Here is a 56,042-nt window from a genome sequence, read left to right as displayed (position 1 = left end):
GCGGCGTCACTGTGGTGATGGTCGGTCATCGGCGTTCGGTGCTGCATGCCGCCGACCGCATCGTCGAGGTGCGCAGCGACTCGACCACGAAGCGGGAGTTCGAGCATGTCTGATCTGCGACGAGCGCTGGCGCTGCTCGAGCTGTCTCCGCGCAGAGTCGTACTGGCCGTGTTGGCGGGAGTAGCGACGCTGGGCAGTGCACTCGCCCTGGCGGCGCTGTCGGCGTGGTTGATCACCCGGGCGTGGCAGATGCCACCGGTGCTGGACCTCTCGGTTGCCGTCGTAGCCGTTCGGGCACTGGGTATCTCGCGCGGGGTGTTTCGGTATCTCGAACGCTTGACCACCCATGATGTGGCGCTACGTGGAACGACGGCGGCCCGCACGAGGATCTACGAGAGACTGGCGAACGGGAACGGCGCGGTCGCTCTGCGACGGGGTGACGTTCTGGCGCGCACCGGTGCGGACGTGGACGTTCTCGGTGACGTCGTCATCAGGGCCGTCGTTCCGATCTGTGTGAGCGTGCTGATGATGCTCGCGGCCGTGGGCCTGCTCGCGGGAATCGCACCTGCCGCCGCATCGGTTCTGGCGGTGGCATTGCTGATCGCCGGCGTGGGTGCACCGATACTCGCGGCCCGGTCGGCGAGGATCGCCGAGGAAGCCGGTGCCGAAGCCGACGTGCGCTTCGCCGAGACAGCGGTCCGCGCACTCGACCATGCGGCGGAACTGCGAGTCGCCCGTCGTCTGGACGCGACACTCGCCGAAGCCGAGGGCGCAGCACACGACTCGGTGGTTGCCCGAGATCGTGCGGCGCGTCCGTCGGCACTCGCCGATGCCGCACAGCCACTGGCGATCGGAGCGTCGGTGATCGGGTCGTTGCTGATCGGCATCGGGCTGTACGGCCCGGACGGAGGCACGGCGGGCGGCATGACGCCGATGGCGTTGGCGATCATCGTGTTGGTTCCACTGGCCGCATTCGAGGCGACCGCAGCTCTGCCCGCAGCGGCAATCGCACTGATGCGCGGCCGAATCGCGGCCACCCGAATCATGACCATGCTCGATGCGGCGCCGCCCCATGTGAGTGGCAGCCTGAACGGGTCGTTCCGCGGGCTCCACTCCTGCCCGACCCCTGCTACGAACTTTCGCGCACATGCGCGGAGCGCAATCATCGGGCCCAGCGGATCGGGAAAGACGACGATGCTTCGGGCGCTCGCCGTCGAATTCGGCTCGGATGCAGCGCTGTTCGCCGAAGACGCGCACCTGTTCGACACCTCGATTCTGGAGAACCTGCGAGTGGTGCGCGGCGACGTGGACGAAGACCAGGCAACGCAGGCACTACGACGAGTGGGTCTCGGACCGTGGCTCGACGCGTTGCCCCAGGGCGTTCACACGACACTGATCGGTGGGGCGCAGGCGGTCTCGGGTGGCGAACGTCGTCGACTCCTTCTCGCACGCGCACTGCTGAGCACCGCGCCCGTCGTGCTGTTGGACGAGCCGACCGAACATCTCGACAGAATCTCCGGCGAACGTATTCTGCGCGAGCTGCTCACCACCGACGACGGGCTGTTCGGTGCCGAGCGAACGGTGGTCGTCGTCACTCACCAATTGCCCGAGAACACCGACGCCGACCAGGTGATCGACCTCGGAGACCGGACTGCGAAAAAACCCTTTGCCGACTCCCGATCGCGGGCGTACGTTGGAAGTACACGAGAGAGGAGGTGGTCTGAAGTTGATGAACTCTAGGACGCGTGAGGTGGCTGTCAGCTAGCCGCAATCGCTGACGGATTCACTGCGAAGACCGCGCGAGCGGCAGGCGAATCCCAGGCAGCTACCCGGCCCCCGAGCCCCCGACCTGTCCGGTCGGGACCTGACAACAGGTATGGCTCGGGGGCCGTTCGCATGCGAACGGCCCCCGAGATCCGAAAAAGATTCTGCGTCAGCCGATGTAGCGGGTGAGGCGGGCCGACAGACGCGGTGCGAGCGGGCCGTCGGCGACGACACGTTCCTCGACGTACGCCAGATCCCCGCCCTCGACGATTCCGTACAGGCGGCGAGCTCCGCCCACCAGTGCGCCCGAGGTGCTGCGGATGACGACGTCGGTGGCAAGTTCCCAGGACGACTGGGTCAGGGCGTGACCGTAATACAGTTCGACGACGCCGGTGCTGTGCGTCAGCAGCAGCTCGACGACTTCTTCGTCCTTGGACCCCTTGACCCCGTCGCCGCCGCTGATGCGCCAGAACCCGGTCTCCCGAAGGTCGGGGTGCGCGTAATTGCCGTCGGAATCGAGTCTCCAGGAGCGCGATTCCCAGCTGAGGTAGCTGCCGCCGTCATGGGAGACGACGATCTGCTGACCGAAGGGATAGTCGGTGTCCGTTTCGGGATCGTGCCCCTCGCCCTGACCGCGCCACACGCCGACGAGTGGCAGCAGCGCCAGCATCGACGGGTGCAGATCGGGGCCGAGCCGCAGGTTTGCGGTGTCGTCCGGGTGAGGGATGTCGGGCAGCACCGGGATGTTGCGCGCCGACGCCTCGGCGAACTTCTGCTCGGCAGCCGAAATGGCTTGGTCACCGCTGGTGATAGGGGTGCCCAGTCCGTCGTCGATGCTGTCGGGGTTGCCCGCGCCCGGTTCCGTCACGACTCGTCGTTGACCAGTCGGTAGACGACATAGAGCGAGAACGCGATGATGGCTACTGCCGCAAGCGCCAGCAATACCTCGAAGAAGATGACCACGGAACCGAGTTTAACCCGCGGCGAGACCGGTCGATGACAACGGTCCGTTTCCGCGCTGTGGCATTGGTGACACACCATCATTTTTGCGGCCCACAGTGCCCTGGATCACTCGTAGTGATGGCGAAACCGACGCGAGCAGGTACCTTCTTCCCGGGGGCGTCGGGCTCTCGACTTCGAGAGCGCCGACGAATTCACTATGTGTGTCGTCAAGGCTGTTGTCTTGTAAGGCTGGGGAGGTCTCTGCAGAAATGCTGCGTCGTAAGCGTGTTCTGACATCGTCGTTCGGTTCCGTATTGGTTCGATCGGCGGTTGTCACAGTGGCGTTGGCCCTTGCAGCTCCCGCTGCTGCGCTGGCCGCGCCCGACTCGGGATCGTCCGATTCGGGTTCGGCAGAGTCGGGTTCGGCCGACTTCGGTTCGTCTCAGGGCCCGAATATCGATCCGAACAACTACGCGCAGGACTGCCCGGACGTACTGCTGTTGGCGGTGTCCGGAGCCACCGACTCGGACTCCGATCGCAATCCGCTCAACGAAGAAGCGCAGACGATCGCGTCGAACTGGGTCGGCAACGTCACCGTTCCGGTCGGTGAGGCGAACGCGGACAGCCCCGGCACCGTCGGCTGGCTCTACGTCCCGTATTCCTCCACCTACGGCTTCGACGTACTCGACAACGTGCCGACCTACCAGGAGTCGATCGCCGACGGCATCGCGTCGACCAATCGGTTGATGGACGAGTACAAGACCAAGTGCGGTGAGAAGACCAAGTTCGCGCTCCTGGGGTACAGCGTCGGCGGCGAAATTCTCGATCGCGTGACGATGGAACTCGGCCACCGCGACCCCAACGCTCTCGTCACGTCCGACGACGTCGTCGGTGTCGTCATGGTGGGGTCGCCCTACCGCCCGGCCGGCGTGCCGAACTTCGGTGACGAGGTGGGCCAGTCGCTCGGCGGCTTCATGGACCCGGCGCCGCGGGACTACGGGTCGATGACGGACAAGGTCACCTGGTCGTGTCGGCCCTACGATCTCGCCTGCGACTCGCCGGACAAGATCGAACTGCTGCAGCTGGCGCTCGGTGTACTCGGTCAGATGCGGTTGACGCTGCTCAACCCGGTGCAGACCGTCTCCGACTTCGGTCGGACGGTCGCCTCCATTGCCACCCGCGCGATCATCGATATCGCCACGAACAAGTCGTGGCTCGAGTCGGACGAGACGCTCCTGCAGGTTCTCGTCAAAGTCTCCGACCGGCAGTATCAGGTGGACGATGCGAAGGCTGCAGCAGCGCTGTCGCCCGATCAACTACTTGCCGATCTCAACTGGGCTCTCGGTCCGGGTGCCGAGACGGTGAAGGCGAAGTTGCGCGCCGAGGGCGAGGGCCTGGTGGAGAACAACAAGGGCATCGTCGACGTCGTGCTCGGCCCCTACTTGGCGATCGGCTTTCTGCAGCACCTGTCCTACTGGTACAACGACCCCAACGACGGGGTCGAGTGGGAAAGCGAAAAGATGGTCGCGTGGGTGACCGATCTCGCCCGAACCGAACGCGAGAAGAAGAACGCGCCTCCCGCGGTCGACCCGGCCACCCCCGAGACCCAGGCACCCCAGACCCAGGCACCCGAGACGCCCGCGCCCGCCCAGGAATCCCGGGTGCTGCCGGAGCCGGGGACGCAGACTCGCGTCAGCGACCTCGGAGCCTTCCTCGAATCCCAGGGCATCCCGGTACCTCCCGGCATGTTCCCGCCGCAGTACTCCACGGTCCCCGAGCCGGCGCGAGCGGTCGGCTAGAGCAACGAAAAGAACCCCGCACCTGGTTGCCAGGTGCGGGGTTCTTCTATGTGATCGAGTCGGTGACTCAGACTCCGACGGTGACGTCGGCCGAGTGCACGCCCGCGCCCTCGGGCGTGATGACGGTGTCGCCGTTGCCCGATGCGGACAACGCCCGCAGCGTCCACTGTCCGGGGGCAGCGAAGAAGCGGAAATCGCCGGTTCCCGACGCGACGACCTCGGCGGTGAATTCGCCGGTGCCGTCGAGGAGACGGACGAATGCGCCCGCTACCGGCTCACCGTCGCCGGCGAGGACACGGCCGGTGATGACCGTTTCCTTCTCGACGTCGACGCCTGCGGGGATGGTCTGACCCTGCACGGGTGCTCCACACATATCAGTGAACCTCCAATTCGATGGGTGCTCCGACGAGGGAGCCGTATTCGACCCAGCTGCCGTCGTAGTTCTTGACGTCTTCCTTGCCGAGGAGCTCCTTGAGCACGAACCAGGTGTGGCTCGAGCGCTCACCGATACGGCAGTAGGCGATGGTGGCCTTGCTGTCGTCGTAGCCCTTGGTCTTGTACAGCTCTTCGAGTGCCTCGTCGGACTTGAACGTGCCGTCCTCGTTGGCGGTGGTGCTCCACGGGATGTTGATCGCGGACGGGACGTGGCCACGCTGCTGAGCCTGCTCCTGCGGGAGGTGTGCCGGCGCAAGGATCTTGCCGGAGAACTCGTCGGGGGAGCGCACGTCGATCAGGTTCTTGTTGCCGATGGCGTCGATGACCTCGTCGCGGAAAGCGCGGATCGACAGATCCGGTGCCTCGGCGCGGTACTGGGTGTTCTCCCGGCTGACGACGTCCTTCGACAGCGGGCGGCCGTCGAGCTCCCACTTCTTGCGGCCGCCGTCGATCAGCTTGACGTCCTTGTGGCCGTACAGCTTGAAGTACCAGTAGGCGTAGGCGGCGAACCAGTTGTTGTTTCCGCCGTAGAGCACGACGGTGTCGTCGTTGCTGATGCCCTTGGCCGAGAGCAAGCCGGAGAACTGCTCCTGATCGAGGAAGTCGCGGCGAACCGGGTCCTGCAGGTCCTTGCGCCAGTCGAGCTTGACCGCACCTTCGATGTGTCCGCCGTCGTAGGCGCTGGCGTCTTCGTCGACCTCGACGAAGACGATCTTCGGTGCGTTCAGGTTCTGCTCGGCCCAGTCGGCAGAGACCAGGACGTCGGAGCGAGCCATGGTGTTCCTTTCGGTCTTTCTTGTCGGATCAGGGGGTAGTTGTCACGCTGCGGTGCGCGAGTTGCCGCGCAATCGAGCTGCGAGGGGGTAGATCATGCAGCCCAGGCACACTGCGAACGCTGCGTTGAGAAACGCCGCGAAGAGCGCGAAGCCTGTCGCTACGGTGCCGACGACGGGAGCGCCGAGAGCGAATCCGAGGACTCCGACGGCGGCGAACACGAAGCCCACCAGTTGGGCGAACTTCAACGGGGCCACCGGCTCACGTTCTGTGGTCGGTGAGCGCCGCGGCGCGACGAATGTCGCGTAGATCGTGCCGTACGGACTGTGCTTGGGTCCGCGGACGGCTCCGATTCCGAACACGATCGCCTGGAGCCCCAGCAGGATTGCCGCTGCGGGAATCGAGACCGTGCTCGCGAGGAGGACGACGACCAGAACTGCGGTGGTGATCCACGCGGCGAAGCGCGGACCACGGACGTCGACCTGGTCGATCGTGGTGGTGTGGGTGTCGGATGTCGACATCGAGAGGTACTCCTGTGCGAGGCCGGGGCACGGCTTGTCGCCGGTGCTCGGATGTGGATTTCGATCATCGGGCCGGCATCACGCATGGGCGTGGCGGCAGACGGAAATCAGCAGCAGCGACAGCAACAACCGCCCAGTCGGCACAGATCAACCGTGCGTCGACTGGTGAGCATGAGCTCGCGGCGGGAGAACACGAAGTGCATCCTACCCGTTACCAGGGGCGCGTCGTACCGCCCACCTGAGTAGCTCTTGCCCTACAGCGCGTCGAGAGCCTCGCGCAGAGCTGCGGCCGACGGCACGCCGGCAATTCTCGAACGCCGACGCAGTTCTCCGTCGAGGACGAAGGTCGTCGGCAGCGAGAGCACTCCGAGTTCACGGGCGAGAACAGGCTGAGCATCGATGTCGAGTTCGACTTCGCGTGCGTCGGTGCGGTCGGCGAGAACCTGATGCACCACACGACGCACGGCAGCGCACGGACCACACCAGTCCGCCGAGAAGTGCAAAATCGTCGGAGTTCCCGAGGTGACGCCCGCATCGACGAGCAGCGGGAGAAGGTCGTCGGAATCGGTGGACGCGATGGTGCGTACGGCACCGGAACGACGACGCAGAATCAGTCCGACAGCAACGGCAAGGACCGCCACGACAACCAGAACTGTGATCCCTGTCACGGCTTTTCGATCTCGTTGAGGTCGATGTTCACGTTCTCTCCCGACCCTTCGACGACGATCTGTGAACCCTCCGCGTAGACGTCCGTGGGCAGCAGTCCGAACGGCAGGCTCTGGCGTTCGATGGTCTTGGTGAACAGGCCGAGAACTGTGGGTTTGGCGAAATCGGGAATCGTGAAGTCGGCCTGCCCCTCCGGTCCGAAGTAGAAGTCCGATGCCACGATGGCGACACTGTCACCTTCGAGCAGAAGGTCGGCCTGCACGCTGACGGTGGTCTGCAGCGGTCCCACCGGAACCGTTCCCGTCAGTACGACGCCACCGGCGGTGGTCTTGCCCGACCCGCCGGAGCCGCCCGTGCCGTCGGACTTGTCGGCCGGAGGTGCGGAAACCTGCAGGTCGACGATGCCGAGGAACCGTCCGAGATCGGTTGCCTCGATGCGGACGCGGCCGTCGAGCTCGTCCACCGGGATGTCCCGGACGTTGTTGTCGATCAGGTCGGACAGGGCGATGTGGACGCCGCGCAGGTTGGCTTCGATGGTCGTCGAGCCGACGTATTCGGTCGGGACGTCCTGGGCCCGGATCTCGATGTTCTGATAGCGGCCGTCGGCGGCCTGGGTGAGGAACGGAAAACCGTGCACGATCACCTGGGGGTCCGAGGTGAGTTCGCCGCCGTCGCGGATGGCGCGCGAGACGCGATATTCGGAGTAGGCCGCGGCCCCGAAATCGACGACGAGCGCGAGGGCCAACAGGCTGACGAGTCCGATGAGAAGTGTGCGCACCGGTCCATTGTGACCGAAGCATCGCGTACTGCCCGCTCCGACCGGTTGTACGGACAAGCTAGTCTGTGTCCTTGACGATCACTCGATTCCAGCGTCGGCTGGACCGGCCAGCGGTAAGAACGGAGACGCAGTGGAGCTCCTGTTACTGACCTCCGATCCCAATCCGGAGGGCGTACTCCCGTCTCTCGCGTTGCTGGCTCACCACATCCGGCCGGTACCGACCGAGGTGTCTTCTCTCCTCGAAGCAGGTTCTGCCGACATCGCGCTGGTGGATGCACGTACCGATCTGGCTGCTGCTCGCGGTCTGTGTCGACTGCTCGGTAGTACCGGCTCGGCCATCCCCGTGGTCGCGGTCCTGACCGAAGGCGGACTGGTCGCAGTCAATTCCGACTGGGGGCTCGACGACATCCTGCTGCCCGGCACGGGTCCCGCGGAACTGGACGCTCGGCTACGTCTGTTGGTCGGCCGGAGCGGCGGGGTTGCGAGTCCCGAGACGTCGGGCAAGATCACGCTCGGTGAGTTGGTCATCGACGAGGGCACGTACACCGCACGGTTGCGCGGTCGCCCACTCGATCTGACCTACAAGGAATTCGAGCTGCTGAAGTACCTGGCTCAACATGCGGGCCGCGTCTTCACCCGCGCCCAGTTGCTGCAGGAAGTATGGGGCTACGACTTCTTCGGTGGCACTCGCACCGTCGACGTCCATGTTCGACGCCTCCGCGCCAAGCTCGGCACCGAGTACGAGTCGCTGATCGGAACGGTGCGGAACGTGGGCTACAAGGCCGTGCGTCCGTCGCGTAACTCCAAGGGCGGTACGGCTCCGGACGCCATGGCCGGCGATTCCGACGATGCGGATTTCGAGTTCGAGCAAGAGAGTACGCTCTCGTAGATGAATTCGGATACTGCGTTCGACGTCCACCCCCTCGACGGCGACGCACCGTCCTCGCGCGTCAGCGACGAGATTCACCGGATCCTTTCGCGTGCAACCGAAGTCGACGGTACTGCGCCGCTGTCCGAGCAGGCTGTCAAGGCCGTCGACGCGGGTGAGAGCGTCGTTCGATTCGTTGCCACCGACGCAGATCGAGTCGTCGGGTACGTCGGCGTCGCCGACGGTATGGCCGAGGCAGTGGTCGATCCGGAGTATCGCGGTCGCGGCATAGGTCGGCGATTGGTCAGCAGCGCACTCGATCTCGGCTCCGACACGCGGATCTGGGCGCACGGAAATCTGCCTGCAGCACAGTCCGTGGCGCGGGCGCTCGGGCTGACGGTGGCCCGGGAACTGCTGCAGATGCGACGGGCCGCGGCAGAGCCCGACCTGCCCGATGTGGTTGTACCGCAGGGTATTTCGCTGCGAACCTATCGTGGTCACCAGGACGATGCCGAATTGTTGAGGGTGAACAACGCGGCGTTCTCCTGGCATCCCGAGCAGGGCGGCTGGACCGACCGCGACATCGCGTCGCGGCGAGACGAGCCGTGGTTCGATCCGGCGGGTCTCTTCCTGGCCTTCGAGGAAGGCAGCGACCACCTGCTCGGATTCCACTGGACGAAAGTTCACGCCGCTGAGGATCGGGTCGTTCCGCAGGCTCCACTCCCTGGGGGCAACGACCCGGCCATCGGCGAGGTGTACGTGGTCGGTATCGATCCGCAGGCGCAGGGTCGCGGTCTCGGACGGGTACTGACCCTGGCCGGGCTGCATTATCTGCGCGGTCGCGAACTGGACCAGATCATGCTGTACGTCGAGGCCGACAACACCGCGGCGGTGCACACGTACACCAAGCTCGGGTTCGCGAATTACCACGTCGACGCCGCGTACGCGCGGACCGCGTAATCGGACATTTCCAGCACGGTGTTCATCTTCCGTTCACCCACGCGGGGGTAAACGTCTACCACCTGCCTTTACCTTTCTCTCTGGGCGGCAACCTACGCTGCCTGGTGCGAGGGTTCTTCTGAGCCGGCACCTTCACAGTCGCAGCGCGAACCTCGAGTTCGCGCCGCGATCACGGCCCAAGATTCCTCGGAGGAAACAGGTGAACCTCAAGCGCAACGGTGCTCTCATGAGTGCAGTGGCAGTCAGTGCCATGTTGCTGGCCGCATGCGGTAGCGACGCGAACGTCGCCACCACGGACGGTGCATCGCAGTCCTCGGCTTCGTGCGAAGGCAAGTCCCCGTTGACCGGTGAAGGCTCGTCCGCACAGCAGAACGCCATGTCCAACTTCACCTCGATCTACTCCGGCGTCTGCGCGGGCAAGGCCGTCGAGTACACCACCAGTGGTTCGGGCAACGGCCGCACGCAGTTCGTCGCGGGCCTCGTCGACTTCGCCGGCTCCGACTCGTCCATCAAGGACGACCAGGCCGCACAGGCCGCCGTGCGCTGCGCCAACAACCCGGCGTGGAACCTGCCGCTGGTCTTCGGCCCGGTCGCAGTGGCCTACAACGTCGACGGTGTCGACAACCTGGTGCTGAACCCCGACGTCATCGCACAGATCTTCACCGGCAAGATCACCACCTGGAACGACCCGGCCATCGCCGCACTCAACGAGGGCGCAACGCTCCCGTCGACCGCGATCACCCCGGTCTACCGCTCCGACTCGTCGGGCACCAGCGACAACTTCCAGCGCTTCCTCGCCGCATCCGCTCCCGAGGCGTGGACGCTGAACCACAGCTCCGATTGGGCCGGCGGCGTCGGCGAAGGTGCCAACGGATCCTCGGGCGTCGCCCAGGCCGTCGCCGCCACCCCCGGTGCCATCACCTACGTCGAGAAGGGCTTCGCCGACCAGGAGTCGCTGGGCAAGGCCGCTGTCGACTTCGGTAACGGACCGGTCGAGCTGAGCAGCGAGACCGCAGGCAAGGCAATCGACGCCGCGAAGTTCAAGGGCGAGGGCAACGACCTCGTCATCGACATCGACGGCCTCTACGCCAGCGACGCAGCGGACACCTACCCGCTGGTCCTCGCGACCTACGAGATCGTCTGCTCGAAGGGCTACGACGCCGACACCACGGCAGCAGTCAAGTCCTTCCTGCTCAGTGCAGCCAACGAGGGCCAGCAGGGCCTCGAAGAAGCCGGTTACGTGCCGCTGCCCGACGCATTCAAGGAACGCCTGGTCACCGCCATCGAAGCGATCGCCTGATCCTCGATAAACCCGGTTTCGCCTTCGGCTCGCGGTGACGCGGGCCGAAGGCGGACCACCCTGCATCGACACGAGACAGTGAGCGGTATGAGCGACACCCACTCGATCACCGGCATCCCCTCAGCGGCTACCGTGCCTACCACAGGTGCCGCCCACGAACCGGAAGAACCACAATTGTCAGACTCGAAAACATCGGGGACGGTCACCCGTCCCGGTGACAGGATCTTCTCCGGCCTGGCCAAGGGCTCGGGCATCTTCATCATCGCCCTGATCGCTGCGGTCGGCATCTTCCTGCTCTGGCGAGCGATTCCCTCACTGTCCAACAACACGGTCAACTTCCTGACCTACAACGGCGCGTGGGACACCTCGAACACCTCGGCAATGGTGTTCGGTGTACTCGACCTGTTTCTGGTCACCGTCACCGTGTCGTTGTTCGCTCTGATCCTGGCGATGCCCGTCGCGCTCGGTATCGCGATCTACCTGACGAACTACGCACCCAAGCGTGTTGCCGGACCGCTCGGCTACGTCATCGACCTCCTCGCCGCCGTCCCGTCGATCGTCTTCGGCCTCTGGGGCCTGTACGTCCTGGCCCCGGCGATCAGCCCGTTCGCCGAATGGCTGAACTCGTCGCTGAGCTGGTTCCCGCTGTTCAGCACCGGCTCGGTATCGATCGCAGGCGGCGGCACCATCTTCACCGGCGGCATCGTGCTCGCCGTGATGATCCTGCCGATCATTGCCGCCGTGACCCGAGAGGTGTTCGTCCAGACGCCCAAGGGCCAGGTCGAGGCGGCTCTCGCGCTCGGAGCCACTCGCTGGGAAGTTGTTCGCACCACGGTCATTCCGTTCGGCAAGTCCGGCTTCGTCAGCGGTTCGATGCTCGGCCTCGGGCGCGCACTCGGTGAGACCATCGCGCTCTACATCATCATCCGCAGCACCCAGGCGACCTTCGGCGGAACGTTGTTCGACGGCGGTTCCACCTTCGCGACCAAGATCGCGCTGGCAGCAGGCGAGTTCAACAACCCGCTGCAGGCCGGTGCCTACATCGCCGCCGGTCTGGTGCTGTTCGTCCTGACCTTCGTCGTCAACGCCGGTGCCCGCGCCGCCATCGCCGGAAAGAAGGACTGACCCATGACCGCAACCATGGACAAGCCCGTCAAGGAGCCCACGTTCCAGGGCGTCAGCGCCCGGCGCAAGGCGTCGAACCTCGCGGCGACGATTCTCGTCAGCCTGTCGGTGCTCGTCGCCCTCGTACCACTGATCTGGGTGCTCTACACGGTGATCTCACGTGGACTGTCCGCTGTGGTCGCACCGGCCTGGTGGCAGAACTCGCAGGCCGGAATCACCCAGTTCATCGCCGGCGGTGGTGCGTACCACGCGATCGTGGGAACCCTCCTGCAAGGACTGTTCTGCGCCGTCATCTCCATCCCGATCGGCATCTTCGTCGCCATCTACCTCGTCGAGTACGGCGCAGGTACCAAACTGGCCAAGGTCACGACGTTCATGGTCGACATCCTCACCGGTGTTCCGTCCATCGTCGCGGCCCTGTTCATCTACGCGCTGTGGATCGCCACCTTCGGGTTCCAGCGCTCCGGTGTCGCCGTTGCCTTCGCCCTCGTGTTGCTGATGATTCCGGTCATCGTGCGGTCGGCCGAGGAGATGCTGCGCATCGTTCCGCAGGACCTGCGCGAGGCGTCCTACGCACTGGGCGTGCCGAAGTGGAAGACCATCGCCAAGATCGTCATCCCCACCGCGCTCTCCGGCATCGTCACCGGCATCATGCTGGCGCTGGCCCGCGTCATGGGTGAGACGGCTCCGGTGCTGATCCTGGTCGGCTCGGCCACCGCTATCAACTTCAACATTTTCGAGGGGCCGCAGACGTCACTGCCGCTCATGATGGTCGACCTGCAGAAAGCAGGAACCGGCGTGCTCACCGCGGAGCGCATGTGGGGAGCAGCCCTGACGCTGATCCTGATCGTCGCAATACTCAACATCGGCGCGAAGTTGGTCTCGAAGTTCTTCTCGCCCAAGAACTTCTGACCCACCCGACTCCAGAGAATCCTAAGGAATCAGAACATGGCAAAGCGTCTCGATCTCAAGGACGTCAACATCTACTACGGCAAGTTCCATGCCGTCTCCGACGTCACTCTGGCAGTCCCGCCGCGCAGCGTCACCGCGTTCATCGGACCGTCCGGCTGCGGTAAGTCGACCGTCCTGCGTTCGCTCAACCGTATGCACGAGGTCACGCCCGGCGCTCGCGTCGAAGGTTCGGTGCTGCTCGACGGCGAGGACATCTACGGCAGTGGCGTCGACCCCGTCGGTGTGCGACGCACCATCGGCATGGTCTTCCAGCGACCCAACCCGTTCCCGACCATGTCCATCAAGGACAACGTCGTCGCCGGGCTGAAGCTGCAGGGTGGCCGCGGCAAGAAGGAACTCGACGAGATCGCCGAGCGCTCGCTCAAGGGTGCCAACCTGTGGACCGAGGTCAAGGATCGCCTCGACAAGCCCGGCGGCGGACTCTCCGGTGGTCAGCAGCAGCGTCTGTGCATCGCCCGCGCCATTGCCGTCTCTCCCGACGTGTTGCTGATGGACGAGCCGTGCTCGGCCCTGGACCCCATCTCGACACTGGCGATCGAGGACCTGATTCAGGAACTCAAGCAGGACTTCACGATCGTGATCGTCACGCACAACATGCAGCAGGCCGCCCGCGTGAGCGATCAGACCGGCTTCTTCAACCTCGAGGCAACGGGCAAGCCCGGCAAGCTGATCGAGATCGACGACACCGAGAAGATCTTCTCCAATCCGACGCAGAAGGCCACCGAGGACTATATCTCCGGCCGCTTCGGATAACCGCACACCGCACAGAGAACCCCCGCCGAGCGAAAGCTCGACGGGGGTTCTTTTTGTGCGCCTGCCCTGGGGCCGAGATCGAGTAGCGTTGTCGCGCAGCGCTACTCGACCTCGAACGAAGTGGGTGCTACGAGCTGGGAATGTTCTGCTGGTGAAGGTCGGCGGGAAGCTGGCCGGTGACGAGGAAGATGACTCGGCGGCCGACCTCGACGGCGTGATCGGCGAAGCGTTCGTAGAAGCGGCCCAGCAGGGTCACGTCCACCGCGGCGGCGACGCCGTGGCTCCACTCACGGTCCATCAGCACCGTGAAGAGGTGACGGTGCAGGTCGTCCATCGCCTCGTCCTCTTCCTGCAGCTTCGCAGCGCGCTCGGGATCGCGGGTCTCGAGCACCTCGCGGGCCGAGGCACCGATCTGCACGGCGAGGCGTCCCATCTCGGCGAAGTAGCCGTTGACGACCTCGGGGAGGGCGTGGTTCGGGTGCCGGCGACGGGTGATCTTGGCGACGTGGAGTGCGAGTGCGCCCATCCGGTCGATATCGGCGACGATCTGGATGCCGGCCACCACCGAACGGAGATCGCCCGCGACCGGAGCCTGCAGCGCAAGAAGTGTGAATGCCTTCTCCTCGCAGATCGCGCTGAGCTCGGTGATCTTGTCGTGCTCGGAAATGACCTGCTCGGCGAGAACCAGGTCTGCTTGGAGGAGAGACTGCGTGGCCTTTTCCATGGCCGCACCAGCCAGGCTCGCCATTTCTCCGAGGAGATCGGCGAGCTCGTTCATCTGTTCGTTGTAGGCGACGCGCATGAGCGCAGTTTAGTAGGTCACACCGACCAGTTCTCTGTCCCGAGGGTTAACGGGGAATGAATGGAGTCAGGCGCACGTGTCGTCGGCCGCGTTGGTGAACGACAGATCCTCGGGCAACTGTGCACTTTCGGTCGTTCCCTCCACCTGGGTGGGGTCGATCTGCGCACCGACGTCGGCCGGGTACTGGGTGTAGCCCGGGTAGTTGGAACCGAGGACCACCTCCACGACGTTGTTCAGGCTCGGAGCCAGTTCGATCGCAGCGCCGGGTATCGCCGACGCCACCGTCGCCGCAGCGGCTTCCTGATCCTGGGAGTACCGAACGACGGTCTGAGCGGCGGAGCCGGAGAAGTTGCCGACCGTGAGGATCTGGAACCCGTACGTCGCCAGCTGATCGGATGCGGTCTGCGCCATTCCCGCGATGTCCGATGCGTTGGACACCTGTAGCGACACGGTGCCAGGATCGACGGCCAGCAGCGGGGCGTCGGGGGCGGCGGGCGGCGGGGTCGGCTCCGGTGTCACCGGTTCCGCCCGTTCTTCGCCGGGCAGGGGCAGGTCGTCGATGATCGCCTGGAAGATGGCACCGATCGCGTCCTCGTTGGGGATCTCGTTGCCGTAGTCGTTGGTTCCGGTGGTGGGAATGGTCAGGAAGGTGACCGCGCCGGCGTCGACGTTCTGCAACGAACGGCCGAGCGTCACCAGGTCCTGGGTCTTGACGTTCTCGACGAAGGTGTCGGAGGTGAACGCGTTGACGAATCCGTTCAGCTTGCCCGGGTCGAGAAGAACCTTGTTCGACAACGCCGATCGCAACAGTGACGACAGGAAACGCTGCTGGCGCTTGATGCGGCCGTAGTCGCCGTTGCCCTCCGATTCGATGTTGCGTGCCCGGACGTAGTTCAGTGCGGTGCGGCCGTCGATGCGTTGGGTACCGGCGTTGGGGAGTACGTCTCCGAGTTCGTAGTCGACGAGAGGCTGCGCGGTACACACCTCGACACCGCCGACCTCGTCGACCATGGACTCGAACCCGGCGAAGTCCATGCCGACGAAGTGTCCGATCCGCAGTCCTGAGATCTTCTGAATGGTCTTGACCAGGCATTTCGGGCCGCCGAGGGCGTAGGTGGCGTTCAGCTTGTCGCCGTACGCCTCCGGGAACATCTCACCGGTGTAGGTATTGGTGACGTTGTCGAACTGCTCGCACTCGGGGCGGGTCACGTCCAGGTCGCGTGGGAACGACACGGCGACGACGCGGCTGCGGTCGGCCGGAATGTTGACGAGCATGACGGTGTCCGAGCGCGACCCCTCGGCATCGGCGACGGTTCCTGCGCCCACCTGCCCGCTGGCACCGGCGCGCGTATCGGTGCCGACGATCAGATAGGTCTCGTCTCCGTACTGGCCTGCGGCGTCGACGACGTCGGTCGAATCGGGGTCGAGCGCGGCGACTTGGAGGAATCCTTGATCGGTGTTGCGAAGGTAGCCCCACACCACTCCCGTGAGAGCCACGGCGAGGATCGCGACGATCGAGACCAGGCTTCGGCCGATCATGCGTATTCGTCGTCGTCGCCGTACCCGGCTCATCGCCAGACGCGTCAGCGCCGGCCGGTCGGCGGCGGGTGCGCCGACGGGTTCGGGTGCAGCGTGCGGCGGCGGGGTGGGCATCGGACGGTTCGCCCGAGCCGGCGGGGGAGTGGAGTCGGTGATCGGTGAGATGACCTCGGTGGGCTCTTCGACGTCCGGCCGTTCGGGGGGATCACGTCGGGTCGCTCCCGAACGAGACATCTTGTCGACCAGCTCGGCGACCGACACCGTGTCCGCATTGCGGGGGGAGCGTTTACCGAGTCGGCCGCTGTCACCCGGCTTCGGCGGAGAATCGGAGTCGGATGCGTCGGATTCCGAGCCAGCGGGGTCGGGTGTGGCGGGGTCGTCGGACCGAGGGGGACGTTGTCCGGAACGTCCGCCTGCGCCGGTTCGTCCGATTGAGGACAGCGGGCGCTCCCATGGGGCGCGACCCTCGGGCACAGACGGGCCCGACTCTCGATCGTCTCCCACGAATTCGAACCTGGCCTTCCATCACACGCATGTGCCGTCTACTCGGCAATCCAAGCCATAGTACTGACTCGAGCGGCGCGGTCCACTTCGTGCGAGACGGGCCCTGGTGAACGGGTCGATCAGCCGCCGGAATGCATCAGATCTGCACCGGCGGGGACACACAGGTCCTCCGGATCGTCGAGCCATCCGTCGGGCAGCGACACGGCACCGGGTGAGCCCTGCCGGCCGCGGGGACCCTCGGCGTCCTTGGGAAACGGAACGGTCGGATCCAGTTGCGCCAGAAGGTCGTCCAGTTCGGCGAGGGTCGACACCAATGCCATCGACACCCGAAGATCCGAGCCGGCGGGAAAGCCGCGCAGGTACCAGGACACGTGCTTACGCAACTCTCGCAGGCCTTTGCCCTCACCGTGGTGCTGCGCGAGCAACTCGGCATGGCGCGCGATGATCGTGGCCACCTCACCCAGGGTCGGCGGCGTCGGCTCTGGCCGCCCGTTCAGGCGGGCACTGAGCTCGGCGAACAGCCACGGACGACCGAGACAGCCACGCCCGACGACGACGCCGTCGCATCCGGTTTCCGCCATCATGCGGACGGCGTCGGACGCCGAGAAGATATCGCCGTTGCCCAGGACGGGAATCCCGGTGACGTGCTCCTTGAGTCGAGCGATCTCGTTCCAGTCGGCGGTGCCGGAGTAACGCTGGGAGGCGGTGCGGGCGTGCAACGCCACGGCCGCTGCACCCTCGTCGGCGGCGATCCGGCCGGCATCGAGATGGGTGTGATGGTTCTCGTCGATTCCGACACGGAACTTGACCGTGACGGGGATGTCGGTGCCCTCGGTGGCCTTGACCGCCGCAGCGACGATGCGGCCGAACAGGTTTCGCTTGTACGGCAATGCGGCTCCGCCGCCCTTGCGGGTGACTTTCGGGACCGGGCAGCCGAAGTTCATGTCGATGTGATCGGCCAAATTGTCGTCGACGATCATTTTCGCCGCGGCGTACGTGGTGTCGGGATCGACCGTGTAGAGCTGCAAGGACCGGGGAGTTTCGGTGGGCCCGAACGTCGTCATGTGCATCGTGGCGGGTTGCCGTTCGACGAGAGCACGTGCGGTGACCATCTCGCAGACGTACAGACCGGACGTGCTGCCCGCGCGCTCGAGTTCCTGTTCGCGGCACAACGTGCGGAACGCCACATTGGTGACGCCTGCCATCGGTGCGAGGACGACGGGGCTGCGCAACTCCAGGGAGCCGATCTGCAATGTCATGGAAAACAAGCCTTTGGAACGAAGGGAGAACTTTCGGGAGAAAAGGCGGTGCCCGGCACCGAAGTCGGTACCGGGCACACCAGTCGATCGAAACTCAGGACGCGCGTGCTTCGGCCTTGGCGCGTTCGCGGGCCAGCGAGCGGTCTCGCATCTCCTCGAACTTGGTGGCCTGACGTTCGAGGTCTTCGAGGAACGCGGCGAGTTCCTCGCGCTTGTTCTCACCGCGGGCGGTGAAGTCGTTGCGCTCGAACACGCTCCACTTGCGCAGGACGGGCCAGACGACGTCTTCGAGGTGTTGGCGCAGGTCGTAGATGCCGTGCTTGGCCATCAACACACCGTTGCGGCGGAAGTTCGGCATGCCGGCACCGGGCATGACGAAGTTCGTCACGATGTCGGAGACCGCGTCGAGGGTCTGGTCGGGTGCGATGTCCATCGCTGCGCCGGTGATGTTGCGGTAGAAGATCATGTGCAGGTTCTCGTCGGCGGCGATGCGCTGGAGCATGCGGTCGGCGATCGGGTCGTCACAGACCTTGCCGGTGTTGCGGTGCGAGACGCGGGTCGCGAGTTCCTGGAATGTCACGTACGCCACCGAGTGGAGCAATCCGGTCTGCGAACCTGCGGGCGAGGCGAAGCCGTTGGTCATGTGGATCATGCGGGCTTCTTCGAGGGCGACGGGATCGACGCCTCGGGTGACGACGAGGTAGTCGCGCATGACGATGCCGTGGCGGTTCTCCTCGGCGGTCCAGCGGCCGACCCACGTTCCCCAGGCACCGTCCTGGGAGAAGTTCTCGGCGATCTCACGGTGGTAGGACGGCAGATTGTCCTCGGTGAGCAGGTTGGTGATCATCGCGGCCTGCGCGACGTCGGAGAGCTTGGACTGCTCCGGGTCGTAGTCCTTACCGCCGAGCGCGGCGAAGTTGCGGCCTTCGTCCCACGGCACGTAGTCGTGGGGATGCCATTCGCGCGCCATCGAAATGTGACGGTTCACGTTGTCCTCGGCAGTGGGCACCAGCTCTTGCAGAAGCTCGAGCTGTGTCAGATCCCTCGCCATTAGATCGCCTCCATAGATTGCGTACGACCGGTCCAGCTTACGGCACCGTAGGTTCGGTGTGAACCGTGTCGCGGCTGTTCACTTGCTGTTCGAGCAGTCGTGACGACCGACATCGGCCGATGTGGGGATCTTCGCGACTGCTGCAGTTCTCCCTGCACGTCGCTGCGGACGGGCCGATCGTTACCCCGAGTGTACGGACCGGATGCCGCCGAATGCAGTTCGGCGGAAGGGTGTGTGGTGCCCCCAGTAGGACTCGAACCTACGACCTGCGGATTAAAAGTCCGTAGCTCTACCAACTGAGCTATAGGGGCGCGGATCGAAAGTGTAATGGGCAGTGCAGCCGTGTCGGTCATGCACCCCCGGCACCGCGTTTCGGGGGTCAGCGCCCGAAACTGCTGCAGCCTTGCGGCGCGGGGATACCGGCCAGGCGGTCGTCGATCCAGGAGTACGCACCGGGAATGCCGCTGATCGCGACGACGAGGTGTTCACCGAAGTACTCCTCGAGGCGTACGTCGGCACCGTGTGCGCACCACTCGTCGTACAGCGTTTCCGCACCTTCCCGGGGGATCCAGAATTCCTGACGGCCCTGGTAGATCATCGTGGGCACGGTGGGGGCGAGATCACCGCCCATCCGGGTCGCGGCGATGATGCGTTCGGCGATCTCGGTCCGGTCGACGTTCGGCACGTCCGAGAGGGCCTGGGCCGGTATCGGTGCCACCAGTCCGCCGGGAGCGAGCAGTGTGATGCAGAGATCTTTGGCCACGGTCGCCAGACGCAGTCCGTTGGCGTTCATCAGGGAGAACATCTCGGGATACTCGCGGGCAACTCCGAGCGCTGCGGACAGGAACAGCGTCGACGCGACGTTGCCGTTCATCGACGTCAGCAGAATCCGGTAGTCGGTCGGTGGACCGCCGAAGGCCGCGCCCACCAGATTGACCTCCGGCGCGTACGACGGGGCGAGTTGAGCGGCCCATCCGGTGGCGATCGCGCCGCCCGAATAGCCTGTGACGGCAATCGGGGAGGACGCGGGCAACCCGAGTTCGGGGAGGCGCACCATCGCGCGCAACGCGTCGAGCACCGCATGGCCGGCCATGCGCCCGGCCGCGTACGCCTGCCGCGGACCCTCGTGATCGGTGACGACCACTGCATAGTTCTTGGCGAGGAACGCCTGCACCGCTGGAATCTCGCGGGCAATACCTCGGGGCAGGGTCCACGACGGTGCACAGGTGTTACCCAGTGAGTTGATGGCCATGTTGTACGCGACGACGGGACGCGTGCCGGGACCGGCCCAGGGCGCGTCGGGCACGATGACGGTCGTTGCCGCTGCGACGGGTCGGTCTTTGGAATCGCTTGTGCGGTAGAGGATCTGGGTCGATGTGACCGGGGTGAACAGCAGCCCCACGCTCACGCGTCGGGTGCCGAGAACCGATCCGGGCGGGAGCTCCTCGAATCCTGCCGGCGGGTCGAAGAACGGCTCGCCGAGTGGGGTCGGCAGGTAGAGGGCGGGATCGGCGACGGGATCGAGGAAGTTCGTCAGTGGGTCGGCGGCGACGGTGTGCGCCGTCGACAACGTCAAGGCCGACGACACGAGTAGTACTGTCATCGAACGACATACGCGGATCAATAGATTCATGGCGTGCACCCGTCCCCGATCGGCCGAAGCAACATGTGTGATGCGCATCACGCTATGCCCGAGGTGGTGTACGCCTTCGGCTATTCCGAGAATGTGTCGAAACCGTTACCGTTTCGCCGCTGATATCGATTATGAGACAGTGCTTTTGGTGACCGCACAGATCGGTGTTGCCGTATTCGATTGATCAGCAACAGTTTTCATGCGCTAAGGAGCGGTGCAAACGACGGTGCCTCGAGAGATGCTCGTGCAGAATGTAATTCGATATTCAACTGCTTTCCGGATCTGGGAGACCGGCGGCCATTCGGCGGAGTTCGTACGCATGCTCGGTATCGGCGTTGTGGCTCGAACGGCGGTGCCGACCTGGCCCGAGCGGACGTACGTGAGCGGCTCGAGTGCGCACCCCCTGCAGCGCACTCGAGCCGGGTGAACAATACCATTCGGCTTGTTTCAGTTACCCAACCGAATTTTCTGTCGGCTGCACGCGTCGTAGCGGACCGCAGGTGAGTCGAGTCGCGTGTCGTTCGGGTGAAGTACTCTCTACTTGTACTACCTGTGGATATGCAGGGCGCTTGGGCTCGGAGGCACGGAGTAAATGGCACAACAGGAGCGCGCACGGCGGACCCGGGCGGCAATCGTCGAGGCAGCAGCGGCGGAATTCGCCAAGCGCGGATATGCGGCTGCGTCCGTCAACACCATCTTGGAAGGATCGAACGCCACCAAGGGGGCGATGTACTTCCATTTCCAGTCCAAGGAAGACCTGGCCCGAGCGGTGCTCGCGGCCGGACTCGACCGTTATGTCGCAATCTCCGAGAAATGGGCGGATTCGACCGCGCATCCCTTTTACGTCATCAAGGGAATCGTCGACGACATCGCGCAGAACTTTCAGAACGACGTGATCGTGCGTGCAGAATTCCGGCTGATCGTCGAGCCCGAGTTCTACGCGGAGGTGCACTCCGGTGGTGGCCGGGTGTGGGGCGCTCAGGGGTACGCGCAGGCCGAGAGAGCGCTGGCGATGGGAGACCTCAAGCCGCAGTTCGACGCAGCCAAGTTCGTGCGGGTACTCGCCGCGTCGATGGCGGGTCAGCGTTACATGTCGGATCTGGTGGCCGACAACGCAGATCTACGCGAGCGGTTCGAGGAGTCCGTCGAGATTGTGCTCCTTGCCATGGCGTCGGATAGTTGGTTGGCCGAGTTCGAACTCCACGGGTGGGAGCAGTTCGGCGAAAACGAGGCAAAAACTGCCTCTGACCTGCCGGTTTGAGATTTACCGCGAAAGTGTCCTAAGCTATCCCAGCTCCCAACGGAACGCCGTTGAGGGTAGCGTCGAAGCAATTCGGCGGGCCCCCTTCGTCTAGCGGCCTAGGACGCCGCCCTTTCAAGGCGGTAGCGCGGGTTCGAATCCCGTAGGGGGTACGCAGGAAAGCATCGGATTGACAATCCGATGTGCAGTACAGCATTCTTCATCTCGCTCCGGCGAGAAGCAGATTTGCAGTTCGGAGAGTTGGTGCGCTAGAAATAGCGCGGCAACAACAGCAAGGCCCTGTGGCGCAGTTGGTTAGCGCGCCGCCCTGTCACGGCGGAGGTCGCGGGTTCGAGTCCCGTCAGGGTCGCAGAATCGGTGTGCAAGCACCGGCATTGCGATGGCATTGTTTCACCGGTGCCGCCCGGCCAGGTAGCTCAGTTGGTACGAGCGTCCGCCTGAAAAGCGGAAGGTCGCCGGTTCGATCCCGGCCCTGGCCACCACGGTTGTGATCGACAAGCACTGACAAAGCCCCTCTCGACTTCGGTCGAGAGGGGCTTTGTCGTCTGCGGAGTATTCACTGTCCCGTGACGGCGCTCGATTGCAACGTTAGGCTCGACAGGTGGATGTGATCGCTCGCGCGCAAGCCGATCTCGCACGTGGAGACACCAACGCCGCACGAGACGGGCTCCTCGACGCCTTGCCGCGCAACCCGTCGTCGCCGGCGGTTCTGGAACTGCTCGCGTACACGTATCTCCTTCTCGGTGATCGTGCGGCGGCCGGTGCCGTGTGGTTTCTGACCGACAAGGCCGACGACGATCCGACGGCGTCCGCTGCGTTCGCGGCACTGCAGAAGCAGTACCGGTCGCCGCTGATGCTCGCCCGAGCGCTCCCCATCCACGCGCCCTCGGATTGGTATCCGGTGCGGGCTCAGATGCGCCTGGAGCGACTGGGAGCCGCAATCGCAGCCAATGGGCAGAGCTGGATCCCACCGCGCGATGTCGTGTATTTCGACGAGGACGGAGTCGACTCCGACGACTTCTATGCCGCGCGTACCGCCGACGAGGACGATGCCGACGACGGGTTGGAGACGTCTGGTTACCGCACCGTGAGGCAACGTGCGATCGCAGCGACCATCGTCCTTGCCATCGTTGCCACCTCTGCGTCGGTGGTGTTGGCACTCGTCTTCGGGTGATGGCGATTCTCGGAGGGGCGGTTCTCGAACGGGTCGCTCGAATCCGAGCGTAGAGTTCGTCGGAGGATATCGAGGCCGACGACCGAGGGCGACTTCATTTCATGGGCACAGCGAACGGCGCACCGTCACCGCGCGACGACAATTACGACGTCAATCTTGCCCAGGCGAGAGTGTTCGCGCGAGGACTGGCCGAACACATTCGGACGTGTTCGGCGGCCATCGAAATTGCGCAGTCCAAAGCATTTCGGGCTCGCGCCGATCGTGCCGAATCTCGCGCGAGGCAATTCGAGTCCGAGGCATCCACTCTCCGCACCGAGCTCTACGAGATGTATCGGCACATCGACGCGATGACGGCTCGATTCCCGGAACTGCGGACCGACCCGGCAGTCCGCGGATAGCGACCGCCCGAATCAGACTGCGGCGGAACCGGTGACCAAGCCGAACGTGGTCTCGGCTCCACGCCGGCCCAGCGCCGAACCCCACACCGAGTACACCGCGTCCGTTGTCGTGGACTGCTCCACGTCGCGCCCCTCGGCGACAGTGATCAGCGTGCGGGAGAGCTCGAACAGACTTACCCGGTGATTCTTCGCCGTGGTGAACAACTCGTCGATGGCGTCGGCCACCGAGCCGCCGTGGATCCCGATGAGCACTCCGGTCGCGATGTCGACGTCGGTACGAGAGGCGGGTGAATCGGGCAGTCTGTCGGTCATCTTTTTCCTCGAGATGGTGTTGTCGGTGCGGATGACCGAGTGGATTCTGGGTCGAGCGGGATTCACTGTCTCACACCGACATGACTTTTCATACAGTCGGTTTCGCGCGGACGTGCATGCGCTCGCCCTGAGGTCCGAACAGGCTCAGCAGCTCGACCGGTCGGTTGCCGACAGCGCCGAACCAGTGCGGTACCCGGGTGTCGAATTCGGCGGCCTCACCGGCCTTCATCGTCAGATCGTGTTCGCCGAGAATAAGTCTCAGGGTGCCGTCGAGAACGTAGAACCACTCGTATCCTTCGTGCACTCGTGGGCGCGGCTCCTTGTCGTCCGGACGAATCAGCAGTTTGAAGGCCTGCAGTCCGCCGGGGCGGAGCGTCAGCGGAAGGATGGTGACGTTCTCGCGCACCGTGGCTGTGGTGCGTACCCGGGGATCGGCGACGGGGGGAGCCGTCACCAGATCGTCGAGCGCCATCTGATGCGCGCGGGCGATCGGCCACAGCAGTTCGAGACTGGGTTTGCGGTCACCGGATTCGAGCCGCGAGAGCGTGCTGATCGAAATTCCGGTGGTGTCGGACAGCGCGGCGAGGGTGGTGTTCTTCTCCATTCGGATGCGCTTGAGGCGGGGGCCGAGGCCGGCAATGAGCTCGTCGAGGGTGGTTTCTGCGTCCGTCATCGATCCATTGCAGTTTCGGCAAACGAATTTGTCAAGTCGTCCCGTAGGGCGCGCGGGAATGCAGAGGCGAAAACAGCCCGGAGGCGACGGCGGGAAGCTCATACTCGGTTCATGATCGCTCGTCCGGGGCACCCGCAACGTACCGGCGTGGTCCGCGATGCCTACGGCAGTTCCGCGTCCGAGGCCTTCATGGTGGTGGCCATTGCCACGATTCTGGTCACCAGGGCGTATTTGGAACTCACTCACTACCCGCAGGTCGGTGGCAAGTCGCTGCACATCGCGCACGCCCTGTACGGCGGGGCGGCGATGATGCTGGCTCTGTTGATCGGATGGATGTTCATCGGGTTCGGCGTTCGGGTCTTCACCGTGGTGCTCGGCGGAATCGGGTTCGGGTTGTTTCTCGACGAGGTCGGCAAGTTCGTCACCAAGGACAACGATTACTTCTACGGCCCGTCGTCGGAGATCATGTACGTCCTGGTGGTGCTGCTGTTGGTGTTCAGCAGGATCGTGCGGGAGTTCCGCAGGCCGTCGCGGGACGAGTCGCTGGCGAATGCGGCCGCGATCGCCGCGGATGGCGTCGCGCACGGTCTTCCCGAGCATCGGCGCGACTGGGCGCTGCGGATGGTTGCGCGAGCGGAGTCGGACGGAGCCGACCCGGACACCGTAGCCGGAATCAGATTGTTGCTCGGCACCTGCCGCCGGTCGACATCGCGTACCCACTCGATGCGCCAGTTCGTTCCACGGCTGATTCCCGCGTTCTTCACCAGTCCCCGTTGGGTTCCCGTCGTCGGCTGGGGACTGGTCCTGATCTCCGGGGCGGGAGTCGTGTTCGGGATCGTCGAGCTCGTCCTGGGTGACCTGCTCATCGATCGCCGAGACCTGACGATCGACGTCTACAGGATGGGCATCGCCAGCGGCATCCTGTTCGTCAGTGCCTGCATCACATTCGCCACGGCGCTGCCGGCGATGCTGCGGTTGCGAACGGACGGTCCCCTGTGGCCGTTGCGCACTCTCCGCGTGTCCGCACTGGTGTTCACGTTGCTCAACGCGCTCGTGGATTTCGCCCAGGAGGGGTTCGCTGCGCTGGGAAATGTAGCGGTCGGTCTGTTCGCGCTCGCGGTCATCTCGCACCGCATCACCGTCCGAGCCGACGAAATAGCCGGTACTACGGAATCGGTTGCGCTGCAGGAGGATCGAGACTCCGATTGCTCTCGAACCGTCGAACCACGCCGCTGAGCGGATCGACGAACTCGATGGAGCGAGCCAGTAGGCGGAGCGGATCGGAGTAGTCGTCGTCGGCGACCTCGCGGAACGACGGATAGAAGTTGTCGCCCACGATCGGGATTCCCAGCGAGCACAGATGAACCCGAAGTTGATGCGTCTTCCCGGTGCGCGGGTGCAGCCGATATCGACCGTACGACCCGAGAGTGTCGACCAGTTCGATGCGTGTCTCGGCATTGGGCTCGCCCGGTACCTCCCGTGCCTGAAGAACGCCGCGTTCCTTGACGATTCGACTGTGCACTGTCAGTGGGAAGTCGACATTCTGGGACAGTGGGGCAATTGCCTCGTACTGCTTGGTGACCGTGCGCTGAGCGAACATCTCCTGATACGGCCGGCGCGCCTGCCGCTGCACGGTGAACACCAGGACACCCGCGGTGAGTCGATCCAGTCGGTGAGCAGGGCTCAACTCGGGGAGATCGAATTGTCGTCGCAGCAGAACCAACGCCGAGCGTGCGATGTACGCGCCTCGCGGCGTCGTGGCGAGGAAGTGCGGCTTGTCCACCACGAGCAGGTTCTCGTCGCGGTGCAGCACATCGAGGGAGAACGGCACGGCCGATTCCACCGGTGGGTCACGGTAGAGGTAGATGTCCGCACGCGGGCCGGCGATCGTCGACGGGTCGATCGGTACGCCCGCTGCATCGACGACCTCCCCGCCGGACACCTTCTCGGTCAGCCTGGCCGCATCCTGCGGGAAGCGGGCACACAGATATTCGTGCACCGTTGCGCCGGTCGCGACGTCGGGCATCCGCACCCTGGTGGGGTCGAGGCCGTCGCGCAACGGAAGTGGGGCGGCAGGCATGCAACGACTGTAATCGGTGCACGCATGGAAACACCCCGGTCGGAATTCCCGACCGGGGTGTGGACTGCGGTGACGCGCCGTGCCGGCCCGACCTAGATGGTGACGACCATCTTGCCGGTGTTCTCGCCCTTCATCAGTCCGATGAAGGCGGCCGGGGCATTGTCGAGGCCTTCGACGATCGTTTCGTCGAATTCGATTGCGCCGCTGGCGAGCCAATCCGTCATCTTCGCGCGGAATTCCTCGGTGAGGTGCGCGTACGAGCCGACGATGAATCCCTTCAACGTCAGCTCCTTGCCGATGGCGAGGGCGAGGTTGCGCGGGGCCGGGGTCGGTTCGGTCGAGTTGTACTGAGCGATGGCACCGCACATGGCAATTCGGCCGTGCTTGTTCATCGACCCGATAGCAGCTTCGAGATGGTCACCGCCGACGTTGTCGAAGTACACGTCGATGCCGTCGGGAGCTGCCTGTCGGAGCTGTTCGGCGACAGGGCCGTCGTGGTAGTCGAATGCCGCGTCGAACCCTAGCTCGAGCAAGCGAGCAACCTTGGCGGGGGATCCGGCGCTACCGATGACGCGAGATGCGCCGAGCGCCTTGGCGATCTGTCCGACGAGCGAGCCGACGGCCCCGGCGGCACCGGAGACGAACACGACGTCGCCCTTCTGGAACGACGCCACGGCCGTCAGGCCCGCATACGCTGTGGTGCCGGTCATTCCGAGTGCGCTCAGGTATGCCGATGCCTTGGCTGCGCCGAGGTCGACCTTGCTGGCTCCCTGTGCCGGGACGATGGCGAGATCGCGCCATCCCGCGCCGTGCACAACAGCGTCGCCGACTGCGAAACCGTCGGCCTTGGACTCGACGACCTCGCCGACGGCACCGCCGTCGAGCGGCGCATCGATCTGGAACGGCGGGACGTACGACTTCACGTCGTTCATCCGGCCACGCATGTACGGATCCACCGACATCACGATGTTGCGAACGAGGATCTGCCCGTCCTGCAGTTCGGGGAGGTCGACGACCTCCGCGCGAAAGTTGTCTTCGGTCGGCCAGCCTTCTGGGCGGGACGCGAGGTGAATTTCGTGTGCCTTCATGATGATGGTTATCCCTACTCGTCTTCGGTGACGGTGACGGTGACGTCGATGTTGCCGCGGGTGGCGTTGGAGTACGGGCAGACCTGATGTGCCTTGTCGGCCAGGGCCTGTGCGTTCTCGCGGCTCAGGTTCGGCAGAGTCACCTCGAGGGTGACTGCGAGCTGGAAGCCGCCTTGGTCGTTCGGGCCGATGTCGACACGAGCGCCGACGGCCGAATCGGTGACGTCGGCCTTGTCCTGACGCGCCACCATCTGCAGTGCGGAGTGGAAGCACGCGGCGTAGCCGGCTGCGAACAGCTGCTCGGGGTTGGTGCCGTTTCCGCTGCCGCCCATGGCCTCCGGGATGGCGAGATCGAGGTCGAGACGTCCGTCGGAGGTGCGGGCGTGGCCGTTACGGCCTTCGCCGGTGGCGAGTGCTTCAGCGGTGTAGATGGTCTTCATGATTCTCCTTCTGTCGTGCGCGAATCGGTGTGATGGAGAGCGCTCGTCAATGCGTCGAGCGATTCCTTGAGCCTGACGAGATCGTCGACTCCCATGCCGGTCTTCTCGGCCAGCTTGCGGGGGAGGTCGAGTGCCTTCGCGCGCATGGCGCTACCGGTCTCGGTGAGGTGGATCTCGACGCGGCGTTCGTCGGTGCTCAGTCGTCGACGCTCGATGAAACCGAGACCTTCGAGTCGCTTGAGCATCGGCGAGAGCGTGCCGGTGTCGAGATCGAGTTCGGCACAGATGTCCTTGACGCCGCGCCCGTCCTTCTCCCACAGCACCAGCAGAACCAGGTACTGCGGGTACGTGACGCCCAACTTGTCGAGCATCGGGCGATACACCGCGGTGGTAGCCCGCGAAGCGGAGTACAGCGCGAAGCACACCTGACGATCGAGTGCGAGTTCGTTGGTCACGAGAAGAACGGTAGCGCACGGTTAAGTTGTGCGCAACCTATCCGCCCGATGTGAGTGGAACTTCGTAGCCTGCTACGAAGTGTCACTCACATGGGGGTCAGCTCTGCAGAGCGTTTCTCAGGCCGTCGAGCACGATGGTCGCCGCCGTGGGGCCGGCGTTGAGGTACCACGGGTCGTCGTCGACGCGCACGATGTGGTTCTGTGTTGCCGCGCTCATCCCGGTCCACAATGGATTGGTGGTGTACGACGCAGCGCTCGAATCGGCTCCCGCGTCCTGGCTGGAGACGAATACCCAATCGGCGTTCGCCAACTGGATCTCTTCCTCGCTGAAGTCCTGCGAGGTCTTGTCGAATTGCTGGCTGGGCGGGCGCGCCAGACCGGCGTCCGAGGCGATGAATCCAGCGAACGACGCGACGCCGAACACGCGTGCCCGGTCTGCGGTGAAGCGGACGAACGACACCGTCGGAGCGCCCCCGGATCCGCCGCCGTTGGAGACCGAATCACCCAGTGCGCGAGCGTCGGACGCGAATGTGTCCAGGAACCCTTGCGCCTGCTCGGTGCGTCCCAGTGCATCCGCGAGAAGAAGGAAGTCCTGCTTCCAGTTCACGCCGGTGCCCTCGGTCAATACGGTCGGCGCGATGGCCGACAGCGTCGGGTAGATGTCTTCCGAGCCGGTCTTGTTGGCCAGGATGAGGTCGGGTTCGGCGGCGGCGACGGCCTCGATGTCGACGCTCTGGCGGTTGCCCAGATCTGCCATCTGCGTCAGTTGGTCCGCGTACTGGGGGAACGAGAAGCTGATGTAGTCGGGCACCAGATCGGCTCCGTCGCCGTAGGCGGCGCCGGTGGGGATCACGCCCAGGGTCAATGCGGCGTCGAGCTGGCCGGTGGCGATCACCACGATCTTCTTCGGTTCGGCGGGGATGTCGGTGGATCCGCCGAAATGCCCGACGGTGCGCGGGAACTCGCCGTCGGCGGCACCCGAACCCATCCCGTCGGGAATGCCGGTGGGGCCCGGAGCGTCCGATGCCGCGTCGGTGCTGGAGGCGGGAGGGGTGGCGGTACTCGGTGTCTGCTCGCCGCTGTCGCCGCACGCGACGGTGGTCAGAGCTGCGACTGCGACGAGGGCAGTGACGACGAGCAGACGTTTCACTTCGATCTCTTTCACCGAGCGGGCATGGATAGGTAACCCTAGCCTGGCGACCACGTGAGCGGAACTTCGTAGCAGGGGTCGAAGTTCCGCTCACATGGGGTCAGCGCAGCGCTGCCGCGGCCAGCACCATGTTTCTCAACGACTGCTCGACCTCGGCCGGACCCCGTGTCTTCAGCCCGCAGTCCGGATTGACCCAGAGCCGTTCGAGGGGAACTGCCTCGGCCGCCGCGCGGAGCGACTCGGTGATCTCGGCGACCGTCGGAACTCGCGGCGAATGGATGTCGTAGACACCGGGTCCCACGTCGAGCGCGAAGCCGACCGCAGTGAGGTCGTCGAGCACCTCCATGCGCGAGCGTGCGGCCTCGATGGACGTCACGTCGGCGTCCAGGGCGACGATGGCGTCGATGACCTCACCGAACTCGGAGTAGCACAGGTGCGTGTGGATCTGTGTCGCGTCGTCGACGCCGGACGTCGCGATACGAAACGAGCGGACGGCCCAATCCAGATACGCTGCAGTATCTTTCGAGCGCAGCGGTAACAGTTCGCGAAGCGCTGGCTCGTCCACCTGGACGATGCGGATCCCCGCCGACTCCAGGTCGATCGTCTCGTCTCGAATCGCCGAGGCGATCTGAGCTGCCGACTCGGCCGCCGGGATGTCGTCTCGGACGAACGACCACGCGAGAATGGTCACCGGACCGGTCAGCATGCCCTTGACCGGTTTGTCGGTCAGTGACTGCGCGTACGTCGCCCACTCCACCGTCATCGGTGCCGGGCGGGAGACGTCGCCGTACAGGATCGGTGGTCGCACGCACCGTGACCCGTACGACTGCACCCAGCCGTTTGCGGTCACGACGAAACCGTCGAGCTGCTCGGCGAAGTACTGCACCATGTCGTTTCGTTCGGGCTCGCCGTGGACGAGCACGTCCAACCCCAGACGCTCCTGCAGTGCAACGACATCGGCGATCTCCGCGCGCATCTGCCGCACGTACTCCGCCTCGTCGACGGTGCCGCTGCGCAGCGCCGCCCGCGCGCGGCGGATCGTGCTCGTCTGTGGGAAGGAGCCGATGGTCGTCGTCGGCAGAACCGGGAGCGAAAGATGCTCGGCCTGCACGACGCGGCGGACGTCTCCTGGGCTGCGTTCACGGCCGACAGCGCTGGTCACGCGCACACGGATTGTCGGATCGTGCAACCGTGCATCGTGTCTCCGCGAATCCAGAGCCGCGCGGGCCGACTCGAATCGGTCCGACACGAAGCGATCGGTCTCCCCGGCTGTTCCGTCCTGGAGTGCGCGCGCGAGCACCGAGACCTCGGTGATCTTCTCGTTCCCGAACGCCAGCCACGACCGCAGTGTCGGCTCTAGCTGAGGTTCGGCGTCCAGCGAATAGGGAACGTGGAGCAGTGAGCACGACGACGACACCGCCACTGCGCGTGCATGTCTGCCGACCTCGTACAGTGTCTCGAGCACGGCGTCGAGATCGGTGCGCCAGACATTGCGTCCGTCGACGACGCCGGCCACGACGAGCATCGTCGAGGTAGCGCGAGTAGCTGCAAGTTGCTCGGCCACACCAGGAACGGTCAGATCGATTGCCAGGCCCTCGATCCCGGTGGACGCCACTGCGGGCAGCGCGTCGCCCAGGTCGCCGAAGTAGGACGCCAGCAGAATGGCCGGGCGGGTCTGCGAGGCTGCGAGTTGCTCGAAGCATCGGGTGGCCGCTGCGACGGTCTCGTCGTCGAGATCGCGCACCAGCGCCGGTTCGTCGATCTGGACCCACTCGGCTCCGGCTGCGGCGAGGAGTTCGAGCAGACGGGCGTAGAGCGGTATCAGTTCGTCCACTCGTCCCAGCAGCGAATCGGAGGAGCCGACGGACTTGGACAGCAACAGGAAGGTGACCGGTCCGATGATCACCGGACGTGCCGGGATGCCCAGTGCGCGAGCCTCGTTCACCTCGCCGAGCACCTTGTTCGGGTGCAGGGAGAACGTGGTCTCCGGCGAGATCTCGGGCACGAGGTAGTGGTAATTGGTGTCGAACCACTTGGTCATTTCGAGCGGGACGATGGTCTCGGTGCCGCGGGCCGCGGCGAAGTACCGATCGAGTTCGCCTTCGACCGCCTCGACTCGCGGTGGCAACGCTCCGAGGAGGGCCGCAGTGTCGAGCATCTGGTCGTAGTACGAAAAGGTGTTCACGGGAACGGAATCGAGCCCGGCTGCGAGTGTGCGCCAGTCGTTCTCGCGAAGATTCTTCGCGACCGATTCGAGGGCCTCGGCATCGAGCTTTCCGGCCCAATAGGATTCGACGGCTTTCTTCAGTTCTCGGTTGGGTCCGATGCGAGCCGAACCGAGCACGGTGGCGGTGAAATCGTTGTTCACAGTTGATCTCCAGGGTGACTACACGTGGGTGGTGCACCGTCTTCACGGGCGCGCAGATCCCGGTGAGCCCTGACCACAGCCGTACCAGGGTTACGCGCCCATTCCACGAGGCGGTGAACCGCTGCACACGGCGTGCACAGCACAGAGGGCAGGTATTCGGACTTGCAGGCGCGCGGACGAAGAGCCCACTCCTACTGGCCGTCGCTTCCCGAAGAGGCTTCTTCAGTGCGTGATGACGGCGGTCGTTCCTGCATACCGCTGCGGGACAGTCCCGGATTCTCACCGGGTTCCCTCTCGCGATGCGCCGTGACTGCACGCACCGCTCGACGCCGAGGTGAACTTCGGGGCTCCTCATGACCACCTGGCGAACCGACTGCAGGGACGAGCATAGATGCATCACGGGAGAGTCTGTTACGGTGCTCTTCATGCAGTGCACGTATTTCTGGTTTAGCAGGCCGGCCCCGGGTGGGTCAGCCAGCGACGCCATGCGCTGACCCTCCACCCCCACGAGCCGGATACAGACCGGCTCGAAGTGCGCGTGGAGCATGCGGAGCCGGCCTGGGAACAGGAAACCCTCTCATGACGCTCTCCCTCGACACCCCGTCACTCGACGATCAGCGCACGATCAGCATCAGTCCGCTGGTCGCGCCGTCGGTCGTACGCCGCGAGCACGCGGTGGACGACGCGATCTCGGCGAGTGTTCGTACCGGACGCTCCGGTGTCGTCGACATTCTCGACGGCCGTGACGACCGACTGATCGTCGTGGTCGGCCCGTGTTCGGTGCACGACACCGACGCTGCCCTCGACTACGCCCGACGCCTCGCCGCCACGGCAGCCGAGTTGGGCGATCGACTGCACATCGTCATGCGGGTCTACTTCGAGAAGCCGCGGACGACGCTCGGCTGGAAGGGTCTGATCAACGATCCGCACCTCGACGGCAGCTTCGACATCAACGAAGGTCTTCGAGTGGGACGCCAGCTGCTGCTGGACATCTCGGCGCTCGGCCTGCCCGTCGGCTGCGAATTCCTCGACCCGATCACCCCGCAGTACATTGCGGACCTGGTCAGCTACGGTGCCATCGGAGCACGGACCGCAGCCAGTCAGGTGCACCGGCAGCTGTGCAGCGCCTTGTCGATGCCGGTGGGCATCAAGAACTCGACCGAAGGTGACATTCAGGTCGCCGTGGACGGAACCCGCGCCGCCGCGGCGAGCCACGTCTTCCCCGGAACCGATCTCGACGGCAAGGCGGCTTTGATCAGGACCGTCGGAAACCCCGATTGCCACGTCATTCTGCGCGGCGGCGTCGACGGACCGAACTACGACGCCGCGTCCGTGGCCGATACCGTTGCCCGCCTGCGTAAGTCGGGGTTGCCGGAGCGAGTTGTCATCGATGCCAGCCATGGAAACAGCCGCAAGGATCACAACAAGCAGGTGGACGTCGTCACCGACGTGGCCGCCAGGGTCGCGGCCGGCGAGCACGGCATCGTCGGGCTGATGCTCGAGAGTTTCCTCGTCGCAGGGCGTCAGGACCTCGAACTCGGCCACCGCGACGAGCTCGTGTACGGCCAGTCCATCACCGATGCATGCCTCGACTGGGACACGACGGCAACGCAATTGGCCACTCTCGCGGCGGCCGTCGAGACGCGTCGGGCCTCGAACACCGCGCGCTGACGCGTCGTGCGTTAACGAACCCCGCGCGGTCGAAATTGCACGCTGATGCGTGGGCCGACCGCGCGGGTCGATTTGGGAATTGCATGCTCCCAGGTCCGTTGACAGGACCCGCCCATCACCACCAGGTCGCCGTGACCGAGGCTGAATTTCAGAGAGGTCCCGCCGCCGCGGGGACGGAGCATGAGTTGTCTTGTCGCACCGAGCGATACGATCGCCACCATCGTGTCCTCGGTGGCGCTGCGGCCGATGTTGTCGCCGTGCCAGGCGACGCTGTCGGACCCGTCGCGGTAGTAACACAGTCCCGCGGTGGCGAACGACTCCCCGAGCTCGCTTCGGTAGTGGTCGTCCAGTGCATCGCGGGCCTCGTACAGTGCCGCATGCGGCCAGTGCTCGCGCTCGGCGTAGTACCGAACCAGGCGCGGCACATCGACCACGCGGTCGTACATCTGCCTACGTTCGGCGCGCCAGTCGACGTCGGCGACCAGCGAATCGAAGAGATCGCTGTCGGACAACCAGCCCGGCCGCACATCGACCCAGGCACCGAGCGTCAGCTCGCGGCGGGTGACGGACTGCAGCGACCCGACGCCACCGTCGTCGTCACCGAACAGCGAACCTTGCATCGCGAGCGACATGACTCGACTGTATCGAACAGGTGTTCCCATTGCCAGCTCCCGGCGGTATCGTTCTCGCATGGGTTACCGAATTCAGGTCGTCGTGGACAGCGTCGACCCGCATGCGCTCGCGGCATGGTGGGCACACACTCTCGGCTGGCAGGTCGAACCCAGCAACGAGGAGTTCATTCGCGAGATGGTTGCGGCAGGCCACGCCCGAGAGGAGGACGCAACCGTGTTCGACGGCGTTCTGGTGTGGCGAGCAGGCCAGGGCATCACCGATCCGGAATCTCCGGGCACCCCGCGGGTGCTGTTTCAGGCGGTACCCGAATCGAAGTCCGTGAAGAATCGACTCCATCTCGACGTTCGTGTCGGTGACGGACGCGAGGCGGTGGTGACTGCACTCGAAGGTCGAGGCGCGTCGGTACTGCATCGCGGGCAGCAAGGGCCCAGCACCTGGATCACCATGACCGATCCCGAGGGCAACGAGTTCTGCGTCAGCTGATCGCGCCGAGCTCTATCGGTACGCGCCGGGAGTTTGCCCGGTCCAGCGCTTGAAGGCTCGGCGGAATGCGCTCGGTTCGGAGAAACCCAGGCGGGCCGAGATGTCGTCCACGCTGTCGCCGCGGCTCAACCCCGAGATGGCAGCGTCGCGCAGAACCTCCTCGCGGAGCTGATTGATGGAAGTGCCTTCCTGGCGAAGGACGCGGCGCAGATGCGGCGGGCTGATGTTGAGCATGGCCGCAATCTCTTCGGTAGCCGGCGTACCGCCTCTGAATCCGGTCTCCAGGGCCCTTCGGACCTGACTCGACGCAGTGCTGTCGTAGTCCCTCGACGAGAACAGCAGGTTGGGTGACTCCGCGAGGTACTCGGCCAGTGTCGCCTCGGTCTGCACTATCGGGGCGCGCATGAGCGCGGTGTCGAATTCCAGTGCGGCGCGGTCGGATCCGAACTGCACATGAGTTCCGAATATGGTGTCGTACATCTTCCCGGCCTCGGGCCCGGGCAGTGCATAGGGCAACTGAACCGACAGGAGTTTGACCCGGTTACCGATCAGCCACGCCGCGAACCGATGCAGCAGAATCAACAGGAAGTCGGTCAGCAATCGCTCGGCGAGCTCGTTCGCTTCGGGGCTGAGGTCGGTCGTGGCTTCGACGTGCACCGTCAGGACCGTCGACTGCTCGGTTCGATCCAGCGTCATCGGTTTCACCGGAATGAGCACGCGCATGGTCTCGGACATTCGAATCAGCGCTGCCCACAGATTCTCCGTGTGTATCAACGTCTGACACACCACCCGAAAACTGCCGCGCCGCACGGGAACTGCGGCGAGTCCGAAGAGTTCGTCGCCGGTCATCGCCCAGACGGCCTGGGTGAACGCGGTGACCTGTCGGGTGGTGAGCCGCTCCGCCGGGTCGTCGAGAATGGTGGTTCCGATCCCGGCCATCGACAACGGGTACGTCAGGTCCACTCCGCCGTTGGCCGCGAGGTCGACGGCTTGCCTGACGAAGTACGCCGGAATCGTCGGTTGCGCAGTCACAATCGCCGTAACCTCTCGGCGGCATCGGCGAGCACGTGGTCCTGCTTGCAAAAAGCGAAGCGCACCAAAGACTTCCACGGCGCGGGCTCGTCGACGAAGGCAGTCACCGGTACCGCGGCGACGCCCACGAGATCGGGCAGGGTGCGGCAGAACTCGTACGCATCACCGCGGCCGATCGGTGCGATATCGGCGCACACGAAATACGTTCCAGCGCTGTGCTTGACGTCCGCACCCGCCTCGGTCAACGCCGCGGACAGCGTGTCTCGCTTGCGCTGCAGACCGTCGCGCATGGCGGCGATCCACGACTGCTCGTGACCGAGTGCGTACGCGACGGCGGGCTGGAACGGGGTGCCGCCGACGAAACTCATGAACTGCTTCGCGGCGCGCACCGCATCGATCAGCTCTTTCGGTCCGAGCGCCCACCCGGTTTTCCAGCCGGTGGCGTTGAACGTCTTCGCGGCACTGGACACGGTGACGGTTCGCTCGAACATGCCCGGCAGCGTCGCGATGGGGGTGTGCACACCGTCGTCGAAGATCAGATGCTCGTACACCTCGTCGGTGAGCACGAGCAGGTCGTGGGCGATCGCGATCTCGGAGATACGGATCATCGTCTCGCGATCGAACACGGTGCCGGTGGGATTGTGCGGCGAGTTGACGATCAGCATGCGCGTTCGTGGGCTCACGGCCCGTTCGAGGGCGTCGGTGTCGACGGTCCATCCGTTGCCGTCGGTGACCAGGGGTACGGCCGTGCGAGTGGCTCCGGCCAACGCCACAGCGGCCGCATAGGAGTCGTAGAACGGCTCGATCAACAGCACGTCGTCGCCCGCCTCGATCAAGCCGAGCAGCGTCGCCGAGATGGCCTCGGTGGCACCCACGGTGACGAGAACCTGCGAATCGGGGTCGTACCGAAGTCCGAACCGGGCGAGCCGGTCGTCGGAGATGGCTGCGCGCAAAACCGGCATCCCCGGGCCGGGGGAGTACTGGTTGAGACCGTTCGCGATGGCGTCACGCGCGGCCTCGAGCATGGCCGACGGTCCGTCCGTGTCCGGGAATCCCTGCCCCAGATTGACGGCGTTCTTCGCCACCGCGAGCGCGGTCATCTCGGCGAAAATGGTCGATGCGAACGGGCGCAACCGGGTCACTGTGCGCGACGGCAACATCTCGGACATTCCTGCAGCGTAGTTCACACAGCCGGCGCGAGCGTCGGACCTGCGTCTGTACTGTGCCTGTCATGCGATTCGGAATGTTCGTGCCTCAGGGTTGGCGGCTGGATCTGGTCGGAATCGATCCGGCCCAGCAGTGGAGTGTGCTGCGCGAGCACGCCGTTGCCGCCGAAGCCGGACCGTGGGAATCACTGTGGGTCTACGACCACTTCCACACCGTTCCCGTCGCGACGGACGAGGCGACGCACGAGGCCTGGTCGCTGATGTCCGCACTCGCCGCGTCCACCTCGCGTATCCGACTGGGTCAGATGTGCACGGCGATGTCCTATCGCAACCCCGCCTATCTGGCGAAAGTTGCTGCGACAGTGGACATCATCTCCGGCGGTCGGGTCGAGATGGGTATCGGCGGCGGTTGGCACGAGCACGAGTTCCGCGCCTACGGCTACGGATTTCCCTCTGCCGGTGAACGATTGGGCCGCCTCGACGAGGGCGTGCAGATCTTCAAACAAGCGTGGACCACCGGCGAGGTGTATCTCGACGGCAAGCACTACGAGATCGACGGTGCCGTGGTGCGCCCACTGCCCCTGCAGGAGGGCGGCATCCCACTGTGGATCGCCGGTGGCGGCGAAAAAGTGACACTGAAGATCGCAGCGAAGTACGCGAACTACACCAACTTCGATGGAACCCCTACCGGTTTCGCCGCCAAATCGGCTCTGCTGCGCGATCATTGCGCAACCGTCGGCACGGACTTCGACGCCATCGTCCGCTCGGCCAACTACAACGTGGCCATCGGCTCCACGGAGGCCGAGGTGCAGGAGCGGCTACGCGCTCTCGAGGCTCGACTGACCGAACACGTCGGAGCCGAGAAGGCACACGAGGCATTGGGCGCATACCGCGGAATGCCCGCCGTCGGAACACCCGAGCAGATCGTCGAGAACCTCACCGAACTGCAGCAGCAGGGCATGACGTACGGAATCTTCTACTTCCCCGAAGCTGCCTACGACCGCTCCGGCATCGAACTCTTCGAGCGCGAGGTCATCCCGGCTCTTCTGTAGGCCGCGTCAGGTCCTCGGGCAGATCGGCGGGGTCCACGAGCAGCTGCTGGTTCTTGGCCTTGCGTACCTTCTCCGACAGGCCGATGTTGGCGTGCAGCAGTGCCCATTCGCCCTCGGTGATCTCGGCGGCAGCGCGTGCCAGGACGGCCGCGTCGGTGGTGCCCCAGGCGATCGGCATCGCCGACACCAGCTGCCAGGTGCGTCCACCGGTGTTACGGCCGCGATCGGCGAGCACCGACACCGCAGGCACCTCGGCGCCGCGTTCGACGGCGTGGCCGGGCAGCGCACGGACGACGCGCGTGATCAGGACGTAGTGCGGCTCGTCGACTCCTGGTTTCGCGACATCGACCAGCGACAGCAACGTCGCGCCGCTCGGCATCGTCTCGGCCACCACCGCCGGAACCAGATCGCCCCGGGTGTAGAGCGATTCGATGGACCCCATCTTCTTCGGTGCCCACACCATGACCCACAGGGACGTCGCCGCCCCGATGCAGAACACGCCGCCGAGGATGTACGACCACGGCGTCGCGATCCAGAAGAACCAGATCCCCAGTGCCAGCAGGACCGCTGCCGTGAGCGCCGCGGACATCCGCAGCCGGCGAAGTTCGGTGAACGTCTCGTTGACCGACTTCGCGTGGGCTACGTCTACGGGGAACTCGAATCGGCGCACACTGCTATTCCTAGCATGCCGCCGATCCCGACACGAAGCGTCAGATTGCCGGGCCGAGCAGGTCGTCGGCGTCGGTGATGCGGTACGCGTACCCCTGTTCGGCGAGGAACCGCTGCCGGTGCGCGGCGTATTCGGCGTCCAGGGTGTCGCGCGAGACCACCGAGTAGAAGTGCGCCTGACCACCGTCGTGTTTCGGCCGAAGCAATCGGCCCAGTCGCTGGGCTTCTTCCTGCCGGGAGCCGAACGTTCCCGAAACCTGGACTGCCACCGACGCTTCGGGAAGGTCGATCGAGAAGTTCGCCACCTTGCTCACCACCAGAGTCTGTATCTCACCCTTGCGGAAGGCGTCGAACAGCACCTCGCGTTCCTTGTTCTTGGTCGAGCCCTGGATCACCGGCGCGTTCAGGGCTTCACCGAGTTCGTTCAGCTGATCGAGGTACGCGCCGATCACCAACGTCGGAGCGTCTTGGTGTTTCGCCAGAATGGACTTCACGACGGCGATCTTGGTGTGCGCCGTCGAGCAGAGCTTGTAGCGCTCCTCGGGTTCGGCGACCGCGTACGACATGCGCTCGGCGTCGGTGAGGGTGACGCGCACCTCGATGCACTCGGCCGGTGCGATCCACCCCTGCGCCTCGATGTCCTTCCAGGGCGCGTCGTAGCGCTTGGGCCCGATCAGCGAGAAGACGTCGCCCTCGCGTCCGTCCTCGCGGACGAGCGTGGCCGTCAAGCCGAGTCGACGCCGTGACTGCAGGTCGGCTGTCATGCGGAACACCGGTGCGGGGAGCAGGTGCACCTCGTCGTAGATCACCAATCCCCAGTCGCGGGAGTCGAACAGCTCCAGGTGCTTGTACTCACCCTTGGTTCGACGGGTGATGACCTGGTACGTGGCGATTGTCACAGGGCGGATCTCTTTGCGCTCACCCGAATACTCGCCGATTTCCTCCTCGGTGAGCGACGTGCGAGCGATGAGCTCGCGCTTCCACTGCCTGCCGGCGACGGTGTTGGTGACCAGGATCAGCGTGGTGGCCTTGGCCCTGGCCATCGCCGCCGCACCGACCATGGTCTTACCCGCACCACACGGCAGCACGACGACGCCGGAGCCGCCGGCCCAGAACGAATCCGCGGCCATCTCCTGGTAGTCGCGCAGCGTCCACTTGCCGCCCTCGGTATCGAGCTCGATCGGGTGCGCTTCGCCGTCGACGTAGCCGGCGAGGTCCTCGGCGGGCCAGCCGATCTTGAGCAACATCTGCTTGACGTGGCCGCGTTCGCTCGGATGCACGATGACCGTGTCCTCGTCCACCATCGCGCCGAGCATGGGCGCAATCTTCTTGTGCCGCATCACTTCGGTGAGCACGGCGCGGTCCAGGCTGATCAGCACCAGACCGTGGACCGGGCTCTTGACCAACTGCAACCGGCCGTATCGGGCCATCGTGTCGACGATGTCGACCAGCAACGGCTGGGGTACCGCGTAGCGCGAGAAGTTGACCAGTGCGTCGACCACCTGCTCGGCATCGTGTCCGGCAGCGCGCGCGTTCCACAGCGCCAGCGGGGTGATGCGGTAGGTGTGCACGTGCTCGGGCGCACGTTCGAGCTCGGCGAACGGTGCGATCGCCGCCCGCGCTGCGCCCGCGAGTTCGTGATCGACCTCGAGCAACAGCGTTTTGTCGGACTGGACGATCAGCGGGCCGTCGGTCACGGTTCCTCCTAGAGACTTCTGCTGCGCCCGAAAGAGCGCAACTTCTCCATTGTCCACAGGTAGGGGCCCGCGTGCACGTGAGCAGTGACTCAGTCCACCAAGGCGACGGAGGTGATGCGGTGCAGAGTGAACCGCCGCACGCCCCCGGTGGCGGGGTCGAATGCGTCGAGTTGACCGCCGCCGATGCTGATCGGATCGACGATGCGGTGGGTCGCGACGCCCTGCGCGTCGACGTACCCGATGCTGACGCTGCGCTTGACCTTCGCTGCTGTCTGCAGCAGCGTCATCGTCGCGGTGCTGCTCGCGCGAGATCCGTCGGCGCGCACCACCGCACCGCCGTTGCCCGCAGCGCGGTCGGCGGCTCGCATGCCACGTACCAACGACCCGAGCTGCTCGTCGGTGGGAACGGCCGGGGTACGGAAGGTCTGACGCGGCCGCCGCGCCGATACCCGGGAGCCGCGGGCTCGAAGATCGACGATGGTGCCGGACGAGTCTTCACCCGCGGGCGCGAATCCGGCTCCGGCGAGTACCGACAGCACCTCGGCCAGCGGTGCCTGGGAGATGGCGACGGTCGGGGCGAGGGCGCGCAGGGCGAGCGACTCGGCGGCCGGAGAGGCCATCACCTCGGCGAGCAACGCCGGATCCTCGCACCGGACGAACGACGCGGCCACGCCGGCGCGTAGTCGGCCGTGACGCCTGGCCACGTCGTCGATCAGATACGTCAGGGCCTGCGGAACCGGAGTGCGGGAATGGGTCGCGAACAACGAATGCAACTCCGAGGCCGTCAGGCCCACGTCGAGGGCCCGGCGCAGGCTCGTGTCGCTGATGCGATACATCGTCGCGGCACCCGCCGACTCGACGTCGGCGACGAGCGCGATCCGATCCTGCAGATCCGGTTCGAGCGGTCCCGGTGCCACCAGCGTCAGGTCGGCCTGCACCAACACGTAGTCGATCGGCTCGGGGAGTGCCGCGCGCATGTCGGCCTCGGCATTACCGTCGTGCAGCAGCGAGCGTCCCGGCGTCGACATCGCGCCGCGCGCGACCACTCCCAGCGCGGTCGCCTCGGCGATCACGTGCCCGACGGGTGTCACGCCGAACCGTCCGGACCACCGGGGTCGACGCCACGTCAGTGTGCGGGTGAGGTCGGTGGGCGTCGCGGCGTGTCCACTGCCGAGCTCGGCGAGCAGCTCCAGGATCATGCGACGGTCGCGGGGCGCGGCAGGCGAGCGGACTTCGTCGGACAACGCGGCGATGGGCTTGTCGTTGGGGTCGCGCATGCCGATCACCCACGGGGCTCGCGGCGTCTCGAGCCAGGCGGAGGCGAGGGTGTGCCAGCGGGCGGCCGGGGCCGCGGCGAGCCACGCGTCGACGGCGGGCGTCGGTGCCCAGTAGTCGTCGCCGGTGTCGGCGGAGGGGACAGGGTCCGGGGTTCCGCTGGAGATCAGATGGGCGGCGGCGAGCAGTTCGACGAGGATGCTCACGCGGTCGTCGTCGAGTCCGGTGGCCTTGGTGATCTTGCGCAGCTCGCGCACTCCGAGCCCGCCGGCCTTGAGGGCGGGAGCCGGTGACGCGGACAGCGCCTCGATGATGGCCACACAGTGCCGCCCGAGCTCCAGTGCCTCGCCCGCCGCGGCAGCGTCGACGTCGGCGAGCGCATGTGCAGTGGTCGTCAGCTTCGGTTCGGCGAGTGAGCGGGGATCCGTCATGGGCTCGCCGCGCAATATCTGTCCGACCTGGACGGGGAGTTCGACGGTTTGCTCGTCCAACCAGATCAGCAGGCCTGCGGCGAGCAGTTTCTGCACGGGCCGATCGGGTGGGGTGCCCGGCGCGGCGTCTCGGGTACGGCCGGTGGGCGACGATCTGGCCAGGGTGTCGAGAAGATTGCGTTCGCCGTCTTCGAGTGCGGCCAGCGCTGTGGTGATGTGGGTTTCGGTGAGGGTGTCCACCGGGTCGAGTGCGCGGCCGATGCGCCACGGCACGGCGTCCGCAGCGGTTGCGCTGATCCGGAACCCGGCGGCGTCGCCCCAGACGAGAAAGCGTTCGCGCAGTTGGGACAGCGCTTTGTCCACGGCTTTGGCCGGGGCGCGCTTGGCGATGACGGACAGCAGCGTGGCCCTGGTGACCGGACGCTCGTAGGCCTCTTCGATGGCCAGGATCTCGAGCACGGTCAGGGCCAGGGTGTCGAGGGTGTCCGCAGTGTGCAGGATCGACCGGCGTTGCTCTGCCCGGCCGGCCAGCACTGCCAGCGAGGCGGGCGGCGGCGCAGTCAGATCCGGACGCAACGACATGGCCTTGATCAGCTCCGCGTCTGTGCGAGCTGCGATCCACTGAGGCAGATCGGGAGGCATGTCGGTGTGTCGGGGCGCAGTCGTGTCGGTCATCGTCTATCAGATTAGAGACCTGGGCTGGTGCTCGGCGCAGGGCAGGTGTCAAAATGGGCCCATGGTGAACAAGTCGAAGAAGCCCTATGTCGATCCAGGCTGGCCGGAAACCGCTCGCGGTGACCACGCGGTGACCGAACTCTCGTCCGCTCGATCGGGTGGCTTGTCGCCCTTCGGTGAGGACACCGAGTTCCCGCTGCCCGTCGAAGACCTGCCCTACGCCCATCCGGTGACCGTCGTCAATCGCTGACAACGGCGCCCGAACACGAGAAAGCCCCCGACATCTTCGCGATGTCGGGGACTTTTCTCGTAGAGCGGCGGTTCTTGCTACTGGGGCAGGAACGCCTTGTTCGCCTGGTAGAAGCTGACGACCTGCGGATCGAGCTGGATGCCCTGAGCGGCGTTCTGGACGAACGACGCGATCTGGGGATCGTTGGTGATGTTCTGGACGGCGGTGACGATGCCGTTGACGACCTCGGCCGACGCATCGATCGACGGGATCGACGTCAGGTCGGGGAGGGCGGGAACTTCCGGTGCCTTGGGGGTGGCCGGAACGCTGCGCTCGGTGGGTGCGCTGCTCAGGCCGAGGCTCGAGGAGCAGGAGGGCCATGCGCCCCAGCCCTGCGAGTCGAGGACCTTCTCGGCGACTGCGATCTGCTCTTCACGGCTGGCCTGGTTGGCCGTTGCCGCGTACTGCTGACCACCGTGTGCGTTCCAGGTGCTGGGGGAGAACTGCAATCCGCCCTGGAAGCCGTTGCCGGTGTTGATGCCCCAGTTGCCGCCTGCTTCACACTGTGCAAGGCGATCCCAGTCGGAATCCGGTGCCGCGTTGGCGGTACCGGTGAAGGCGATGCCCGCGGTGCCCATGATGGCACCGGTGACGGCGACCTTTGCGACGGTCTTGCCAGTGGTGCTCGGCTTGCGATGACGTCCGCTCATACGAGTTGAAATCCTCTCCACACGCGCCTGCGAGGTCAGCTGTCGGGTTCGGGCTGAGAGGTAGCCCGGCCTTCTTGCTCTTCCATATCGGATGAGCAATTGGGCTTCACCCCAAGGGAACTCGGTGCGGCTTCGTAAGTCGCTACAAGTTCCCGGTTGTCCGTGGAGGACGTGGGTCCCCCGTCCTCGTCCCCTGGGTGATCGTCGAGGGTTGTTCCGGTTCCCGCGGGACGAGGTTTGGCGCTGCGGGCCGGAATTCGGCCGAACTTTCCGGCCGCTGCTGACCGTACTGAAATTCCCGGGTTACGTCACTATTTGGTAACTGTCGATTTTTTCGTGTGTCAGCGACCGTCCCGACGGTCTGATTCCGGTCGCTCGAATAGGCCCAGCTAGTGGCTGTTCTCAGTGATCGACCCCGTGCTGTTGCCGGTCTGTTACCGAAGCGTGATGTGACGGAAGTCACATCACGCGAGGGGGCCTCGAAAGGTCACCGAACCGCAACGATGTCTTTTCCCAGCGGCATCAGCGAGACCGGAATCAACTTGAGGTTCGCGATCGCGAGCGGAATACCGATGATCGTGATGGCCATCGCGATCGCCGTGACGACGTGTGTCAGCGCCAGCCACCACCCGGCGAGGACGAGCCACAGCACGTTGCCCACGAGGGCACCCGAACCCGCGCCGGGCTTGTCGACGATCGTCGACCCGAACGGCCACAGGGCGTAGACGCCGATGCGGAACGACGCGATCCCGAACGGAATGGTCACGATCAGGATGCACAGCAGGAGTCCCGCGAAGAAGTAGCCGAGTGCGAGCCACAGTCCACCGAACACGAGCCAGATGACGTTCAGGAGCAGTCGCATGATCTATCGCGCCCGGCGGCCGGAGAGCAGCGCGTACACCAGAGCGAGCACGAATCCGGCGGGTGCCGAGAACATCGCCGTCAGGTACAGGCCCAGTGGCGGCTTGGCGTCGGAGAAGACCGGGAAGAACAGGATCGCGACGATGGCGACGAGGCCGATCGCGAACAGCACCAGCGCGATGCGCAGCAGTGCAGTACTTCGCTTGCGAGTTGATGAGTCCACACCACCACGGTAGTGCGCGGCGGTGCGTCGTGCGAAAAACCGGAATGCCCTATTCGGGGCCTGCGCGCTAGACTGGCGTATTCGCGTCCTGCGTTTTCGTGGGGCGCGAAACTTGTGCACACCGCAGGGTCCCGACATCGGGCGTGCGGATACGAAACCAACGACAGCAACAGATGAACGGGTGAGCTCAGTGCCGACCGGCAAGGTGAAGTGGTACGACGTCGACAAGGGATTCGGATTCCTCTCGCAGGAGGAAGGCGAGGACGTGTATGTGCGTTCGTCAGCGCTGCCCGAAGGCGTCGACGGCCTCAAAGCCGGCCAGCGCGTCGAATTCGGCATGGCCGCGGGTCGTCGTGGCCCGCAGGCACTGAGCCTGAAGGTTCTCGAGCCTGCCCCGTCGATTCGCCAGAACAGCGGCAGCACCCGCCGCGAGCCCGTCGAGCGCAAGCACACACCCGACGAACTGCACGGCATGGTCGAGGACATGATCACGCTGCTCGAAGCGACGGTGCAGCCGGAACTCCGCAAAGGCAAGTACCCGGACCGCAAGATCGCTCAGCGCATCTCCGAGGTGGTGCGCGCAGTCGCTCGCGAGCTCGACAGCTGATCGTTACGGACGCGTGCCGATGGACCAGATCGCGTGGCTGACGAAGCTCTCGGTATTGGTGTCGGTGTCGATGATTCCCGTGGGTAGCCGAACCTCGATTCCGAGCAAGGTTCGGCCGCCGTCGTCCGTCGTCGGGACGGTGACGCTCAGCCGGGTTCCCGGCTGATTGAACTGGCTGCTCTCCACGACCGCCCCGCTGTCGTCGCCGTAGACCAGCGCCAGTTCCCACGGCGCGGAGTAGACGGCCTCGGGCATCGACAACTGCACCGTCGGGGCAGAACCCACCTGGATCTCGGCAGTCTCGCCGACGTTGGTGCACAGCGGGTCGCTCACGGCGCAGTACAGGTACGGCTCGACTTGTACGGCTCGACCGTTGGAGTACGCCGTGACGACCGGTTCCTTGTCGGGAGCATTGCCGATCAGGACGGCGAGTACACCGACGAACGCGACGGCGATGACGAACAGGCCGGCGGCGATCAGCGACGCGATCTTCTTGGTGCGGGGAGCCAGGTTCACTTGGTCACGTTTTCGCCGTAGGAGCTGTCGGATACTTCTTGTTCGACATGGTCGGGCCGGTTGCCACCGAACCCGGGTAGCAATGATCGACCGCGGTACGTCAGGAAGGTCTGCACGAGGCCGATCGTAAGCAACACCGACACGACCGTGAAACCGAGCCAGTACTCGGTGGGAAGCAACACCCCGAGCGTTCCGCCGAGAACCCAGCACAGCTGCATGACGGTTTCCGAGCGGCCGAACCCGGATGCAATGGACTCCGGAGGCAGGTCGGACTGCAGAGATGCGTCGAGCGAGACCTTGGCCAGTGCGCTTGCGCTCGACGCGACCAGGGCGGCCACGGCGGCGGTGAGCAAACTGTCCGTGACGGCTGCGACGACGGCGACGACCGTCACCGCGACCGTGCACCGCAGGACGACCACCGATGGTCGGCCGAGCTTGATCCTGGCACCGAGTGCGTTGCCGGCGAAGTTGCCGAGACCGGCGGCGGCTCCGACCAGTCCGAGCATCGCGGCCTGCTGCAGCGGCTCGTGTTCGGTGCGGGATTTTGCGACGAACGCGATGTACAGCGTGAGGAAGCCGGTGAGAATTCTGATCGTGCCGTTGCCCCAGAGTCCGACGATCACCGCACGGCCCAGTGGCTGCCTGCGGTTCTTGGCGGCGGTGGCCGGCGGCGGGGTGCGCCTCAGCTTCTCGGTCGGGGCACCGCTGCCGGGGTAATCGCTGCCGTGATGCTGGTCGGCGTGGTAGCCGAGGGTGGCCGGAACTTCGCCTTCGGTCACTTCCACCCAGGACGGGATGCGCATGCTCAGGTATGCGCCGAGCACGGTGATCGCGGCGACGAACCACAGTGCGCCGGGCGAATCGGCGATAAAGGCGATACCGCCGGCAACAGCTCCTGCGGCGATGGTTCCCCCGAGCAGTCCGAAGACGGTGAGCCTCGAGTTGACGCGGACGAGGTCGATCTCCGGTGGCAGTACCCGCGGCGTCACCGCACTCTTGAGTACCGCAAACGATTTGCTCAGGACGAGCATGCCCAGCGCCGCTGGATAGAGCACCCAACTGTCGAAGTTGAACACCAACACCACCGCCAGCACGGTACGCAGGCCGAACGAGGTGGCCAGCGCGATGCGTCGGCCGTGCTGCAACCGGTCGAGCAACGGGCCGATCAGCGGCGCGATCAGCGCGAACGGCGCGATGGTGATCACCAGGTACAGCGCAACCTTCGTCTTGTCCTCACCGGTCGCCGCGGAGAAGAACAGCGTGTTGGCCAGTGCAATCGCCAGGGCAGCGTCGGATGCGAAGTTCGCCATCGTCGCGTAGGTCAGCGCGGTCAGCCCGGACTTGTCGGCCCCATCGGCTTTCGCAGCCCGCTGGAACGACGCGATTCCTTTGCCGGTCAGCTCGCGCCCACGCATCGCCGCGACGCGGGTGACGGTGAGCTTCTTGGGCATCGGTGGTGGCTTACGCCCGCCGGTTCGGCCACGCGCCGCAGTGATCTGCTGCGTGCGCGCCGGGTGCAGCGGCGCCAACGGTTGGCGGCGGCTCGGAACGTGGCCGCCGGCACCGGATTGGACAGCACGGGGGTCGGCCGGTGGATAGTTGACGAAACCGGGATGCTCCGAGCTCTGTTCATCAGCGGTGGAGTGACCGGTTTCGTTGCCAACGCCCGTGTTTTCCGCACCTGGCGTGGGGTGGGGGAGTCGCGGATCGGTCACGTGATCAATTCTGTCCTACGGCCGCGGGATCGGTGAATCGCACCTCGAAGATCTTGGGCCAGAATTTGCCGGTCACGAGGAATCTGTCGGTCCCGGGGATCTGGGCGATGCCGTTGAAGACGTCGGCTCCGTTTCGCTCGGTGGCAGACATCGAATCCCACATCGGCTTACCGTCGACGACGGCGGTGACGCGGCCGGTGGTGGGGTCGATGCGCATGATGTCGAAGGTCTGCCAGACGTTGGCGTAGATCGAGCCGTCCTCGGCGCATTCGAGTTCGTTGAGTCGTTCCACCGGATTGCCGTCGAGTGTGACGTCGACGGTGTTCACGGCGTCGAAGGATGTGGGGTCACGGAAGGTCAGGGTGGACGTGCCGTCGCTCATGACCAGTCGGTCGTCCGGGGTTCCTTCACCCTGCGTGCACAGCCCCCATCCTTCGCCGTCGTAGTTCACTCGGCGCTGTTCGGCCAGGGTGTCTCGGTCGCGGGCGATGGCGACTCCGTCTTGCCAGGTGATCTGCCACAGGGTGTTGCCGTCGACGGTGATGCCCTCGCCGAACAGGTCGGACGGCAGATCGACCCGCTCCAGCTCGGTCATGTTCTCGAGCGACGTGCGGCGGACGAAGGAGGAGCCCTCCAGCCCGGTGCCCTCGTAGAGCACATCACCGTCGATCTCGAACCCCTGAGTGAAGGCGTCGTCGGCGCGATCGTAGGAACGCAGAACCTCGGCACCCAGCGTGGGTACCGAGTCCGACGCGATGGGGTCCGAGTCGCCTGGACCCGACGTGGACGAACAGGCGGTGACGGTCAACAGGGACGTCACGAGTGCAGCGAAGGTGCGAGCGCGGACGGTCATTGCATCCATGATGGCAGCCCGAACTGGGCGTCACCGAGTTGATGCGGCAAACTGAATGTGTGAGTGTCGTATCTTCTCCAGAGCTCGGATCCATCCGCCCCGTCTTGGCCGATGCCGTGGACCTCGCGCGGCAGGCTCTGCTCGAGCTGGGAGAGGGCGGTGTCGGCGAGTACCTCGGCGTGACCGTGGAGGACGACAGCGCTGCCACCCACCGCTTCGCCAGCGATCTGGACGGCTATCGCGGATGGCAGTGGGCCGTTGTCGTCGCTGCTCCCGACGACGCCGATCACGCCACCGTCAGCGAACTCGTACTGCTACCCGGTCCCGATGCTCTCGTGGCACCGTCCTGGGTGCCCTGGGACGAGCGCATCCGACCCGGTGATCTCGGGCCGGGCGATCTGCTCTCTCCACGTCGTGACGACCCGCGACTGGTGCCGGGATACGTCGCGTCCGGTGACCCCGCCATCGACGAGGTGGCCGGCGAGATCGGGCTCGGCCGCACTCAGGTCACCAGCCTCGAAGGACGGCTCGATGCCGCCGAACGATGGCACGACGGCGACTTCGGCCCGGACAGCGAGATGGCCAAGGCCGCGCCGTCCACGTGCGGACTCTGCGGTTTCTACCTACCCCTCGCGGGATCGCTCTCCGCAGCGTTCGGAGTGTGTGGCAACGAGTTCGCCGCCGACGGTCATGTGGTGCACGTCGAATACGGTTGCGGCGCGCACTCCGATACCGAGCTGCCCACCGGAGCGGGCTCGCCGCAGTTCGAGCCGTACGACGACGCAGCACTCGACGTCACCCCGTCGCCGACCGGTGCCGCACAGTCGAACGTCACAACGACGAACGATGCTGTTGCAGAAAATGATTCGGAGGCGACCGTCTCGTCTGCCGAGACGGTCGCGGTGGGGGAGTCCGAGGTACCCCAGCCCGACGCGGCAGCACCGGAATCGGCAGCACCCGAGTCGGCAGACTCCGCACCGGCAGAGCCAGAGGTGGTCGAGGCCGGGCACGATGCCGCTGACGCAGCGCCTTCCCCTGACGCAGCGCCTTCCCCTGACGCAGTCCCTTCCCTTGACGCAGCCCCTTCCACTGGCGACGCCTCTTCAACTGACGACGCGTCTCCCGCAGTCGATGCCGAGACGCCCCATGTCGGTTCCGATGTCGATCTCGTCGCCGATTCCAGTGTCGACGATGGTGTGCAGCACGAGGATTCGGCATCGCCGAGCTGAACGATCCTTTCGGTACCGGGTCGCTTCGCGAGTCGATTCTCGCGTCCTGGGGTTCCTCGCCCACGCGGCTGCGGGAAGATTCGTCATCCGAGGCAGATCTGGTGCGCGGGGGATACCGCGATCGTTTGTTGACCGAGTTGGCACAGAACGCGGCTGATGCTGCGCAGCGAGCCGGCGTCCCGGGTCGGCTATCGGTGTGGACCGACGAGGCGGATGCGTTGCATGTCGCCAACACCGGTGCCGCGCTGGATGTGTCGGGTGTGCATGCTCTCACCGCGCTGCGGGCGTCGGCGAAGGCTGCGGCCGACCCGGGTGTCGGACAGTTCGGGGTCGGCTTCACCGCGGTGCGATCGGCGTCCGACGAGATCGAGGTCCGCTCGCGCGGTGGCGGGGTGATCTTCAGCGCCGAGCGCACTCTGAGCGCGTTGCGCGAGCGGGACATGACTGTGCCGGAGTCGGGTGTGCCGGTGCTTCGGTTGGCGTGGCCTACTTCCACACCGCCCGCTGCCGGGTTCGATACCGAGATCGTGTTGACGCCGCGACCCGATGTGCAAGCGGAATCCTTTGCCGGGGGGTTCCTCGACGAGGCCGTCGACTTGTTGCTCGAGCTCGACGCGTTGGATTCCATCGAGATCGATGGTGTCGTCGTCGACTGTGTGAGAACGGAACTCGACGATGCACGCGTCGAGATCGCCATCGGTTCGCGAACGTGGCTGCAGTACACCACCTCGGCTGCGCGGTGGATCGTTCCGATGGTCGACGGTCTACCCGTTCCCGCAGCGCCGGATGTGTTGCGGGCCCCGACGCGGTCGGACGAGCTGTTGTCGTTGCCCGCGTTGGTCGTTGCCGATGTACCCATGCAGCCGGATCGTCGACGGGTGTTGCCCGGCGTCTCTGTCGCCGAGGTGGCCCACGGTTATCCCGATTTCGTGGCGTCGTTGCCTGCGTCCGCGCGAGTGTCGTTCGTACCCGAGGTCGGCTTCGCGCGCAGTGCTATCGACGGTGAGCTACGTGAGCTGATCTTTCGCCGATTGTCCACCGCACCATGGCTTCCCGCTGCGGATGGACCCGATCTCGTACCAGAACGTGCGCATGTTCTGGCCGATGCCACCGAGGAACTCGCCGCGGTGTTGCTCGATGTGGTCCCGAATCTGGTGGACGCCACTCTGTCGGGCGCGCGGCACGCGTCGGCGTTGTCGGCGGTGGGAGTGCACCGCATCGGGTTGGCGCGGTTGGCCGAGATGCTCGGCGGGCAGGCCCGTGAGCCGGCCTGGTGGCGGCGGCTGTACGACGCGTTGACTCCGCTCGTCGTCGACGGGTTAGCAGCGGAAGAACTTGCTGCGCTGCCGGTTCCGCTTGCGGACGGTCGTACGGTCACCGGTCCACGGACTACCGTCGTCGGGTCGGACGCGTCGGCCGAGGTCACGTGGGTACGCCTGGTGCATCCGGATGCGGTGAGTCCGTTGTTGATTCGGCTGGGTGCGCGGGAGGCCACTGCGGCCGAGCTGTTGTCGGATCCCGCCCTCGAAGCGGCCCTCGACGATCTCGATTGGGACGGCGACGAGGTGGATGGCCTGGTGTCGGCAGTGCTGGCGCTGGCGGGGGAGGCGGGAGAGCTTCCGGGGTGGCTCGGGAGTCTGCCACTCGAAGACGACGAGGGCGAATTGCGCAGTGCGGACGAACTGTTGCTGCCCGGTGCACCGTTGGCGAGGCTGTTGGTTCGGGATTCGCCGTTCGGTGTTCTGTCGGCGGCCTCGGTGGCCAGGTTCGGTGAGCGGGCCCTGCGCGCGGTGGGCGTCGGCTGGGGGTTCTCGGTGGTGCGCGACGAGTGTCCGACGGGGCCGGATCACGACCTGGACGACGAGCCCGCCTGGTGGTCGAGTCTGGCCACGGAGCCGGAAACCCTTGTTGCGGTTCGTGATCTCGACCTGGTCCGGTCGGATGCCTGGGCCGAAGCTCTGACGATTCTGCTCGACGAACCGAGTACCCGTGCAGCCATGACCGACCGGGACGGCTACACGGCATGGTGGCTGCGACGTCATGCGCTGATCGACAACCGCTCGCCGACCACGTTCCGGGCGCCGTCGGACGAGACGTTCGCCGGTCTGCTCGATCCGTTGGATCATCCGCGCGCCGACGAACTGCACGCGGTGCTCGCCGCGTCGACGTGTGAGAGCGTCGAGAGCGCGCGGGTGTTGTTGCGTGCACTCGAGGACCCGCAGCGACATCCGACGGCGGCGGTGATCGCGCGCACGCACACGCTGATCGCCAGTGCCGTCCTGGATCGACGCATCGACGTGGCGGATCTCGATCCACCGGATCGCGTGCGCACTCTCGGCGGCACCGTGGCCGATGCGTCGGACGGGTTGGTCGTCGATGCGCCGTGGCTGGCACCGGTCGTGCCACCGGAGGTGGCGGTGCTCTCGGACATGACCACGGCAGCCGCGCTGGCCGACGTCCTCGACATCAGGCGGGCGTCGGAGGCCATCACCGGCGAGGTTCGCGGAGTCGGACGCGTCAGTTCGTGGGATCGAGAGCCCGGGGCCGTGTTGGCCTGTGCGGTGCTCGGGCTACCGCTGCCGACAGGTTCGGTGGTGGTGCACCGTGAACTGGTGGTGCGGTTGTCGGGAGCTGTCAGCGGTGACCGTGCTGTGCCGTGGTGGGTGACCGCGGACGGAACAGTGCATTGTGTGGAAAGTTGGGAGCGACCTCGTGGGGCCTGACCATGCCGTGTTGGAGTGGATGGTCGAGCATCGAGTCGGCTGGGTCACGACGATGTTCTGGATCATCACCACGGTGGGGAACACCTTCATGATGTTCGTGTTGTCCGCGGGGGCGTGGGGCGCGTTGCTGACGTCCAAGAGGACTGTCGACGCGTGGATGGTCGCGGGTTCGATGCTCACCGGGTGGGGGCTGATGAATGCGCTGAAGTTCGCGTTCGCGCGGGAACGTCCACCGATTCCTGAACGCCTGGTGGAGATTTCGAGCCATTCGTTTCCGTCCGGCCACGCGACGATGTCGATGTTGCTTGCCACGGTGGCGATCGCGGTGATGCTGCGATCGTCCACTCCGTGGCTGCATCGGCCGGTGCTACTGACGTTGCCTGTGGTCGCGGCCCTGCTGATCGGATTCTCTCGGATCTATCTGGGTGCGCACTGGACGACGGACGTGCTGGCCGGCTGGGTGTTCGGTGCCCTGTGGGGGCTGGGTTGGATCTACGCCGAAAAAGCGATCAGCGCGAGAAATCCGAGCGCTGCGCGATAACGAGGAGCTCGTCACGCATGGCCGGGCTGGAGACAGCGTTGGCGCGTGCGTAGAGGGCGCGGAGCGAGCGGACGTGGTTGCGGCGGTTGCGGTACTGAGCGACGAACTTCATGGCCTGTGCTTTCGTGGATCAAAGGTTATCGAAACTGACATAACCTATGCTCCACGTTAACTCTGTGTTACTCAACCGGCTGAGGGGTTAGTTTGCCCACGTCAGAACGGTTTTCGTGATCGGGCTAACGTGATCCTGATCTCAATCGAGGCCGCGTTGGGCGGTTCTGCTGCCGCGTCGTGACGCGGCTCTCTGCGCCAGGAACAGAGCGAACCCGACAGCGCCGACCGCGATGCCGGACCAACACGTCGCCACCGCGTCGTCGCTGCGGTCGCCGGTGGCGGTGAACACGACCAGCGCAACGATCCAACCGAGGATGCCGATCGTCAACACCGGCACCGGATCGGTGAGGCGGGGCGGGATCTGCGGGACGTCGGCCACGAATTCACGCTACGCCACCATATTTCGCCAACCCTCGCGGTGTGCTTTATCTTTCACTCATGCCTATGTCGTCGCGATTACTCGACAACTACTTCAAGATCACCGAGCGCGGCTCGACTGTGGGTTCCGAGGTTCGCGGCGGTGTCGTCACTTTCGTGGCGATGGCCTACATCGTCGTGCTCAACCCGCTCATCCTCGGTAGCTTCTCGGCCGACGACGCAGCTGCCAAGACCGACGTGCTCGGCAACATCCTGCCCGTCGCCCAGGTTGCCGCCGTGACGGCACTGGTCGCCGGCTTCATGAGCATCGCGTTCGGCATCATCGCCAACTACCCCTTCGGTATCGCGGCCGGCCTCGGCATCAACACTCTCCTGGCCGTCACCATCGCTCCTCAGGTCAGTTGGCCCGAGGCCATGGGCCTGGTCGTCATCGACGGCATCATCATCGTTCTGTTGGCCGTCACCGGCTTCCGGACGGCGGTGTTCAACGCGATTCCGCCCGAACTGAAGGCCGCGATCGCCGCAGGCATCGGTGCCTTCATCGCGTTCATCGGCTTGGTCGATTCCGGCTTCGTACGCCGGATCCCCGACGCCGCAGGCACGACGGTTCCCGTCGGCCTCGGCATCGACGGGTCCATCGCGTCGTGGCCGACAGTGATCTTCGTGTTCGGGTTGTTGCTGATGGGTGTGCTCGTGGTGCGCAAGGTCCGCGGCGGTCTGCTGATCGGCATCGTGGTCACGACGGTGTTGGCGGCCATCATCGAGGCGGTCACCGACGTGGGGCCGTCGAACGGCGTCGACCCCAAGGGCTGGAACCTGTCCGTGCCGCAGCTGCCCAGCGTTCTCGTACAGTCGCCGGACCTGTCGCTGGTGGGCAACGTCGACCTGTTCGGTGCGTTCACCCGCATCGGTGTGCTGGCCGCGAGTCTGTTGGTGTTCACGCTCGTCCTCGCGAACTTCTTCGACGCGATGGGAACGATGACGGGTCTGGGTAAAGAAGCGAATCTCGACAAGGACGGCACGCTGCCCAACATCGGCAAGGCGTTGGTCGTCGAAGGTGCCGGAGCAATTGCGGGCGGCGGCGCGTCCGCATCGTCGAACACGGTGTTCGTCGAGTCGGCCTCGGGAATCGCGGAAGGCGCACGCACCGGACTGGCCAACGTCGTCACCGGCCTGCTGTTCCTGCTGGCAATGTTCTTCACCCCGCTCACGGCTGTCGTGCCCATCGAGGCGGCTGCTCCGGCGCTGGTGGTGGTGGGTGCACTGATGATCGGTCAGGTTCTCCACATCGACTTCAAGCGCTTCGATTACGCGCTGCCGGCCTTCCTCACCATCCTGGTGATGCCGTTCACGTACTCCATCGCGAACGGTATCGGCGTCGGTTTCATCACGTGGGTCGTGCTCGCCGTCGGTTCGGGCCGAGCGAAGACGGTACATCCCCTGTTATGGGTCGTCGCGTTGCTGTTCGTGGCGTTCTTCGCAGTCGGTCCCATCACGGATGCGGTTACCTGATGCTGGGTCGGTACCAGGGCGTATTCTCTGCGCTGTGACGTCGGGAAACAGTGTGAAAGACAATCGGGAATTGGCAAGCGACCTGTCGCTTGCGGTGGTGAGGTTGACTCGCCACCTTCGAGGTAGGCGAGTGGACTCGCAAGTGTCGCTCACTCAGCTGTCGGCTCTGGCCACCCTGAGTAGGGAGGGCGACATGACGCCTGGCGCGTTGGCGGCTCGGGAGCGGGTTCAACCCCCGTCGATGACGCGGGTGATCGCGTCGTTGGCCGAGCTGGGTCTGGTGGAGCGCACGCCGCATCCCACCGATGGCCGTCAGGTGATCGTGTCGTTGTCGGCGGCCGGCAAGGAACTGATCGCGGACGAGGCGAGTGCTCGCGAGGCGTGGATGACCGCACAGCTGGCAGGCCTCGGACCCGAGCAGCTCGCGACGCTGCGAGATGCGGTGAGCATCATCAGCGCATTGGTCAGCGACTCCGAGTAGTTACCTAGGTTTATTATTTGACCTGTGGCTCCAGTTTCACGTACGTCCGGCGCGACGATGTTCGCTGCTCTGAAGACTCGCAACTACCGATTGTGGGCGTCGGGGCAGATCGTCTCGCTGGTCGGAACGTGGATGCAGCGGGTGGCCCAGGACTGGCTCGTGCTGACGCTCTCCGGCGGCAACGGCTTTGCCGTCGGCATCGTCATGGCCCTGCAATTCGGGCCGACGCTGTTTCTGTCGGTGTGGGGCGGAGTACTCGCAGACCGGTACGACAAGCGCAAACTCCTCATGATCACCCAGGTGTTCGCCGCAGTCTGCGGTCTGGTGCTGGGTGTGCTCGATGTCGGCAACACGGTCGAGCTCTGGCACGTCTATGTCATCGCCTTCATCCTCGGCTGCTCGTCTGCCATCGACGCGCCGGTGCGGCAATCGTTCACGATCGAGATGGTGGGCAAGGAAACTCTGTCCAACGCGATCGCGTTGAACTCGATGACGTTCAACATGGCGCGGATCGTCGGGCCTGCGGTGTCGGGAGTGCTCATCACCCTCGTCGGTACCGGCTGGGTGTTCCTGATCAACGCGGTGTCGTTCGCCGCGGTGTTCGGTGCCCTCCTGGCGATGAACGTCGGTCAACTCTTCCGTGTCGAACCGGCACCGCGCGCCAAAGGGCAGGTACGGGAGGGCTTTCGCTACGTCTGGGGGCGGGGAGACCTACGAGTGTT

The 56,042-nt window shown here is 65.3% G+C and carries 56 protein-coding genes, 4 tRNA genes, 1 pseudogene and 2 riboswitches (2 of these 63 running past the window's edge); of the genes and pseudogenes, 27 read left to right on the top strand and 34 right to left on the bottom strand.

Annotated features, from left to right (window positions below):
* On the top strand, window positions 1–113 hold the 3' end of the coding sequence (gene cydD, locus CH268_RS25115; protein WP_094621600.1) for a thiol reductant ABC exporter subunit CydD. 1,588 nt of this gene lie to the left of the window's left edge; only the last 113 of its 1,701 coding nucleotides appear in the window; its start codon lies off the left edge, out of view; the stop codon is at window positions 111–113.
* On the top strand, window positions 106–1,740 hold the full coding sequence (locus CH268_RS25110; RefSeq protein ID WP_094666185.1) for an ATP-binding cassette domain-containing protein: 1,635 nt from the start codon (window positions 106–108) through the stop codon (window positions 1,738–1,740). The genes cydD and CH268_RS25110 overlap by 8 nt, the downstream gene beginning before the upstream one ends.
* A 193-nt stretch (window positions 1,741–1,933) precedes the next feature.
* On the opposite strand, the gene CH268_RS25105 is transcribed toward CH268_RS25110, so the two are convergent.
* Complete coding sequence (locus tag CH268_RS25105) at window positions 1,934–2,599, bottom strand: FABP family protein (RefSeq protein WP_027495859.1); 666 nt, start codon at window positions 2,597–2,599, stop codon at window positions 1,934–1,936.
* Window positions 2,600–2,975: 376 nt separating this feature from the next.
* On the opposite strand from CH268_RS25105, the gene CH268_RS25100 reads away from it, so the two are divergent.
* The gene (locus CH268_RS25100; protein WP_094666184.1) at window positions 2,976–4,505 is read left to right on the top strand and encodes a cutinase family protein; all 1,530 of its coding nucleotides are present in this window, start codon (window positions 2,976–2,978) and stop codon (window positions 4,503–4,505) included.
* A 67-nt stretch (window positions 4,506–4,572) separates the two neighbouring features.
* Here CH268_RS25100 and CH268_RS25095 read toward each other — a convergent pair whose 3' ends face one another.
* The 5 genes from CH268_RS25095 to CH268_RS25075 form a co-directional block, all read right to left on the bottom strand.
* Window positions 4,573–4,878 carry a DUF1416 domain-containing protein gene (locus tag CH268_RS25095; protein ID WP_008719402.1) on the bottom strand — a complete coding sequence of 102 codons (306 nt, stop codon included), beginning with the start codon at window positions 4,876–4,878 and terminating at the stop codon, window positions 4,573–4,575.
* A gap of 1 nt (window position 4,879) precedes the next feature.
* Entirely contained in the window at window positions 4,880–5,716 is an 837-nt protein-coding gene (locus tag CH268_RS25090; protein ID WP_027495862.1) for a sulfurtransferase, read from the bottom strand.
* 42 nt (window positions 5,717–5,758) lie between these two features.
* Window positions 5,759–6,235, bottom strand: a complete 477-nt coding sequence (locus CH268_RS25085) for a DUF4395 domain-containing protein (protein WP_094666183.1) — start codon at window positions 6,233–6,235, stop codon at window positions 5,759–5,761.
* Window positions 6,236–6,489: 254 nt separating this feature from the next.
* Window positions 6,490–6,903: a thioredoxin family protein gene (locus tag CH268_RS25080; protein ID WP_032367498.1), complete on the bottom strand. Its 414-nt coding sequence runs from the start codon at window positions 6,901–6,903 to the stop codon at window positions 6,490–6,492.
* Entirely contained in the window at window positions 6,900–7,679 is a 780-nt protein-coding gene (locus tag CH268_RS25075) for an LmeA family phospholipid-binding protein (RefSeq protein ID WP_027495865.1), read from the bottom strand. The genes CH268_RS25080 and CH268_RS25075 overlap by 4 nt, the downstream gene beginning before the upstream one ends.
* A gap of 130 nt (window positions 7,680–7,809) precedes the next feature.
* Between CH268_RS25075 and CH268_RS25070 the strand changes: the two genes are divergently transcribed.
* From CH268_RS25070 to pstB, 6 genes are all read left to right on the top strand, one after another.
* Window positions 7,810–8,568, top strand: a complete 759-nt coding sequence (locus CH268_RS25070; RefSeq protein ID WP_027495866.1) for a winged helix-turn-helix transcriptional regulator — start codon at window positions 7,810–7,812, stop codon at window positions 8,566–8,568.
* A complete protein-coding gene (gene mshD / locus CH268_RS25065) occupies window positions 8,569–9,507 on the top strand; it encodes a mycothiol synthase (RefSeq protein ID WP_094666182.1) in 939 nt (312 codons plus the stop codon). It begins immediately after the preceding gene.
* Between the two features lie 199 nt (window positions 9,508–9,706).
* The gene (gene pstS, locus CH268_RS25060; protein WP_032367500.1) at window positions 9,707–10,807 is read left to right on the top strand and encodes a phosphate ABC transporter substrate-binding protein PstS; all 1,101 of its coding nucleotides are present in this window, start codon (window positions 9,707–9,709) and stop codon (window positions 10,805–10,807) included.
* Window positions 10,808–10,894: 87 nt separating this feature from the next.
* Window positions 10,895–11,932, top strand: a complete 1,038-nt coding sequence (pstC, locus tag CH268_RS25055; RefSeq protein WP_027495869.1) for a phosphate ABC transporter permease subunit PstC — start codon at window positions 10,895–10,897, stop codon at window positions 11,930–11,932.
* 3 nt (window positions 11,933–11,935) lie between these two features.
* Window positions 11,936–12,844: a phosphate ABC transporter permease PstA gene (gene pstA, locus CH268_RS25050; RefSeq protein WP_027495870.1), complete on the top strand. Its 909-nt coding sequence runs from the start codon at window positions 11,936–11,938 to the stop codon at window positions 12,842–12,844.
* 36 nt (window positions 12,845–12,880) lie between these two features.
* Entirely contained in the window at window positions 12,881–13,657 is a 777-nt protein-coding gene (gene pstB / locus CH268_RS25045) for a phosphate ABC transporter ATP-binding protein PstB (RefSeq protein WP_027495871.1), read from the top strand.
* A gap of 127 nt (window positions 13,658–13,784) precedes the next feature.
* Here the strand turns inward: pstB and phoU are convergent, their stop codons facing one another.
* The 6 genes from phoU to CH268_RS25015 form a co-directional block, all read right to left on the bottom strand.
* A complete protein-coding gene (gene phoU, locus CH268_RS25040) occupies window positions 13,785–14,459 on the bottom strand; it encodes a phosphate signaling complex protein PhoU (protein ID WP_027495872.1) in 675 nt (224 codons plus the stop codon).
* A gap of 66 nt (window positions 14,460–14,525) precedes the next feature.
* Window positions 14,526–16,502 (bottom strand): LCP family protein, encoded by a 1,977-nt coding sequence (locus CH268_RS25035; protein ID WP_094666181.1) that lies wholly within the window; start codon window positions 16,500–16,502, stop codon window positions 14,526–14,528.
* 119 nt (window positions 16,503–16,621) lie between these two features.
* Entirely contained in the window at window positions 16,622–17,761 is a 1,140-nt protein-coding gene (gene dusB, locus CH268_RS25030; RefSeq protein ID WP_027495874.1) for a tRNA dihydrouridine synthase DusB, read from the bottom strand.
* A 94-nt stretch (window positions 17,762–17,855) separates the two neighbouring features.
* Window positions 17,856–18,812, bottom strand: a complete 957-nt coding sequence (locus CH268_RS25025; RefSeq protein WP_032381649.1) for an acyl-ACP desaturase — start codon at window positions 18,810–18,812, stop codon at window positions 17,856–17,858.
* A 235-nt stretch (window positions 18,813–19,047) separates the two neighbouring features.
* Window positions 19,048–19,123 (bottom strand) — tRNA-Lys (locus tag CH268_RS25020).
* Between the two features lie 68 nt (window positions 19,124–19,191).
* Window positions 19,192–20,415, bottom strand: coding sequence for a lipase family protein (locus CH268_RS25015; protein ID WP_255182495.1), 1,224 nt, complete (start codon window positions 20,413–20,415; stop codon window positions 19,192–19,194).
* 622 nt (window positions 20,416–21,037) lie between these two features.
* Between CH268_RS25015 and CH268_RS25005 the strand changes: the two genes are divergently transcribed.
* The 6 genes from CH268_RS25005 (at window position 21,038) to CH268_RS24980 (ending at window position 23,278) form a co-directional block, all read left to right on the top strand.
* On the top strand, window positions 21,038–21,706 hold the full coding sequence (locus CH268_RS25005; RefSeq protein WP_027495877.1) for a TetR/AcrR family transcriptional regulator: 669 nt from the start codon (window positions 21,038–21,040) through the stop codon (window positions 21,704–21,706).
* 79 nt (window positions 21,707–21,785) lie between these two features.
* Window positions 21,786–21,858 (top strand) — tRNA-Glu (locus CH268_RS25000).
* Window positions 21,859–21,981: 123 nt separating this feature from the next.
* A tRNA-Asp gene (locus CH268_RS24995) sits at window positions 21,982–22,055 on the top strand.
* A 56-nt stretch (window positions 22,056–22,111) separates the two neighbouring features.
* Window positions 22,112–22,188: transfer RNA gene (locus tag CH268_RS24990), tRNA-Phe, on the top strand.
* 119 nt (window positions 22,189–22,307) lie between these two features.
* On the top strand, window positions 22,308–22,880 hold the full coding sequence (locus tag CH268_RS24985) for a DUF6584 family protein (protein WP_027495878.1): 573 nt from the start codon (window positions 22,308–22,310) through the stop codon (window positions 22,878–22,880).
* Window positions 22,881–22,981: 101 nt separating this feature from the next.
* Window positions 22,982–23,278: a hypothetical protein gene (locus CH268_RS24980; RefSeq protein ID WP_032365867.1), complete on the top strand. Its 297-nt coding sequence runs from the start codon at window positions 22,982–22,984 to the stop codon at window positions 23,276–23,278.
* A 12-nt stretch (window positions 23,279–23,290) separates the two neighbouring features.
* Here CH268_RS24980 and CH268_RS24975 read toward each other — a convergent pair whose 3' ends face one another.
* Window positions 23,291–23,590, bottom strand: a complete 300-nt coding sequence (locus CH268_RS24975; protein WP_045842143.1) for an ANTAR domain-containing protein — start codon at window positions 23,588–23,590, stop codon at window positions 23,291–23,293.
* Window positions 23,591–23,678: 88 nt separating this feature from the next.
* Entirely contained in the window at window positions 23,679–24,263 is a 585-nt protein-coding gene (locus CH268_RS24970) for a helix-turn-helix domain-containing protein (protein WP_032365869.1), read from the bottom strand.
* Between the two features lie 111 nt (window positions 24,264–24,374).
* Between CH268_RS24970 and CH268_RS24965 the strand changes: the two genes are divergently transcribed.
* Window positions 24,375–25,499 (top strand): hypothetical protein, encoded by a 1,125-nt coding sequence (locus CH268_RS24965; RefSeq protein ID WP_255182494.1) that lies wholly within the window; start codon window positions 24,375–24,377, stop codon window positions 25,497–25,499.
* Here CH268_RS24965 and CH268_RS24960 read toward each other — a convergent pair.
* From CH268_RS24960 to metE, 6 genes are all read right to left on the bottom strand, one after another.
* Entirely contained in the window at window positions 25,429–26,343 is a 915-nt protein-coding gene (locus CH268_RS24960) for a pseudouridine synthase (protein WP_094666179.1), read from the bottom strand. The genes CH268_RS24965 and CH268_RS24960 overlap by 71 nt on opposite strands.
* Before the next feature lie 92 nt (window positions 26,344–26,435).
* Entirely contained in the window at window positions 26,436–27,431 is a 996-nt protein-coding gene (locus tag CH268_RS24955; RefSeq protein ID WP_094666178.1) for an NADP-dependent oxidoreductase, read from the bottom strand.
* Between the two features lie 14 nt (window positions 27,432–27,445).
* Window positions 27,446–27,871: an organic hydroperoxide resistance protein gene (locus CH268_RS24950; protein ID WP_032365872.1), complete on the bottom strand. Its 426-nt coding sequence runs from the start codon at window positions 27,869–27,871 to the stop codon at window positions 27,446–27,448.
* Entirely contained in the window at window positions 27,868–28,326 is a 459-nt protein-coding gene (locus tag CH268_RS24945) for a MarR family winged helix-turn-helix transcriptional regulator (RefSeq protein ID WP_027495883.1), read from the bottom strand. The genes CH268_RS24950 and CH268_RS24945 overlap by 4 nt, the downstream gene beginning before the upstream one ends.
* A gap of 97 nt (window positions 28,327–28,423) precedes the next feature.
* Window positions 28,424–29,476, bottom strand: a complete 1,053-nt coding sequence (locus CH268_RS24940) for an iron-siderophore ABC transporter substrate-binding protein (RefSeq protein WP_094666177.1) — start codon at window positions 29,474–29,476, stop codon at window positions 28,424–28,426.
* A 100-nt stretch (window positions 29,477–29,576) separates the two neighbouring features.
* Complete coding sequence (gene metE, locus CH268_RS24935; RefSeq protein ID WP_094666176.1) at window positions 29,577–31,844, bottom strand: 5-methyltetrahydropteroyltriglutamate--homocysteine S-methyltransferase; 2,268 nt, start codon at window positions 31,842–31,844, stop codon at window positions 29,577–29,579.
* A gap of 130 nt (window positions 31,845–31,974) precedes the next feature.
* Window positions 31,975–32,184: riboswitch (cobalamin riboswitch) on the bottom strand.
* 239 nt (window positions 32,185–32,423) lie between these two features.
* Between metE and CH268_RS24930 the strand changes: the two genes are divergently transcribed.
* Entirely contained in the window at window positions 32,424–33,515 is a 1,092-nt protein-coding gene (locus CH268_RS24930) for a 3-deoxy-7-phosphoheptulonate synthase (protein ID WP_094666175.1), read from the top strand.
* 11 nt (window positions 33,516–33,526) lie between these two features.
* Here the strand turns inward: CH268_RS24930 and CH268_RS24925 are convergent, their stop codons facing one another.
* A complete protein-coding gene (locus CH268_RS24925) occupies window positions 33,527–34,147 on the bottom strand; it encodes an alpha-ketoglutarate-dependent dioxygenase AlkB (RefSeq protein WP_032390754.1) in 621 nt (206 codons plus the stop codon).
* A gap of 58 nt (window positions 34,148–34,205) precedes the next feature.
* On the opposite strand from CH268_RS24925, the gene CH268_RS24920 reads away from it, so the two are divergent.
* The gene (locus tag CH268_RS24920) at window positions 34,206–34,631 is read left to right on the top strand and encodes a VOC family protein (protein WP_094666174.1); all 426 of its coding nucleotides are present in this window, start codon (window positions 34,206–34,208) and stop codon (window positions 34,629–34,631) included.
* 12 nt (window positions 34,632–34,643) lie between these two features.
* Here the strand turns inward: CH268_RS24920 and CH268_RS24915 are convergent, their stop codons facing one another.
* On the bottom strand, window positions 34,644–35,663 hold the full coding sequence (locus CH268_RS24915) for an AraC family transcriptional regulator (RefSeq protein WP_027495889.1): 1,020 nt from the start codon (window positions 35,661–35,663) through the stop codon (window positions 34,644–34,646).
* Window positions 35,660–36,832, bottom strand: a complete 1,173-nt coding sequence (locus tag CH268_RS24910; RefSeq protein ID WP_094666215.1) for a pyridoxal phosphate-dependent aminotransferase — start codon at window positions 36,830–36,832, stop codon at window positions 35,660–35,662. The genes CH268_RS24915 and CH268_RS24910 overlap by 4 nt, the downstream gene beginning before the upstream one ends.
* A gap of 62 nt (window positions 36,833–36,894) precedes the next feature.
* On the opposite strand from CH268_RS24910, the gene CH268_RS24905 reads away from it, so the two are divergent.
* The gene (locus CH268_RS24905; RefSeq protein ID WP_048319332.1) at window positions 36,895–37,881 is read left to right on the top strand and encodes an LLM class F420-dependent oxidoreductase; all 987 of its coding nucleotides are present in this window, start codon (window positions 36,895–36,897) and stop codon (window positions 37,879–37,881) included.
* Here the strand turns inward: CH268_RS24905 and CH268_RS24900 are convergent.
* The 3 genes from CH268_RS24900 to CH268_RS24890 form a co-directional block, all read right to left on the bottom strand.
* Window positions 37,862–38,551 carry a DUF3239 domain-containing protein gene (locus CH268_RS24900; protein WP_057473690.1) on the bottom strand — a complete coding sequence of 230 codons (690 nt, stop codon included), beginning with the start codon at window positions 38,549–38,551 and terminating at the stop codon, window positions 37,862–37,864. The genes CH268_RS24905 and CH268_RS24900 overlap by 20 nt on opposite strands.
* A gap of 40 nt (window positions 38,552–38,591) precedes the next feature.
* Window positions 38,592–40,247, bottom strand: coding sequence for a DNA repair helicase XPB (locus tag CH268_RS24895; protein WP_027495892.1), 1,656 nt, complete (start codon window positions 40,245–40,247; stop codon window positions 38,592–38,594).
* Window positions 40,248–40,336: 89 nt separating this feature from the next.
* Complete coding sequence (locus CH268_RS24890; protein ID WP_032365879.1) at window positions 40,337–42,628, bottom strand: helicase-associated domain-containing protein; 2,292 nt, start codon at window positions 42,626–42,628, stop codon at window positions 40,337–40,339.
* Between the two features lie 61 nt (window positions 42,629–42,689).
* On the opposite strand from CH268_RS24890, the gene CH268_RS24885 reads away from it, so the two are divergent.
* A complete protein-coding gene (locus CH268_RS24885) occupies window positions 42,690–42,878 on the top strand; it encodes a hypothetical protein (protein WP_008719333.1) in 189 nt (62 codons plus the stop codon).
* Window positions 42,879–42,955: 77 nt separating this feature from the next.
* Here CH268_RS24885 and CH268_RS24880 read toward each other — a convergent pair whose 3' ends face one another.
* From CH268_RS24880 to CH268_RS24870, 3 genes are all read right to left on the bottom strand, one after another.
* On the bottom strand, window positions 42,956–43,567 hold the full coding sequence (locus CH268_RS24880; protein ID WP_027495894.1) for a transglycosylase family protein: 612 nt from the start codon (window positions 43,565–43,567) through the stop codon (window positions 42,956–42,958).
* An 8-nt stretch (window positions 43,568–43,575) separates the two neighbouring features.
* Window positions 43,576–43,784: riboswitch (cyclic di-AMP (ydaO/yuaA leader) on the bottom strand.
* A 270-nt stretch (window positions 43,785–44,054) separates the two neighbouring features.
* Entirely contained in the window at window positions 44,055–44,429 is a 375-nt protein-coding gene (locus CH268_RS24875; protein ID WP_027495895.1) for a YccF domain-containing protein, read from the bottom strand.
* A gap of 3 nt (window positions 44,430–44,432) precedes the next feature.
* Entirely contained in the window at window positions 44,433–44,651 is a 219-nt protein-coding gene (locus CH268_RS24870; RefSeq protein WP_027495896.1) for a hypothetical protein, read from the bottom strand.
* Between the two features lie 190 nt (window positions 44,652–44,841).
* On the opposite strand from CH268_RS24870, the gene CH268_RS24865 reads away from it, so the two are divergent.
* Window positions 44,842–45,258 carry a cold-shock protein gene (locus CH268_RS24865; RefSeq protein WP_167327283.1) on the top strand — a complete coding sequence of 139 codons (417 nt, stop codon included), beginning with the start codon at window positions 44,842–44,844 and terminating at the stop codon, window positions 45,256–45,258.
* A gap of 3 nt (window positions 45,259–45,261) precedes the next feature.
* Here CH268_RS24865 and CH268_RS24860 read toward each other — a convergent pair whose 3' ends face one another.
* The 3 genes from CH268_RS24860 to CH268_RS24850 are packed head-to-tail and all read right to left on the bottom strand — an operon-like array spanning window position 45,262 to window position 48,342.
* Window positions 45,262–45,774, bottom strand: a complete 513-nt coding sequence (locus CH268_RS24860) for a DUF2771 domain-containing protein (protein ID WP_032381659.1) — start codon at window positions 45,772–45,774, stop codon at window positions 45,262–45,264.
* Window positions 45,771–47,489, bottom strand: a complete 1,719-nt coding sequence (locus CH268_RS24855) for an MFS transporter (protein WP_217900942.1) — start codon at window positions 47,487–47,489, stop codon at window positions 45,771–45,773. The genes CH268_RS24860 and CH268_RS24855 overlap by 4 nt, the downstream gene beginning before the upstream one ends.
* Window positions 47,490–47,493: 4 nt before the next feature.
* Window positions 47,494–48,342, bottom strand: coding sequence for a glutaminyl-peptide cyclotransferase (locus CH268_RS24850; protein WP_441346997.1), 849 nt, complete (start codon window positions 48,340–48,342; stop codon window positions 47,494–47,496).
* A gap of 41 nt (window positions 48,343–48,383) precedes the next feature.
* On the opposite strand from CH268_RS24850, the pseudogene CH268_RS24845 reads away from it, so the two are divergent.
* The 3 genes and pseudogenes from CH268_RS24845 to CH268_RS24835 form a co-directional block, all read left to right on the top strand.
* Window positions 48,384–49,319 (top strand): annotated as a pseudogene (locus CH268_RS24845) (DUF3027 domain-containing protein); the annotation flags it as partial.
* A gap of 248 nt (window positions 49,320–49,567) precedes the next feature.
* Window positions 49,568–52,294: a sacsin N-terminal ATP-binding-like domain-containing protein gene (locus tag CH268_RS24840; protein WP_094666171.1), complete on the top strand. Its 2,727-nt coding sequence runs from the start codon at window positions 49,568–49,570 to the stop codon at window positions 52,292–52,294.
* On the top strand, window positions 52,284–52,835 hold the full coding sequence (locus CH268_RS24835; RefSeq protein WP_230591092.1) for a phosphatase PAP2 family protein: 552 nt from the start codon (window positions 52,284–52,286) through the stop codon (window positions 52,833–52,835). Before CH268_RS24840 ends, CH268_RS24835 begins: the two co-directional genes overlap by 11 nt.
* Here CH268_RS24835 and CH268_RS28015 read toward each other — a convergent pair.
* Complete coding sequence (locus tag CH268_RS28015; protein ID WP_167327272.1) at window positions 52,804–52,947, bottom strand: hypothetical protein; 144 nt, start codon at window positions 52,945–52,947, stop codon at window positions 52,804–52,806. The genes CH268_RS24835 and CH268_RS28015 overlap by 32 nt on opposite strands.
* A 141-nt stretch (window positions 52,948–53,088) precedes the next feature.
* Window positions 53,089–53,328: a DUF2530 domain-containing protein gene (locus tag CH268_RS24830; protein WP_027495903.1), complete on the bottom strand. Its 240-nt coding sequence runs from the start codon at window positions 53,326–53,328 to the stop codon at window positions 53,089–53,091.
* A gap of 59 nt (window positions 53,329–53,387) precedes the next feature.
* Between CH268_RS24830 and CH268_RS24825 the strand changes: the two genes are divergently transcribed.
* The 3 genes in view from CH268_RS24825 to CH268_RS24815 are tightly spaced (at most 57 nt apart) and all read left to right on the top strand, a layout consistent with a single transcriptional unit that may run on beyond the window.
* A complete protein-coding gene (locus tag CH268_RS24825) occupies window positions 53,388–54,839 on the top strand; it encodes an NCS2 family permease (protein ID WP_027495904.1) in 1,452 nt (483 codons plus the stop codon).
* A gap of 52 nt (window positions 54,840–54,891) precedes the next feature.
* Window positions 54,892–55,320: a MarR family winged helix-turn-helix transcriptional regulator gene (locus tag CH268_RS24820; protein WP_027495905.1), complete on the top strand. Its 429-nt coding sequence runs from the start codon at window positions 54,892–54,894 to the stop codon at window positions 55,318–55,320.
* Window positions 55,321–55,377: 57 nt separating this feature from the next.
* A protein-coding gene (locus CH268_RS24815; RefSeq protein ID WP_094666170.1) for an MFS transporter crosses the window boundary here: on the top strand, window positions 55,378–56,042 show its 5' portion. It continues 607 nt past the right edge of the window; only the first 665 of its 1,272 coding nucleotides appear in the window; it begins with the start codon at window positions 55,378–55,380; its stop codon lies beyond the right edge, outside the window.

The organism is Rhodococcus sp. 06-1460-1B (genome assembly GCF_002258475.1).
GTDB lineage: Bacteria > Actinomycetota > Actinomycetes > Mycobacteriales > Mycobacteriaceae > Rhodococcoides > Rhodococcoides fascians.
This window is presented reverse-complemented; position numbering and strand designations above follow the sequence as displayed.

Excerpts from the sequence above, each read along its gene's own strand:
- CH268_RS28015 (WP_167327272.1), bottom strand. The coding sequence starts at position 52,947 with ATGAAGTTCGTCGCTCAGTACCGCAACCGCCGCAACCACGTCCGCTCG.
- CH268_RS24970 (WP_032365869.1), bottom strand. The coding sequence starts at position 24,263 with ATGACGGACGCAGAAACCACCCTCGACGAGCTCATTGCCGGCCTCGGC.
- CH268_RS25025 (WP_032381649.1), bottom strand. The coding sequence starts at position 18,812 with ATGGCGAGGGATCTGACACAGCTCGAGCTTCTGCAAGAGCTGGTGCCC.
- CH268_RS24890 (WP_032365879.1), bottom strand. The coding sequence starts at position 42,628 with ATGACCGACACGACTGCGCCCCGACACACCGACATGCCTCCCGATCTG.
- mshD (WP_094666182.1), top strand. The coding sequence starts at position 8,569 with ATGAATTCGGATACTGCGTTCGACGTCCACCCCCTCGACGGCGACGCA.
- CH268_RS24960 (WP_094666179.1), bottom strand. The coding sequence starts at position 26,343 with ATGCCTGCCGCCCCACTTCCGTTGCGCGACGGCCTCGACCCCACCAGG.
- CH268_RS25090 (WP_027495862.1), bottom strand. The coding sequence starts at position 5,716 with ATGGCTCGCTCCGACGTCCTGGTCTCTGCCGACTGGGCCGAGCAGAAC.
- CH268_RS24880 (WP_027495894.1), bottom strand. The coding sequence starts at position 43,567 with ATGAGCGGACGTCATCGCAAGCCGAGCACCACTGGCAAGACCGTCGCA.
- CH268_RS25085 (WP_094666183.1), bottom strand. The coding sequence starts at position 6,235 with ATGTCGACATCCGACACCCACACCACCACGATCGACCAGGTCGACGTC.
- CH268_RS24885 (WP_008719333.1), top strand. The coding sequence starts at position 42,690 with ATGGTGAACAAGTCGAAGAAGCCCTATGTCGATCCAGGCTGGCCGGAA.
- CH268_RS24825 (WP_027495904.1), top strand. The coding sequence starts at position 53,388 with ATGCCTATGTCGTCGCGATTACTCGACAACTACTTCAAGATCACCGAG.
- CH268_RS24850 (WP_441346997.1), bottom strand. The coding sequence starts at position 48,342 with ATGACCGTCCGCGCTCGCACCTTCGCTGCACTCGTGACGTCCCTGTTG.
- CH268_RS25095 (WP_008719402.1), bottom strand. The coding sequence starts at position 4,878 with ATGTGTGGAGCACCCGTGCAGGGTCAGACCATCCCCGCAGGCGTCGAC.
- CH268_RS24925 (WP_032390754.1), bottom strand. The coding sequence starts at position 34,147 with ATGTCGCTCGCGATGCAAGGTTCGCTGTTCGGTGACGACGACGGTGGC.
- CH268_RS24965 (WP_255182494.1), top strand. The coding sequence starts at position 24,375 with ATGATCGCTCGTCCGGGGCACCCGCAACGTACCGGCGTGGTCCGCGAT.
- pstA (WP_027495870.1), top strand. The coding sequence starts at position 11,936 with ATGACCGCAACCATGGACAAGCCCGTCAAGGAGCCCACGTTCCAGGGC.
- CH268_RS25015 (WP_255182495.1), bottom strand. The coding sequence starts at position 20,415 with ATGACAGTACTACTCGTGTCGTCGGCCTTGACGTTGTCGACGGCGCAC.
- CH268_RS24920 (WP_094666174.1), top strand. The coding sequence starts at position 34,206 with ATGGGTTACCGAATTCAGGTCGTCGTGGACAGCGTCGACCCGCATGCG.
- CH268_RS24930 (WP_094666175.1), top strand. The coding sequence starts at position 32,424 with ATGACGCTCTCCCTCGACACCCCGTCACTCGACGATCAGCGCACGATC.
- pstB (WP_027495871.1), top strand. The coding sequence starts at position 12,881 with ATGGCAAAGCGTCTCGATCTCAAGGACGTCAACATCTACTACGGCAAG.
- CH268_RS25005 (WP_027495877.1), top strand. The coding sequence starts at position 21,038 with ATGGCACAACAGGAGCGCGCACGGCGGACCCGGGCGGCAATCGTCGAG.
- CH268_RS25110 (WP_094666185.1), top strand. The coding sequence starts at position 106 with ATGTCTGATCTGCGACGAGCGCTGGCGCTGCTCGAGCTGTCTCCGCGC.
- CH268_RS24975 (WP_045842143.1), bottom strand. The coding sequence starts at position 23,590 with ATGACCGACAGACTGCCCGATTCACCCGCCTCTCGTACCGACGTCGAC.
- phoU (WP_027495872.1), bottom strand. The coding sequence starts at position 14,459 with ATGCGCGTCGCCTACAACGAACAGATGAACGAGCTCGCCGATCTCCTC.
- CH268_RS24910 (WP_094666215.1), bottom strand. The coding sequence starts at position 36,832 with ATGTCCGAGATGTTGCCGTCGCGCACAGTGACCCGGTTGCGCCCGTTC.
- CH268_RS24980 (WP_032365867.1), top strand. The coding sequence starts at position 22,982 with ATGGGCACAGCGAACGGCGCACCGTCACCGCGCGACGACAATTACGAC.
- CH268_RS25100 (WP_094666184.1), top strand. The coding sequence starts at position 2,976 with ATGCTGCGTCGTAAGCGTGTTCTGACATCGTCGTTCGGTTCCGTATTG.
- CH268_RS24950 (WP_032365872.1), bottom strand. The coding sequence starts at position 27,871 with ATGAAGACCATCTACACCGCTGAAGCACTCGCCACCGGCGAAGGCCGT.
- dusB (WP_027495874.1), bottom strand. The coding sequence starts at position 17,761 with ATGACATTGCAGATCGGCTCCCTGGAGTTGCGCAGCCCCGTCGTCCTC.
- pstC (WP_027495869.1), top strand. The coding sequence starts at position 10,895 with ATGAGCGACACCCACTCGATCACCGGCATCCCCTCAGCGGCTACCGTG.
- CH268_RS24905 (WP_048319332.1), top strand. The coding sequence starts at position 36,895 with ATGCGATTCGGAATGTTCGTGCCTCAGGGTTGGCGGCTGGATCTGGTC.
- CH268_RS24875 (WP_027495895.1), bottom strand. The coding sequence starts at position 44,429 with ATGCGACTGCTCCTGAACGTCATCTGGCTCGTGTTCGGTGGACTGTGG.
- CH268_RS24955 (WP_094666178.1), bottom strand. The coding sequence starts at position 27,431 with ATGAAGGCACACGAAATTCACCTCGCGTCCCGCCCAGAAGGCTGGCCG.